Source organism: Desemzia sp. FAM 23988 (assembly GCF_045528365.1).
Lineage (GTDB): Bacteria > Bacillota > Bacilli > Lactobacillales > Carnobacteriaceae > Desemzia.
This window is the reverse complement of sequence record NZ_JBGQQS010000007.1, coordinates 1-57,671: the sequence shown is the minus strand read 5'-3', so window position 1 is coordinate 57,671 and position 57,671 is coordinate 1. Positions and strand designations below refer to the sequence as shown.

Annotated in this window: 50 protein-coding genes and 2 pseudogenes; 35 read left to right on the top strand and 17 right to left on the bottom strand. The window is 38.4% G+C overall.

From position 1 onward, the window contains the following. The first annotated feature begins 857 nt into the window (after window positions 1-857). From ACEN4L_RS05690 to ACEN4L_RS05655, 8 genes are all read left to right on the top strand, one after another. Entirely contained in the window at window positions 858-1,874 is a 1,017-nt protein-coding gene (locus ACEN4L_RS05690; protein WP_407096272.1) for a GDP-mannose 4,6-dehydratase, read from the top strand. Window positions 1,875-1,897: 23 nt separating this feature from the next. Continuing rightward, a complete protein-coding gene (locus ACEN4L_RS05685; RefSeq protein ID WP_407096273.1) occupies window positions 1,898-2,737 on the top strand; it encodes a galactokinase family protein in 840 nt (279 codons plus the stop codon). Between the two features lie 289 nt (window positions 2,738-3,026). After that, on the top strand, window positions 3,027-3,599 hold the full coding sequence (locus tag ACEN4L_RS05680) for a Dps family protein (RefSeq protein WP_407096274.1): 573 nt from the start codon (window positions 3,027-3,029) through the stop codon (window positions 3,597-3,599). A gap of 154 nt (window positions 3,600-3,753) precedes the next feature. Beyond that, a complete protein-coding gene (locus ACEN4L_RS05675) occupies window positions 3,754-4,467 on the top strand; it encodes a Crp/Fnr family transcriptional regulator (RefSeq protein WP_407096275.1) in 714 nt (237 codons plus the stop codon). A gap of 193 nt (window positions 4,468-4,660) precedes the next feature. Then, window positions 4,661-5,035 (top strand): hypothetical protein, encoded by a 375-nt coding sequence (locus tag ACEN4L_RS05670; RefSeq protein ID WP_407096276.1) that lies wholly within the window; start codon window positions 4,661-4,663, stop codon window positions 5,033-5,035. Then, window positions 5,020-5,874: a prolipoprotein diacylglyceryl transferase gene (gene lgt, locus ACEN4L_RS05665; protein ID WP_407096277.1), complete on the top strand. Its 855-nt coding sequence runs from the start codon at window positions 5,020-5,022 to the stop codon at window positions 5,872-5,874. The genes ACEN4L_RS05670 and lgt overlap by 16 nt, the downstream gene beginning before the upstream one ends. A 131-nt stretch (window positions 5,875-6,005) precedes the next feature. Further along, a complete protein-coding gene (locus ACEN4L_RS05660) occupies window positions 6,006-6,239 on the top strand; it encodes a heavy-metal-associated domain-containing protein (protein WP_188205422.1) in 234 nt (77 codons plus the stop codon). A gap of 320 nt (window positions 6,240-6,559) precedes the next feature. Further along, window positions 6,560-8,464, top strand: a complete 1,905-nt coding sequence (locus ACEN4L_RS05655) for a heavy metal translocating P-type ATPase (protein WP_407096278.1) — start codon at window positions 6,560-6,562, stop codon at window positions 8,462-8,464. Window positions 8,465-8,614: 150 nt separating this feature from the next. On the opposite strand, the gene ACEN4L_RS05650 is transcribed toward ACEN4L_RS05655, so the two are convergent. Next, entirely contained in the window at window positions 8,615-8,992 is a 378-nt protein-coding gene (locus tag ACEN4L_RS05650) for a pyridoxamine 5'-phosphate oxidase family protein (protein WP_407096279.1), read from the bottom strand. A gap of 298 nt (window positions 8,993-9,290) precedes the next feature. Between ACEN4L_RS05650 and ACEN4L_RS05645 the strand changes: the two genes are divergently transcribed. Continuing rightward, complete coding sequence (locus tag ACEN4L_RS05645) at window positions 9,291-10,484, top strand: ATP-binding protein (protein WP_407096280.1); 1,194 nt, start codon at window positions 9,291-9,293, stop codon at window positions 10,482-10,484. A 1,149-nt stretch (window positions 10,485-11,633) separates the two neighbouring features. Here the strand turns inward: ACEN4L_RS05645 and ACEN4L_RS05640 are convergent. The 4 genes from ACEN4L_RS05640 to ACEN4L_RS05625 all read right to left on the bottom strand — a co-directional run bounded on the left by ACEN4L_RS05640 (window position 11,634) and on the right by ACEN4L_RS05625 (window position 15,570). Further along, a complete protein-coding gene (locus ACEN4L_RS05640) occupies window positions 11,634-12,344 on the bottom strand; it encodes an SWIM zinc finger family protein (RefSeq protein WP_407096281.1) in 711 nt (236 codons plus the stop codon). Continuing rightward, entirely contained in the window at window positions 12,341-13,039 is a 699-nt protein-coding gene (locus tag ACEN4L_RS05635; protein ID WP_407096282.1) for a DEAD/DEAH box helicase, read from the bottom strand. Before ACEN4L_RS05635 ends, ACEN4L_RS05640 begins: the two co-directional genes overlap by 4 nt. Before the next feature lie 36 nt (window positions 13,040-13,075). Next, window positions 13,076-14,875 carry a DEAD/DEAH box helicase gene (locus tag ACEN4L_RS05630; RefSeq protein ID WP_407096283.1) on the bottom strand — a complete coding sequence of 600 codons (1,800 nt, stop codon included), beginning with the start codon at window positions 14,873-14,875 and terminating at the stop codon, window positions 13,076-13,078. A 329-nt stretch (window positions 14,876-15,204) separates the two neighbouring features. Next, the gene (locus ACEN4L_RS05625) at window positions 15,205-15,570 is read right to left on the bottom strand and encodes a GNAT family N-acetyltransferase (protein ID WP_407096284.1); all 366 of its coding nucleotides are present in this window, start codon (window positions 15,568-15,570) and stop codon (window positions 15,205-15,207) included. Window positions 15,571-15,849: 279 nt separating this feature from the next. Between ACEN4L_RS05625 and ACEN4L_RS05620 the strand changes: the two genes are divergently transcribed. Genes ACEN4L_RS05620 through ACEN4L_RS05610 form a run of 3 tightly spaced genes read left to right on the top strand, consistent with a single transcriptional unit; the run spans window position 15,850 to window position 17,756 of the window. After that, on the top strand, window positions 15,850-16,200 hold the full coding sequence (locus ACEN4L_RS05620; RefSeq protein WP_407096285.1) for a helix-turn-helix transcriptional regulator: 351 nt from the start codon (window positions 15,850-15,852) through the stop codon (window positions 16,198-16,200). Next, on the top strand, window positions 16,193-17,077 hold the full coding sequence (locus tag ACEN4L_RS05615) for an ImmA/IrrE family metallo-endopeptidase (protein ID WP_407096286.1): 885 nt from the start codon (window positions 16,193-16,195) through the stop codon (window positions 17,075-17,077). The genes ACEN4L_RS05620 and ACEN4L_RS05615 overlap by 8 nt, the downstream gene beginning before the upstream one ends. Further along, window positions 17,067-17,756 carry a hypothetical protein gene (locus ACEN4L_RS05610; protein WP_407096287.1) on the top strand — a complete coding sequence of 230 codons (690 nt, stop codon included), beginning with the start codon at window positions 17,067-17,069 and terminating at the stop codon, window positions 17,754-17,756. Before ACEN4L_RS05615 ends, ACEN4L_RS05610 begins: the two co-directional genes overlap by 11 nt. Window positions 17,757-17,883: 127 nt before the next feature. On the opposite strand, the gene ACEN4L_RS05605 is transcribed toward ACEN4L_RS05610, so the two are convergent. Then, window positions 17,884-18,468 (bottom strand): GNAT family N-acetyltransferase, encoded by a 585-nt coding sequence (locus ACEN4L_RS05605; protein WP_407096288.1) that lies wholly within the window; start codon window positions 18,466-18,468, stop codon window positions 17,884-17,886. A 468-nt stretch (window positions 18,469-18,936) separates the two neighbouring features. Between ACEN4L_RS05605 and ACEN4L_RS05600 the strand changes: the two genes are divergently transcribed. Next, window positions 18,937-19,482: an RNA polymerase sigma factor gene (locus tag ACEN4L_RS05600; protein WP_407096289.1), complete on the top strand. Its 546-nt coding sequence runs from the start codon at window positions 18,937-18,939 to the stop codon at window positions 19,480-19,482. Window positions 19,483-19,541: 59 nt separating this feature from the next. On the opposite strand, the gene ACEN4L_RS05595 is transcribed toward ACEN4L_RS05600, so the two are convergent. Further along, on the bottom strand, window positions 19,542-20,471 hold the full coding sequence (locus ACEN4L_RS05595) for a competence protein ComK (RefSeq protein WP_407096290.1): 930 nt from the start codon (window positions 20,469-20,471) through the stop codon (window positions 19,542-19,544). Window positions 20,472-20,981: 510 nt separating this feature from the next. Here ACEN4L_RS05595 and ACEN4L_RS05590 point away from each other — a divergent pair. The 14 genes and pseudogenes from ACEN4L_RS05590 to ACEN4L_RS05525 all read left to right on the top strand — a co-directional run bounded on the left by ACEN4L_RS05590 (window position 20,982) and on the right by ACEN4L_RS05525 (window position 34,691). Then, window positions 20,982-21,494, top strand: a complete 513-nt coding sequence (locus ACEN4L_RS05590) for an ABC transporter substrate-binding protein (protein WP_407096291.1) — start codon at window positions 20,982-20,984, stop codon at window positions 21,492-21,494. Then, a complete protein-coding gene (locus ACEN4L_RS05585) occupies window positions 21,491-22,480 on the top strand; it encodes a peptide ABC transporter substrate-binding protein (protein WP_407096292.1) in 990 nt (329 codons plus the stop codon). Before ACEN4L_RS05590 ends, ACEN4L_RS05585 begins: the two co-directional genes overlap by 4 nt. Before the next feature lie 27 nt (window positions 22,481-22,507). After that, window positions 22,508-23,758: a peptidase T gene (gene pepT, locus ACEN4L_RS05580; protein ID WP_407096322.1), complete on the top strand. Its 1,251-nt coding sequence runs from the start codon at window positions 22,508-22,510 to the stop codon at window positions 23,756-23,758. Window positions 23,759-24,047: 289 nt separating this feature from the next. Next, window positions 24,048-24,383, top strand: a pseudogene (locus ACEN4L_RS05575) (transaldolase family protein); the annotation flags it as partial. Between the two features lie 226 nt (window positions 24,384-24,609). Continuing rightward, complete coding sequence (locus ACEN4L_RS05570) at window positions 24,610-25,623, top strand: LacI family DNA-binding transcriptional regulator (RefSeq protein WP_407096293.1); 1,014 nt, start codon at window positions 24,610-24,612, stop codon at window positions 25,621-25,623. 141 nt (window positions 25,624-25,764) lie between these two features. Next, window positions 25,765-26,421, top strand: a complete 657-nt coding sequence (rpe, locus tag ACEN4L_RS05565; RefSeq protein WP_407096294.1) for a ribulose-phosphate 3-epimerase — start codon at window positions 25,765-25,767, stop codon at window positions 26,419-26,421. Next, entirely contained in the window at window positions 26,421-26,873 is a 453-nt protein-coding gene (gene rpiB, locus ACEN4L_RS05560; protein ID WP_407096295.1) for a ribose 5-phosphate isomerase B, read from the top strand. Before rpe ends, rpiB begins: the two co-directional genes overlap by 1 nt. A gap of 211 nt (window positions 26,874-27,084) precedes the next feature. Next, entirely contained in the window at window positions 27,085-28,017 is a 933-nt protein-coding gene (locus tag ACEN4L_RS05555) for a sugar phosphate isomerase/epimerase family protein (RefSeq protein WP_407096296.1), read from the top strand. A 31-nt stretch (window positions 28,018-28,048) separates the two neighbouring features. Further along, window positions 28,049-29,431, top strand: a complete 1,383-nt coding sequence (locus ACEN4L_RS05550; RefSeq protein WP_407096323.1) for a PTS transporter subunit EIIC — start codon at window positions 28,049-28,051, stop codon at window positions 29,429-29,431. Between the two features lie 91 nt (window positions 29,432-29,522). After that, entirely contained in the window at window positions 29,523-30,260 is a 738-nt protein-coding gene (locus tag ACEN4L_RS05545) for a DeoR/GlpR family DNA-binding transcription regulator (RefSeq protein ID WP_407096297.1), read from the top strand. Between the two features lie 763 nt (window positions 30,261-31,023). After that, window positions 31,024-31,551 carry a hypothetical protein gene (locus ACEN4L_RS05540; RefSeq protein ID WP_407096298.1) on the top strand — a complete coding sequence of 176 codons (528 nt, stop codon included), beginning with the start codon at window positions 31,024-31,026 and terminating at the stop codon, window positions 31,549-31,551. A 21-nt stretch (window positions 31,552-31,572) separates the two neighbouring features. Continuing rightward, window positions 31,573-32,814 carry an efflux RND transporter periplasmic adaptor subunit gene (locus ACEN4L_RS05535; RefSeq protein WP_407096299.1) on the top strand — a complete coding sequence of 414 codons (1,242 nt, stop codon included), beginning with the start codon at window positions 31,573-31,575 and terminating at the stop codon, window positions 32,812-32,814. Further along, a complete protein-coding gene (locus ACEN4L_RS05530) occupies window positions 32,807-33,481 on the top strand; it encodes an ABC transporter ATP-binding protein (RefSeq protein ID WP_407096300.1) in 675 nt (224 codons plus the stop codon). The genes ACEN4L_RS05535 and ACEN4L_RS05530 overlap by 8 nt, the downstream gene beginning before the upstream one ends. Window positions 33,482-33,485: 4 nt before the next feature. Then, complete coding sequence (locus tag ACEN4L_RS05525) at window positions 33,486-34,691, top strand: ABC transporter permease (RefSeq protein WP_407096301.1); 1,206 nt, start codon at window positions 33,486-33,488, stop codon at window positions 34,689-34,691. A 483-nt stretch (window positions 34,692-35,174) separates the two neighbouring features. On the opposite strand, the gene ACEN4L_RS05520 is transcribed toward ACEN4L_RS05525, so the two are convergent. Together ACEN4L_RS05520 and ACEN4L_RS05515 are read right to left on the bottom strand one after the other, a co-directional pair. Next, on the bottom strand, window positions 35,175-37,352 hold the full coding sequence (locus ACEN4L_RS05520) for a DNA topoisomerase III (protein ID WP_407096302.1): 2,178 nt from the start codon (window positions 37,350-37,352) through the stop codon (window positions 35,175-35,177). A gap of 156 nt (window positions 37,353-37,508) precedes the next feature. Then, window positions 37,509-38,600, bottom strand: a complete 1,092-nt coding sequence (locus tag ACEN4L_RS05515; protein ID WP_407096303.1) for an AI-2E family transporter — start codon at window positions 38,598-38,600, stop codon at window positions 37,509-37,511. A 742-nt stretch (window positions 38,601-39,342) separates the two neighbouring features. On the opposite strand from ACEN4L_RS05515, the gene ACEN4L_RS05510 reads away from it, so the two are divergent. The 5 genes from ACEN4L_RS05510 (at window position 39,343) to ACEN4L_RS05490 (ending at window position 45,217) form a co-directional block, all read left to right on the top strand. Then, complete coding sequence (locus ACEN4L_RS05510; protein ID WP_407096304.1) at window positions 39,343-39,930, top strand: YdcF family protein; 588 nt, start codon at window positions 39,343-39,345, stop codon at window positions 39,928-39,930. A gap of 145 nt (window positions 39,931-40,075) precedes the next feature. Next, complete coding sequence (locus tag ACEN4L_RS05505) at window positions 40,076-40,798, top strand: GDSL-type esterase/lipase family protein (RefSeq protein WP_407096305.1); 723 nt, start codon at window positions 40,076-40,078, stop codon at window positions 40,796-40,798. 288 nt (window positions 40,799-41,086) lie between these two features. Then, entirely contained in the window at window positions 41,087-42,691 is a 1,605-nt protein-coding gene (locus ACEN4L_RS05500) for a PTS transporter subunit EIIC (RefSeq protein ID WP_407096306.1), read from the top strand. Next, window positions 42,678-44,000: a 6-phospho-alpha-glucosidase gene (locus ACEN4L_RS05495; protein ID WP_407096307.1), complete on the top strand. Its 1,323-nt coding sequence runs from the start codon at window positions 42,678-42,680 to the stop codon at window positions 43,998-44,000. The genes ACEN4L_RS05500 and ACEN4L_RS05495 overlap by 14 nt, the downstream gene beginning before the upstream one ends. A gap of 98 nt (window positions 44,001-44,098) precedes the next feature. Then, window positions 44,099-45,217, top strand: a complete 1,119-nt coding sequence (locus tag ACEN4L_RS05490) for a glycerate kinase (protein WP_407096308.1) — start codon at window positions 44,099-44,101, stop codon at window positions 45,215-45,217. Here the strand turns inward: ACEN4L_RS05490 and ACEN4L_RS05485 are convergent. Then, entirely contained in the window at window positions 45,201-45,956 is a 756-nt protein-coding gene (locus ACEN4L_RS05485; RefSeq protein WP_407096309.1) for a MurR/RpiR family transcriptional regulator, read from the bottom strand. The genes ACEN4L_RS05490 and ACEN4L_RS05485 overlap by 17 nt on opposite strands. A gap of 598 nt (window positions 45,957-46,554) precedes the next feature. Then, window positions 46,555-47,478, bottom strand: a complete 924-nt coding sequence (locus ACEN4L_RS05480) for a 1-phosphofructokinase family hexose kinase (RefSeq protein ID WP_407096310.1) — start codon at window positions 47,476-47,478, stop codon at window positions 46,555-46,557. A gap of 241 nt (window positions 47,479-47,719) precedes the next feature. On the opposite strand from ACEN4L_RS05480, the gene ACEN4L_RS05475 reads away from it, so the two are divergent. Further along, window positions 47,720-49,030: an NCS2 family permease gene (locus ACEN4L_RS05475; RefSeq protein WP_407096311.1), complete on the top strand. Its 1,311-nt coding sequence runs from the start codon at window positions 47,720-47,722 to the stop codon at window positions 49,028-49,030. Window positions 49,031-49,160: 130 nt separating this feature from the next. Here the strand turns inward: ACEN4L_RS05475 and phnE (ACEN4L_RS05470) are convergent, their stop codons facing one another. The 4 genes from phnE (ACEN4L_RS05470) to ACEN4L_RS05455 form a co-directional block, all read right to left on the bottom strand. Then, entirely contained in the window at window positions 49,161-49,976 is an 816-nt protein-coding gene (phnE, locus tag ACEN4L_RS05470) for a phosphonate ABC transporter, permease protein PhnE (RefSeq protein WP_407096312.1), read from the bottom strand. A 19-nt stretch (window positions 49,977-49,995) separates the two neighbouring features. Then, the gene (gene phnE / locus ACEN4L_RS05465; protein ID WP_407096313.1) at window positions 49,996-50,823 is read right to left on the bottom strand and encodes a phosphonate ABC transporter, permease protein PhnE; all 828 of its coding nucleotides are present in this window, start codon (window positions 50,821-50,823) and stop codon (window positions 49,996-49,998) included. 12 nt (window positions 50,824-50,835) lie between these two features. Continuing rightward, window positions 50,836-51,615, bottom strand: coding sequence for a phosphonate ABC transporter ATP-binding protein (gene phnC, locus ACEN4L_RS05460; RefSeq protein WP_407096314.1), 780 nt, complete (start codon window positions 51,613-51,615; stop codon window positions 50,836-50,838). Between the two features lie 96 nt (window positions 51,616-51,711). Continuing rightward, entirely contained in the window at window positions 51,712-52,779 is a 1,068-nt protein-coding gene (locus tag ACEN4L_RS05455; RefSeq protein WP_407096315.1) for a phosphate/phosphite/phosphonate ABC transporter substrate-binding protein, read from the bottom strand. A gap of 298 nt (window positions 52,780-53,077) precedes the next feature. On the opposite strand from ACEN4L_RS05455, the gene ACEN4L_RS05450 reads away from it, so the two are divergent. Next, a complete protein-coding gene (locus ACEN4L_RS05450) occupies window positions 53,078-53,827 on the top strand; it encodes an HAD family hydrolase (protein ID WP_407096316.1) in 750 nt (249 codons plus the stop codon). A 378-nt stretch (window positions 53,828-54,205) separates the two neighbouring features. Here ACEN4L_RS05450 and ACEN4L_RS05445 read toward each other — a convergent pair. Both ACEN4L_RS05445 and ACEN4L_RS05440 read right to left on the bottom strand, forming a co-directional pair. Then, a pseudogene (locus tag ACEN4L_RS05445) lies at window positions 54,206-55,711 on the bottom strand (PTS transporter subunit EIIC). Between the two features lie 11 nt (window positions 55,712-55,722). Further along, complete coding sequence (locus ACEN4L_RS05440) at window positions 55,723-56,415, bottom strand: N-acetylmannosamine-6-phosphate 2-epimerase (protein WP_407096317.1); 693 nt, start codon at window positions 56,413-56,415, stop codon at window positions 55,723-55,725. Between the two features lie 194 nt (window positions 56,416-56,609). Between ACEN4L_RS05440 and ACEN4L_RS05435 the strand changes: the two genes are divergently transcribed. After that, window positions 56,610-57,428, top strand: coding sequence for a MurR/RpiR family transcriptional regulator (locus tag ACEN4L_RS05435; RefSeq protein ID WP_407096318.1), 819 nt, complete (start codon window positions 56,610-56,612; stop codon window positions 57,426-57,428). Window positions 57,429-57,671: the final 243 nt, after the last annotated feature.

Here is a 57,671-nt window from a genome sequence, read left to right as displayed (position 1 = left end):
ATATTTAAAGTCAGCATTTCAAGGCGTTCCAATAAGGTTTTTGGGGACAACATCTTGAGGTACTAGGAAGCTGATATGGGGACAAACGGAAGAAAACTAAAGAAGAAACTTTGGAACTGACATTGTGAGAACAAGAACTCCCCACGAACTTGGCCCTTAAAATAAGGAATACCCAGAGTCAAGCGGTCTGGAAAGAATTGGAGTCTGTCATCCAATGCTAGCCCGACCAATAAAAAAACATCTTTGAAAATGGTTCGGAGTTTTCTAATTATTGATTCAGAGAGTATTTGGAAAGGTGTATTATTCAAATTATCGACTTTTCCAGATTTTTTGCATTTAAATCAAACCGATGTGAAACACGGGTAGTACCTAAAGGGTACAATGAACTGCTGAGAAACAAAGTCGACATTTCCTTCCACACTCGGTTTATCCTTAGGTAATTTTACTCGCGTGGGAGGGATGGTTGTATGGGAAATCCGGTCAATTGAAACATCAATGAATTAAATGGTCTGTCTTTTTGGTCGGTGAGATCCATGAGCTAGAAGGGGTCACTGGTCGGAAAAGAAAGGGATATTCAAAACTCATATCCAGTGTTTCTTGAAGCCGGTCTCCTATCAGCAAAATAGGGTTGACATAGAGAGGAATACTGTCCTGATAATACGCAGTAGTGTTTTCCGCGACAAAAGAGTAGGGGTATTCGGTGGCCTGACCTTCTTTTTGCTAAAAACAGAATTGCATTGTGAATAATACATATTTTAACATTCCAATTTAGGAAGAAATATTATCGAATTTTAAAGGTAACACAAAAAAACATCGTTATTTAATTAAGGGAAATAAATCTAGTTGGGAGAATAAAAATGAATATAAAAAGAATATTAGTAACAGGAGCAGCTGGCTTTATTGGATATCATTTATCTGAACAATTAATTAAAGAAGGTCACGAGGTTATTGGGATTGATAACCTTAATGATTATTATGATATAAACTTAAAGAACAATCGATTAAGTAAGATTAAGAATGAAGCTTTGTTTACTTTTATCGAAATGGATATTTCAAATAAAGAAAAAATAGAAGGCGTCTTTCAAGAATACAATCCTAGTTTGGTTATTAACTTAGCGGCTCAAGCAGGGGTTCGTTATTCTATTGAAAACCCTGATGTATACATTCAAAGTAATGTTATCGGATTTTACAATATTTTGGAAGCCTGTCGTCATCACTCGATAGAACACTTATTGTATGCTTCCTCAAGTTCAGTATATGGTTCTAATAAGAAGGTCCCATTTGAAGAAACAGACTTTGTGGATAATCCAGTATCATTATATGCTGCAACTAAAAAATCTAATGAATTAATGGCACACACGTATAGCCATTTATATAATATACCAACAACGGGTTTACGCTTCTTTACTGTATATGGCCCTATGGGAAGACCTGATATGGCATATTTTGGATTTACAAATAAGTTCTTTAATAGTGAACCTATTCATATTTTTAACAATGGTGATTTCGACAATGACTTATATCGTGATTTCACATATATTGATGATATTGTCACTGGAATCAGTAGATTATTAAATCATCCTCCGGTAAAGACATCAGATCAAACACCGCATAGTGTGTTTAATATTGGAAATAATAATCCTGAAAAATTGATGGTATTTATTAATAGCTTAGAACAAGCCTTGAGTAATTCTTTAGGACGGAAAGTAGAATTTGAAAAGATTTACGAACCCATAAAGCCCGGTGACGTTCCTGCTACTTATGCTTCTACGGATAAGTTACAAAAGGAAATAGGCTTTAAACCTGAGACGACTATTCAAGAAGGTCTTCAGAAATTCACTGATTGGTATGTGGAATATTATAATAAAAAGTAAATTATATGCATGGAGGTATAAACTTGAAAGAATTAATTGAAAAATTTCAAGGAACTTATGGAAAAACTGATATTCGTGCAGTACGTTCACCTTTAAGAATTTGTCCTATAGGAGCGCACTCTGATCACCAGCTCGGTCGTGTGACGGGGATGACAATAGATGCAAGTGTGGATATGGTGTATTCTCCTACAGATGACGGTTATGTTCGAGTTGAAAGTCAAGATTTTCCAGATAAAGAATATTTTCATATTGATCATGATTCAGAATACTTACCTGGTTTCTGGAGAAATTACATTCGTGGTGCAGTATTAGCTTTAAAAGAGGACTATGTCTTGAAGAAAGGCTTAAACGCCATTGTGAGCGGTAAGTTGCCAATTGGTGGACTAAGTTCTTCAGCGGCAGTAACTACTGCTTATTTGATGGCTTTATGCGATGTAAATGGCATTGAAGTCTCTAAGTTAGACTTGATTAAATACAGTCATTGGGTAGAAACTCAATTCATTGGTTTGAAAAATGGTATCTTAGACCAATCTGCCAATATTTTGAGTATGGATAATTACTTGATGGTAATGGACTGTAAAACAAATGACTATGAGTTGATTCAAAAAGGAGCAGACATGCCAGAATTTGAAGCGGTAGTTGTGTATTCTGGTATTTCAAAACAGTTAATTAGTACTGACTTCAATAACCGTACAGATGAACTTCCAACGCTCGTACTAATGGTGCGTTGGGAGACATTATTGAAATGTAACTCCAGAATCTTACGGTATTGGATCATAAAAAAACCTCCTGTATATAGTGTCATGCTTTTAGGCATGCAATATTATTATACAGAAGGTTTCTTTTTTTATTTAACTATATAGTTTGGGTGGTTCTCATACCCGCAATAGCTGGCTCTATTCCCCGCAACCACTGGCTCACTTTTCCGCACAGGTGGCTCTATTTAAATGCAATATTCATTTGGGCTTCCCTCTAAATTCTTATCTGTGATCTCAAATGCTACATCAAAAGAAAAGATTTTTTTCTTGATGGGCGTCAATTTTTTTGCTGAAATTCTGTCCTATACTAAGTTCAACAAAGAAAAAGGAGGCGTCGATCGAAGCTGTAGGAAACAAAAAATTCATTTTAAACAAAAAATAGGAGGAATGAATCATGACTGAAAATAAACCGACTCAAGAAAAAACAGCCCAAGAAAGGTTGCAAGCCGAACAAGAACACAAGGAACATGTCCACCATACAAAAATCAACGCAGCGGCTATCGGGGATCACCTTATAGGAAATATGCATACGTTACATGTGAAGTTACATCAATACCACTGGTACCTAAAAGGTCCAAACTTCTTTACGTTACATGAAAAATTTGAAGAACTGTATAACCAAAACGAAGAATGGTTCGATAAACTTGCGGAGCGTCTGATTACTTCCGGTCACAAACCTGCTTCCACAACGGCTGAATTTGAAAAATACTCCATGCTTTCAGAAGATGCGGTCAATAAATACGCTGAAGCAGAAGAAATGGTTGAAAATATTGTCGACGATTTCAGAAGCACCCGTGAACTAACCGTTCGCGCTATCCGTTTAGCACAAGATGAGGGCGATGATGCTTTAGAAGATACCTTGATTGCTTTTAAAAATGATTTAGATAAAAATATTTGGATGCTGCAAGCGTTCATTGGCAAAGAAGCTTTGGAAGACGATGATGCTTTTGATGAAGACGAAGAGTAGGTCTTTTATAAGCACATATTAAAAAATAAAAGATTTGGGGTTGGGATTCTTTCCAGCTCCAATTTTTTGCCGTTAAAATAGTTTTTTTGGTGAGCGTCATTTTTTTTGTAGTGCAGACCTTATATACTACATACAGGAATGATGAAAAACGAAAATGAAACAGATAAAGGGGAAGAATGAGTTGACTCAACACAACAAACCACATGCACCAGGAGACCACTCAGCTTGCATCCGCTTGGAAGACAGCTCGATGGATCGTATTGCTGAAAAAGCCCGCACGAATCATTATCGAAAAGGCGAATTTCTATTTCGTTCACAAGAAAGAGAGGGTGCTTTGTATATTGTGAATCGGGGGAAAGTTCGTATCTATCGCTTGTCCGACTCTGGCAAAGAACAGCTGATTCGCATTCTGAATCCGGGTGACTTTACTGGAGAATGGACTTTATTCAATCCTTATGCTTTGCATGAGGAATACGCAGAGGCTACTCGAGATACCTCTGTTTGCATGATCCAACAAAAAGATATACAGGGGTTTTTAGAAGAGTACCCGGCAATTTCATTAAAACTGCTCGCAGAAATGTCGCAACGATTAGAACATTCAGAACGGCAAACCGCTCAAGTGGCAGTAGAACATGTGGTCACCCGGTTGATTTTATTTTTGGTCGAAAATATAGAGTCTGAAATGAACAATTCTCCTATCATCACTCTGCCGATGGCGAAAAAGGACATCGCTTCCTATTTAGGCACAACGCCTGAGACCATCAGCCGTAAATTTGCGGAATTGGAGAATGAGGGACTGATCCAACAGCTGCCTGAGAAAAAAATTAAGATTCATGATGTAGATGATTTATTGCTTTACAGTGAGTAGCCAAGAAATGATCCCTAAAAGGAAGGCTTTTGAGAAAAAGTATGTCCGATTTAGTGAATAAACGGGTACACGTTCTTCTATATGTCTGAGTTCTGTCGTCCCTCTTCATTAACCATGAGACAAAACTCAGTGCCGTGGCTTTTCTTTCTAGCGAGGTTATCAAGCAAATCGGGAAAATAAGGAGTGAATTAGAGTGCATCATTTTTGGATCACGGTTGCTACTACGTTATTAACAGCAGGGATTCTCTTGTTCAGTCCTTTAGCCGGGAACACAACTGGCGAAATAAGGAGATTTAACGTTGTTGAGACAGGTACAGCTGTGGAAAGAGAGCAAGTCATGTATTACATAAACAACACTCAATTGGATAAATCAGAGGAGCTTTTGACAGGAGATGGTGTCATCGGAAACGAAAAAGTGACGTATTACCAACTGAATGAAAAGGTAGAGGAAAATTCATTCTTAAGCTGGCTGTCCTGGAATTCAGCAGGTATCTTGTTTATCACTATCATGGTCAAGGTTACGCGAAAAAATGAGGAAACGGAGCAAATAAAATGGAATACGTATTAGGTATTTTGAACCCCCACGCAGTGGAGATTGGTTCATTTGTGATCCACTGGTATGGAGTGATTATTGCGGCAGCCATATATGTGGCTCTCCAGTTGAGCACTAAGGAAGCAACGAAAAGAGGACTGGAAGAGGATACCGTCATCGATATGGCCTTATGGGCGATTCCGATTGGTCTCATCGGTGCTCGGTTTTACTATGTGTTATTTGAACTTGATTATTACCTGCAAAATCCGAGTGAAATCTTTGCGATTTGGAATGGCGGCATTGCAATTTATGGGGGATTGATTGCAGGAGGGATCACGCTATATAGGTATGCAAAGAAAAGAGACCTTTCTTTGGCACTTATGTTAGATATTTTAGCGCCTAATGTGTTGTTAGCACAATCTATTGGCCGCTGGGGGAACTTTATGAATCAAGAGGCGCATGGTGGACCAGTTACCCGTCAATTCTTGGAAAAACTTTATTTACCTGAATTTATCATTGAACAAATGAACATCAACGGTACTTACTACCACCCGACCTTTTTGTATGAGTCCTTATGGAGTTTGTTGGGATTTGTTTTAATCGTGACTCTGCGAAACCGCAAACAGTTGTTACGCCGAGGGGAAGCTGCCTTGAGTTACGTTTTGTGGTACTCAGCGGGCCGGTTCTTCATTGAAGGCATGAGAACGGACAGTTTATGGATTGGCGATTGGATACGGGTTTCGCAAGCGTTGTCTCTGGTCTTGTTTATTAGTGCGATCGTAGTGTGGGTTCTGCGCAGACAAGACTATCCGCCGATTCCTTATTATTCTGATGGCAATAAGGAGCGGAGAAAGACTGTTCAGATGATGAATTGAGCAGAAAAAGAAGCACAAAACTTGATCTGCGACAAGTTTCATTTGCCGAAAGTGGGCTATACTATAGTTGTAAAGAGAAAAAGGCCTATTGTTGCCGACAAAATAAAGAACAGACGAAGGAGAAATGAGTCATGGAAAAAGCTACATTGCAATTAGAAACATTGTCTTGTCCAAGTTGTATGCAAAAAATTGAGGGGGCACTAAAATTAGTTAATGGAGTGGATAAAGATAGTATCAAAGTGTTGTTCAACTCCAGTAAAGTCAAAACCAATTTTGATTCAGCCGTCACTTCGGTTGAAGATATTCAAAAAGCGATCGAAGAGGTAGGCTACCCGGTGTTGAAGACAAAAGTAAAAGCAGCTTAACCCATCAATAAATGTGTTTCATAAACAAGCAATCCTGTAAGAAGAGAAATCTTTTTAAGGATTGCTTTTTTATTGCCTTCATTTAGAAGCTGTTTATATCAACAAAGATGGATTAAATAAAGTTAAACTTCCAAACTTGACAGTAGTCAATTTTTATCCAATCGAAAGACTTTATAGTAATCAATGTAAAGAGGGAGCTGCATTCAAAATAAAAAATGAATTCTTTTTTCACAACTTGACGGCAGTCAAGTTGTTACTGAAGCGGTTATCTTATACTACATGTATCAAGAGCATCATTACTGAATTTGGAGGGAAAAAACATGCAACATTATATATTAAGCAAGAAAAATGTCATTACCGTTATCAGTGGATTGTTGATCGCATTAGGATTCTTCAGTCACTTTGTATTAGAAAATACCGCACTTTTTGAATGGTCTTTGATCATCGCATCTATCTTTGGGATCGCACCAATAGCCATTCAAGCGTTACAAGCTATGAAAGTCAAAGTCGTCAGCATTGATATTCTGGTCAGTATTGCAGCAATTGGCGCACTCTTCATTCAAAACTATGAAGAATCAGCTATTGTCACGTTCTTATTCTTATTCGGACACTATTTGGAACAACGGACATTGAAGCAAACGCGCTCCGCTATCAAAGAGTTGATGGAAATAGCACCCGAAAGCGCCTTGAAGCAAATGGACAATGGGGATTTTGAAGAAGTGGAAGTGGAGGATGTCGACGAAGGAGACACCTTGCTAGTTAAAACCGGCGCAAAAGTACCTGTAGACGGTACCGTAATTTCAGGCGCAGGGCATATCAATGAAGCCAGCATTACCGGCGAATCAGTACCCGTCAATAAAGCTGCTGGTTCCGAAGTTTTTGCGGGTACCATTTTAGAAAACGGCACGATTCAAATTCAAGCAGACCGTGTCGGTGAAGACACCACATTTGGAAAAATTATTGAGTTGATAGAAGAAGCTCAAGATTCTAAATCGGAAGCCGAACGCTTCATTGACCGCTTTTCTAAATACTATACACCCGCTGTCTTGGTGCTGGCACTTGTTGTTTGGCTGGTTAGTCAAGACATTGAGTTAGCAATTACTATATTGGTATTAGGCTGCCCAGGTGCATTAGTTATCGGGGTTCCGGTTTCAAATGTTGCTGGTATCGGAAATGGCGCTCGCAACGGCGTACTTTTAAAAGGCAGTGAAGTCATCCAAGACTTCAGCAAAGTGGACACGATTGTATTTGATAAGACAGGTACCTTGACTGTTGGAAACCCAACTGTTGCTGAGACGGAACTGTATGAAACAGATTCTGCTGAAATGCTAGGCTACCTAGCCAGTGTGGAACGGGAATCGGATCATCCTTTGGCAAAAGCGGTCTTAGAACAAATTGGGGAAACGAACATCTCTGCTGTTGAAAAAACAGAAGTAGTGAAAGGCGGCGGAATCGTTGCAAGTGTAGATGGACATAGAGTGGCTGTTGGGAATGTGGCACTGATGGAAAAAGAAAACGTCACCCTCAACAAAAAAGCCCAAAAAGATGTCCAGCGGTTTGAACAACAAGGAAATTCTCTAGTATTGACAGCGGTCGATGGTGAATTAAAAGTACTGATGGGCATTCGCGATCAAGTCCGTCCGGGCGTCCAGGCCAATCTGCAAGAGTTGAAAAACTTAGGCGTGAAAAATCTAGTCGTCCTTTCGGGAGACAACCAAGGAACTGTGGATGTTGTAGCCAGCGAACTCGGATTGAGCGAAGCATACGGGCACATGTTGCCGGAAGATAAATCAGCTTACATCGGAAAACTGCAACAACAAGGACAAATTGTGGCCTTTGTTGGTGATGGCGTCAACGATAGTCCGTCTTTAGCATTAGCCGATATCGGTATCGCAATGGGAAGTGGAACAGATGTAGCCATTGAGACATCCGACGTCGTCTTAATGAACTCAGATTTCAACCACTTGCCTCATGCATTAGGATTAGTAAAAGCCACCGCAAACAACATGAAACAGAATATTGTGATTGCCATAGGAGTTGTGTTGGTCTTGCTGATGAGCGTTTTCTTCAGTGAATGGATGAACATGTCGATTGGAATGCTAGTTCATGAAGGCAGTATTTTATTAGTTATCTTCAACGCGATGAGATTGATGAAGTTCAAATTGAAAGGCAGAAGGAAGCAAGTAGAAACTGTGGCACGAACAGAAACAGTAAAAGCGGCATAAAGTGTATTGAAATAAGGACAAAATATAAGACTCATTCCTGACATTGATGAATAGGATCATCAACGTCGGGAATGAGTCTTATATAGGTTGGAATAGACCAATCTCTTAGTTTGTGAAACGTATAGTCTAACTAAAATTCAATCATTTAAGTTAAAGGAGCTGTCTAGCTGACTCCACAGTTACTTCAAGTAATTTATTCATAAAAGGAAATTCTGCTTTCATTTGTTCAAATTCAGCGCCAGAATCTGTAAAATGTGCTCGACCTTCTACTAAGAAGCCGGTACCTTGGTAGTTGTTGAATCCTTCTACTTCACGACTGCCTAATGTTAAAATAATGCGGTCATTCTTAGCAACATCACCTTGGACACTTGTAAATCCTGCAATAGGAGCTAAAATGCGTTCATCCTCTGTAATACGTAAATAGGAATTCCAAGTACACCGCACGTTGGGTTTATCATCGTTTCCCCACGAAGTTATAGAAACAACGCCCTCATGCTGAGTGACTGCATAAAATGTTTGACTTAACATATTTTTTCCTCCTTCTATTAACCATTGTGACATTTCTATTATACACAAATACGAACACTTGTTCAATATAAGGGAAGGAACTTTATGAAATACATTATGTTTCATGCAACACTAGTGAGAATAAATAGAAGTTTTTTATTTTTGCAAAAACTGGAGTTTCTATTTCTGATAGACACTTATACCCCTTTACACTGGAGCCACACTTCACATTTAGCAATAATTACATAAAATTTGAAGTTAACTTCAAATAATGTTAATATTTAATAGAAATAGAAGATTAGTTATTGGAGGGGTTGTAATGTTTCAAAGACCAGATTATCTTAATCAATTGATTCAATTTAAAGACTCTGATTTTATAAAAGTTATTACAGGAGTACGACGTTCTGGAAAATCAGTTCTCTTAATGCTTTTTAAAGAGCAGTTAAAGCAGGAGGGAGTATCCGAAGATCATATTATCTATATAAATTTTGAAAGCTTTGAATATCAGACAATTACAACGGAAGAAAAGTTTCGTGACCAGTTAAATAAGCTGCTTCCTAAAGACAATAAAAAAATCTATTTATTATTGGATGAGATTCAAGTCGTAAAAGGATGGCAACGTGTCGTAAACGGAGTTCGAGTAAGTTTTGATAGTGATATTATCATTACAGGGTCAAATGCAAATATGTTATCTGGTGAGTTAGCTACGCTTTTAAGTGGGCGTTATATCGAAATTCCAATATACCCACTTTCATTTCGTGAATTTTTAAGCGTAAAAGGAATTGAAAGGGATTCACGGAAGGTAGATAGTGCCTATAATGAGTACGAAAAATATGGGGGGTTTCCAAGCGTTGTTATTGCAGAAGAGTCTATTAAAGATACCATTTTGTCAGGAATTTTTGATACCATTGTTTTAAATGATGTGGCGCTGAGGTCGGGTGTGAAAGATCCTACAGCCTTGAAATCCATTATCAGCTTTTTGGCAGATAATGTTGGTCAATTAGTCAATGCCTCAAAAATTGTGAACACTTTAAAAAATGAGGGTGTTGAAACAACGACACATACTGTAAGTCGTTATTTAGACTTACTTGAGAACGGCTATCTATTTTATCGAGCGAAGCAATATGACATACGAGGACGAGAATATCTTAGAACCAATGGCAAGTATTTTATTGTAGATGCTGGGTTACGAAGAAATGCAATTGGCAGAAAAGATGGCAATTATAGTAATCGATTAGAAAATATTGTCTATATAGAATTACTGCGAAGAGGTTATACAGTTGATGTTGGCAGACTGGATAGTAAAGAAATAGACTTTGTGGCACGAAAGTTAGACGAAACTCTGTATGTTCAAGTAGCATACGAACTACCCAATAACACACATGAAACAGACAACTTATTGAACATAAAAGATAATTATAAAAAAATAGTCGTCACAGGCAGGTATCATGATGTAGAACAAATAGTCGGCATTCCAATTACCTACATTGCAGATTGGCTGCTATCAGATTAGGGTGTGTCTTAAAACTATGGTTAGGTATTATTTGACATGGGTGATGAAGAAAGCCGATTGAACATCAAGGGGAAACTCGCGGTGATGAAGAATAGCGTTTGAACATCAAGGTGAACCAGCTGGTGATGAAGAAAGCCGATTGAACATCAAGATGAATCAGCTGGTGATGAAGAAAGCTGTTTGAACATCAAGGGGAAATTCGCGGTGATGAAGAAAGCCGATTGAACATCAAGGTGAACCATCTGGTGATGAAGAAAGCCGTTTGAGCATCAAGGTGAACCATCTGGTGATGAAGAAAGCTGTTTGAACATCAAGGTGAACCAGCTGGTGATGAAGAAAGCCGTTTGAGCATCAAGGTGAATCAGCTGGTGATGAAGAATAGCGATTGAACATCAAGGTGAACCAGTTGGTGATGAAGAAAGCCGATTGAACATCAAGGAGAAACTCGCGGTGATGAAGAATAGCGTTTGAACATCAAGGTGAATCAGCTGGTGATGAAGAAAGCCGTTTGAACATCAAGATGAATCAGCTGGTGATGAAGAAAGCTGTTTGAACATCAAGGTGAACCAGCTGGTGATGAAGAAAGCCGATTGAACATCAAGGTGAACCATCTGGTGATGAAGAAAGCCGATTGAACATCAAGGTGAATCAGCTGGTGATGAAGAAAGCCGTTTGAGCATCAAGGTGAACCATCTGGTGATGAAGAAAGCCGATTGAACATCAAGGTGAATCAGCTGGTGATGAAGAAAGCCGTTTGAACATCAAGGGGAAACTCGCGGTGATGAAGAATAGCGTTTGAGCATCAAGGTGAATCAACTGGTGATGAAGAATAGCGATTGAACATCAAGGTGAATCAGCTGGTGATGAAGAAAGGGAGTTTTTTTGAAGCCGTTGTATTAATAAGCCGCTGTTGCTCTAGAATAAATAACTAGACAACTTCGACTTTCAGCCAACGTTACGATGAGGAACCAAAATTTTTTATTTCTTGTCAAAGTAGTTTTAAGACACACCCTAATTGGAAGACCCGATAGTGGTGAACTAGTGGAGAATATTCGTCATCGCTCTTTTTTCGTAGGACGTGTTTAAACTTGCTTGACACCACCTTATCAAAAGCAGCATTTGATAGGGTGCATCTTACTGAGACAATCTCTACAAATCAAAAAGATCAATAATTGAATCGTCTTCAATAATTCGACTGGATGTTGCAGTATGCGCATTTTCTAATAATGTCGTCATTTTTTCTTCAACGGATTTTTTGATTAAAGCGGTCGTATCGATTCCCCGTAATTCGAATAAAAGCAGCGGGTCCAAATCCAATTTAGCGCCTACAGCGTAAAGGACTGCAGAAATATGTTTGCACATATGTGCCCAATCCGGACAATCACAAGAGAGATCGATTTCATTTAGATTAGGAAACAAACCGTTCTCGCTGGTCAAAAAAGTTTCAGCGAGTGTTTTTGGAAATTGGCCATTTGCTAGAGCCTCTAAACTTTCGATATGCCCGCCGATTTGTTGAATCAATCGTTTATCAGTAATAGGATCGATTGCAATGTCTACTTGATACAATTTTGAACCGCTGCCGCTGACGATTCCTTTGACCGTTCCTTTTTCAATCGTCAAGTCAAAGACAAAGCCGTTTTTGATGTAAGAACGCCCGCGGTCGATGCGGTTATCATAATCGGCATAGTGTTTTAAATGATCGCACCACGCTTTTCCCCAAAAGGAAGCAGCGATTTTGGTGCCTTTGATCAGGATAGGTTGAGCACCAGGATGTTTTTTTTGATAGGTTGTCAGTTTTCGTGCAGCTTTTTGCTTTTTTTCAGCCATACTTTCATAGCTGTAAAAATCATAACTCGTCATCCGTTATCCACCTCCAATGTAAAGAGATTCCTTAAGTCATCGTTGCTCATTTCTGTCAACCAATTCTCACCGCTTGTTTCAGTGATCAAATCATTGGAGAGTTGTGTTTTTTCAGCCAACAGTTCATCGATTTTTTCTTCGATCGTTCCGCTGGTCACAAATTTATACACAAAGACATTTTTTTCTTGTCCAATTCGAAATGCTCGGTCAGTAGCTTGGTTTTTAATGGCTGGATTCCACCATCGGTCAAAGTGGATCACGTGATTTGCAGCCGTTAAATTCAGACCCACACCACCGGATTTTATGGAAAGGACCATATACGGTGTGTACGTATCAGGAACGTTAAATTGTTCAACCAGCTCTCCGCGTTTTTTTACGGGAACGCCGCCATGTAAGACCAATCCAGACTGACCAAAAACTTCTGCTAAAAAGACATTGAGAGGCTCGCACATTTCTTTAAATTGCGTGAAGATTAAAACTTGTTCGTGCTTGTCACGAATCGTTTCGCAAATGTCTCGCAACGCTTCAAATTTTCCGCTGAGTTTAGGTTTGAATTCTTGATTGCCTAAATACTGGTCAGGATGGTTGCAAATTTGCTTGAATTTAGAAATCGCCGCTAACACTAAACCTTTTCGTTGAATGCCGTCAGTGGCTTCCAGTGATTTTTCAATATCTCGTTGAAGACCTTTATACAACGCAATCTGTTTTTTGGAAAGGGAAACGTATTCTTTCTATTCGTTTTTTTCCGGCAGATCAGAAATAATGCGGTGATCGGTTTTCAACCGTCTGAGTATAAAAGGCGAGATCATTTGACGTAAAGCTCCATAGTCAGTGCCTTTTTTGATTTGTTTTCCAAATTCCGTTTTTGAACCCAACAGTCCGCTATTTAAAAAATCAAAAACACTCCATAAATCAGATAGCCTGTTTTCAATTGGGGTCCCGGTCATCGCAATTTTTGCGCGGGCCTTCAGGGCTTTGATACTTTTAGTCTGTTTGGTTCCTGGATTTTTAATGGCTTGCGCTTCGTCTAAGATCAAAAGGTCAAACCGCTCTTCTTTAAGAGCCTCTATTCTGGCAACCATACCATACGTCGTGATAAGCAAATCAGCTTCTGCGTCTTGAATGAAGTTATTCTTTCCATGTAAGACTTGGATCCGCAAATGTGGTGCAAACCGGGCAGCTTCTTTCTTCCAGTTTTCGAGTAAAGAAGCTGGAATAACTAAAAGAGTACGTTTGTTTTCTTGGCGCAGAGAATCGAGTAAAGCCAAGATTTGCACGGTTTTTCCTAAACCCATATCATCCGCTAATAAAGCACCAAAGGTCTGTTCTTGCATAAAGTTTAACCAGTTATAGCCTACTAACTGATAAGGGCGCAGGTCAGCTTGAAAAGATTTTGCAGGTTGCTCTTGTTGGATTTGAGTGGGTGTGGTCATCTGTTGAAAAACAGTTTGCAGCCATTGACCATTTGTTGTTTCGATCAAAGACTGTTCTTCTTCCTCAGAAATTTGCTGCTGCCGCAAAGCATCAAAAAGAGTCCATTCGCTGTTTTCTTTCGTATCGTAAGTCGTTAATAACTGCTGCAGTTTTTGGTGATTGATTTCCACCCATTTGCCTTTCAAGAAAGCCAATCCTTCATTTTGCTGTAATAAAGCCTCAATTTCTGCTCTTGAATAGCGGTCTTCGCCTAAATAGATTTCTGGTCTGCCAGCTAAAAGAGCATCCATTCCAACTCTGCTTGGTTTTGTATCGCCAATGGTTACTTTGATGGTCGTCTTGCGTTCTTTTTTCCAAAAATCAGGAATACGGCAAATGACTCCTTGTTCTTCATAAAGAGCTGTTTCTTTTAAAAATTGATAGGCCTCGTCTTCATTGAATCGTAAAGGTGAAAATAATTCCCCTGATTCAACCAATTGAGAGATGAAAGCAGATTTATCAGCAACTCGTCCAACAGCGGACAGTAAAGAGAGCATCTCAGAAGACTCATTGAATTCTGTAAGTGCATTTTTTAGAGGCATATGACTGACTCTGTCTTGATTCTTAGTCGCATAGGTAGCTAAAAAAGCGAAAGGAAAGCCGTCTTGTTTGCTTTCAACCAAATGAAAGTAAACCCTGCCCGCAACAATTAAAGATTTGTTTTTTGATTGAATATATTCAGAGACACTGCCTTGAAAACGGCTCATTTCCTCATTAAAAATCATTGCCAATTCTTGGTGAACGTTTTTCAGCCATTGAACAGTAATAAATTCATGGCCGATGGCAAAAGGTGCCTTATTCATAAGACTTTGATAAATCGTTTCTGAAGGGGCTTGGAAGATGCGAGTGACTTCGATTTCTCCGTCATTTTTTAATACGGAGACAAACTCTTGCGCTACATTGAATAGATAGGCAATCGAGACATCCGTTTCTACTGTCTCTGAAGAAAACCCTTGTTCATATAGAGTGCTAAATGGAGCTTTTTGTAATGCCCGTTCAAATTCTTTTGTTGGGTTTTCAATATAAAAGCCTTTTTCTAAAAAAATCGCTTGTGCCATATGTTTATGTAGTCCTTCCTTTTGAATCATCTCATTGAAAAAGCAGCCAACCGGAATAAAGTTTCTTTTAAGATTATTATACGATGTTTAAGATGCAACTGAAAGCAGAAGGGGAAAGTTATAAATTACTATTGGGGTTTGGTAAAATAAGGTGAGTAAACAAAAGGATTTGATTTTATGGAAAAAGAAAGAGCCGTAACTTTTATCGAAAAAGCTGCGGCTGCTGAATTAGGGATTGTTGCATAAATCGTTCCCGATATTTTTTCCTTTGATAAACTGTTAGGAGAATGAAGAGCTTTTATTTAATGCTCAATCACATATAAACGTTTTTAAATCTCCAAACCAGCTAGAATATCCATCACTTTTTTGTATTCTGGATTAGGTCTTCCATCTAAATTTTTATCTGTAATCTCAAATCCCAACTTTTGATACAATCCAATAGCTGCATGGCTCCAAGTTTGAGTATGCAAGTAAACAGGAGACGTGTCTTCCAGAGTTTGCAATGTCTTAAGTGTGCGAGTCATCATAGCTTTTGCGAGACCTTTTCCTTGGTAACCCGGTTTTACTGCTACCCAATGAACAAGCGGGTAACGATTACCGTTGGGTGTTTCTTTCCACCATGCTGAAGCATCTGCGATATGCCTTAGATAGAAACGACACTTTATAGTGTAAGAACTGAAGATTCTTGAAATCAAAGTAACAAGTATCTTAGAAATATCGTAATTACATTAAAAATGGATGGAATAAGGAGTGTTAATTAAACAACAATAAACTAAATCCTTGCATTTACTTCATATTCTTTAAGAAATTTTTAGCCAAGATACAGAATAATTAATGAATATGTAATTTTAAGCATCATAGTTTATGAATTTGTGAAATTAAAAATAACATTTCTATGATTATTGATTATTTTTGTCATTAGTAGTATCGTATAGGTGAAGATAGATTTACTATTCTGTCTAGGAGGTTTTATGATGAAAAAGCTGTCTATAGATAAATTAGCAACTATAGTAACAAATAAAAGAAAAGAGAAAAATTTTACTCAGGAAAATCTAGGGGAGTTAACTGGTATCAATAGGATTATGATAAGTCGTATTGAAAGGGAAGACTTTATTCCATCTGTTACGCAATTAGAAAAATTAGCGGACATACTTGAATTTGATATTGCGGATGTATTTATTGAAAAAGAAAAGGGAAATTCTTTTGTCGCACTAAGAAGCGAAGCGCTAAGCGATAATGAAAAAGAAGGAGTAGAACAACTCTTTAAAATGATGATCTCTCTGAGACAACAAACGCTGCTAAGGAGAAAGATTGAGAATGAATGAACCTACTAAGCTTAATGAACTACAGTTAGAGGAAATTCGTAAACTTGCTAGAGAGCGTCGTCAGTCTCTTGGATTTGTTGGGGAAGCTCCCATTGCAAATGACATTTTTACAATATTGGATCAGCTAGACATTATGTTGCTCGAATACCCTATCGAATCTGAAAAAGGGAAGCCCGCTTTTTCAGCAGCCATTATGTATTCAGAAGAAGGTGGAAAAGAGCTTGTTTTTATAGGGGTAAATACTGCTGATTATTACGACAAACAAATCTTTGCCATTGCTCATGAGTTGTATCATTATTATACAAAGACGGGGTCTCATCTTAGTCGATTAGATGACAAAGAAAGTAACGCAAACGAAGCAAAAGCGAATCGTTTTGCCGCAGAATTTTTATTGTCAGAAGAAAATTTAAAAGGGATTGTACTTGAAGAATTTAAGGTATCTTCTTTAAAAAATATTTCTGATAAAACTCTTCTTCGTTTTATTGCGCGTTTGCACTGTACCTATTGGCTTCCTTACCACTCTCTTATCAAAAGATTAAGTGAAATAAAAGCTATCACGCAAAGACAAAGTAAACAACTCTATGCTATTGATGAAAGAGCCGCAAACAGTGAGTATTTTAAAACCGGGTTAGCTATCAATAAGGAAATTTTTAACAAATTAAATACCATCACAAAAAATACGGGTACCTCAGCTCAGAATATTGAAATTATTTTACGTAACTTTGAAGACAATCTTATTGATGAAGAAAAGTTTGCTGATACACTAAGCCTTTTCAATAAAAAACCAGAGGAATTTGGCTACGGCACCACTATATCCGATGAAGATATAGACGAGCTTAATGCTTTTTTTGCTGTGAAGGATAATGATGAAGATTAATATCCAAAAGCCTAATCCCGCACTTATTAGCATTTTTGAAGATCCTAATCAGATGATTACTTTAGATGCTAATTTTTTAATTCCGCCCTACCGCAAACATGCTAACCGTGGATTTAGTTTTTCTCAATTTAAAGAAGTATGGCTAGATCCTATTTTCTCAGCTTTTCCAAACTTAGCTATTCATGAAGCTGTTTATGAAGAATTACTCCAATCTTCTGTTCAAAACTACGTAAAAGACTTACTAGGAGAAAAACCAGCCAAGATTATTCTTCATAAAGACTCTGACCTTACTTCAGTAGAAGAAGGCGTAAGAAAGTTAATTGAATCCAGAGTTTATAAACTTACTAATTATGACCCGGTAATTGATAATAAAGATGATCGTGGAGAAGTAAAGTCGCTTGCCTATATAGCAGCTAAAGGATTACTTTATTTTGCAGCTCATGATTATAATGCTATCCAACTTGTAGAAAAGGCTGAAGAATGGTCAACTGGACTGGATAATGTACAAGCTATTCAAATGTATGAACTTATATACTATCTTTATACAAAAGGACTAGGAGATAATAAAGCGCTTCGTTTTTTGTATAAATATCAATATTACTTAACAAAACATGAAAAAGAAACAAATCTCGAATGGGGAGAATTTGTACGTCATATGAATATGTTCTATCTAAGTTGAAACAATCCAGCAATAAGTTTGAAGAAAATAACTTTTTGTCTCACAAAACAGTCTCCTGTTTTACTTTTATCGTATTGTTTCAGCTTCGCGGACAAATTGAATAAAAGGATTAAATCGATTGAACGATTTAATCCTTTTTTGAATTCTCCAAACCAGCTAGGATATCCATAGCTTTTTTATATTCTAAATTAGGACTTCCATCTAATTTCTTATCTGTGATCTCAAACCCTAACTTTTGGTACAAGCGAATGGCTACGTGGCTCCAAGTTTGAGTATGGAGATAAATAGGAGAGGTGTCCTCCAGAGTTTGCAGTGTCTTAAGTGTGCGAGTCATCATAGCCTTAGCTAGTCCTTTTCCTTGATAGCCTGGTTTTACTGCAACCCAATGGACAAGCGGGTAACGATTACCGTTGGGTGTTTCTTTCCACCATGCTGAAGCCGTTCCGACTTTTTCTCCTGACGGATCTGTGATAAATAGCATGCGCTGTTTCAACTCTTCTGTGTAAGGAGCAAACGACCTTTCAAAATAATCCAATGCTTGTGTTTCATCCTCAAATTCTGCGACAGCCGTTTCAATAGCAGCCCATTCACGTTCATCGCCTTCCTGGTAAAATGTAAATTGAAATCCTTCAGGTAAAGCTTGTTCCTTCACTGGAAGCTCGCGCTCTCGAGACATCCAAATTTCTGCATAAGGGATTGATTTATCCAACAAAAAAAGCACCTCTTTCTTTTTTGATAGTTGAGTTAACTGTACCATTTTATGGTTGTAAAGTTAAATGGATTCTTTCTGTATCAGGAAGGATTTACTAGCTGCATGAATAAATCGGTAGTTTTTTGGTTATCCAAAGATGTATCGAAAACAGCTGAAGTTATAGCTTATTTCAAGTTTGGTCTGAAAACGATGGAGTTTAATCCATTGACGGACAAAATGGCACTATTGTGCTGTTCCTGATTTCTAGATAAGGGATCTTGGATTTCATTTGTCTATTTGAAGAGAAGAAGTGCTGGTTTGAATAGGTTCGTGTAAATTAATCATTTAAGCTGTTTTGCCGCTAAACTTTTTGTAACAGGGATCTTTGGCGGCTTTTTTAGTGTCTTTGCTTCTTTGTCGGATTGTCATCAGAGCGGTATTCTACAAGTGTACAAGGCCTTGTAACACCACTTGAAGGATATGACAGAGATGTTGAGAAAATTAGCGGAAGAGAATGAACGGGATTTTTTTGATCAGTATTCGGGGATGGTTCATGGAGCATTGAGACGATTGGGTGTGTGGCATATGCATGCCGATTACGATGACTTTGTGCAGCAAGGTCTATTGAAGTTAGTAGAAGCTTATGAAAATTATCCCAAAGACTTGGAGCAAGAGGAATGTGCGAAGCAATTTGGCGGATATGCGTATCAAAAAGTGTATTGGCACATGATTGACTTGATGCGGAAACAAAAGCGTCAATGGGAAAGTGAGATGGCTTGGCCAGAAGATTTAGAAGGGAATCAGCCAGATACTCAGGTGTCTATTGAGCAGAACTATCAAGAAATGGATTTACTGAAAAACATGTTGCCGTTGTTAACAGCGACGGAACAAGCTTATTTAGTGGATGCAGTCGTCAATCGAATGTCAGTGACGGAGATTGCTCAAAAACAAGGGGTTAGTCGCAAGACGGTTTATGAATGGAAGAAAAAAGTAGCGGTCAAATTGGCTTGCTTTTTAGAGAACTTGAAAGCGTAAATTTAAAAAGGAGAAGCAGCTTATGCCAAGTGACTAGTGGCATGGGCTGCTTCTTGTTTTTAGGATTCAGTGGGTGGTTCATTTCTAAGGTCTCTTAGAAATGCTTCTTTAACTTCGTCGCTATAAGGATTGTCCTCTCCGAAAATTTCTTCCATGGCTTCATTCATGCAGTACATCGCCATATAAATCAGAATCTTTTTTAGGGGATAGTGTTTAAAATGTATCGAATGAGTAGCTAAGTATTTTTCTACAGGGTTTAATCCAGTAGTGTATGACCATTCACTAGCGTAAGGAGAAAGCATCATCAATTGAGCGACCATTTTATCTTGCAACAATTTTAAAGCAGCAGCCCGTTCGATTTGCTCTCGGTAGCTGTGAGGAGAAATCATCAATTGCAGTTCATGATGGTTTTGGAATTGCACTTGCATATAGTTCCCTTTTTTATGTTCTTCTTCTCCGCAAATGTGGTGCAATCCATACCAGCTAGCAGGTTCTTTAGCAGTTCCTTTCTCGGGAACAAATATTTCAAGACCGGATATAAAAGGACATTTTTGATGAATGCCTACAGTCTTGCCAATGTATTGAACAAATTTATAATCCAACGGCTTTTGATTGAAATAGCGTTCCATGATTGTTTTCGAATCCTCTGTGGACACTAATGGCGGTTCATTTATCTGGAAGACAATTGTGTTATAAGGAGTATCTTTCCTATCTCGAATGTCTTTGACATAGAAAGTGTCGGCGTTGACTAAGATATGCGCTTGTTCCAAACTAGCAGCTAATAGAGTCGGAAGATTAGTATCAGTAATCAACATAGGCTGAAGCCTTTTTCGAGTAAAGGTGGTTTCGTAATAATAATCTGATTCATTTATTTCATTCGTATGCTGAATAGATTGTTTTGGTAAAAAGCATGCTTGCGATAAATAATAAGCCTTTCTCCAGTTATTGTAATACCCTCGATGCTGATTGTGATCAAAACCCTCTTCCATTCTTCCAACTCCATTTCATTTTCATTTTGTGATAAACTTAATTATGATTATATTGTAACCGTTATCAATCGTGAATGCATCAAGTATTTTTAAGTTTAACTCATTTTTCTAGTCTGTTTAGAGCAGGTACCTGGTTCAGGGAATTTTCTTTAAGCAGACAGGCCAGTAAGTACCGAAACTGCACGGTAGGTAGCAATAGGTGTACAAAAAAAGAGGACCTAATCAAGCCGTAAAGTAGGGTGACCGAGAAAAATTTAACATCAATTAAACTCTCTTCTCCATTGACATTATAAATCTGTCATGTTAATTTAATCATAATCTAATTTCAGGAATGAGGAACGTATAAATGAAGAAAAAGAGTTGGTTTTTATTGAGCGCAAGTTTGGTGTTGCTTGGAGCTTGCAGTAATGACGGTGGTTCAGAGAGTACAACCGCTGTTCCGGACGAATCAGGCGGGGCTCTGTAGCGCTTGCAGCGGATCAAACGATTAATTTATCGGTGACCAATGAATTGGCTACAGCTAACCCGTTGTTTATGCAAGATATCCAAACGACAACTGGCGGTAATCAGTTTTACGAAGGATTGTTCCGGCTGGATGAAAAAAATGTGGCTCAGCCAGCACTTGCTGTGGACTATCAAGTTTCCCAAGATGGTCTGACCTATACATTCCAATTACAAGAGGATGCAAAATGGTCCAATGGAGATCCCGTAACTGCGCATGACTTTGTTTATGGGTGGCAGAAGGCAGTCGATCCCGATACAGCCGCTCCTTATGCCTATATGTTTGAACCCGTTGTAAATGCTGCTGAAATTAACCGCGGTGAAATGGAATCGGCTGAATTGGGGATAGAAGCCACTAGTGATACCGAATTGGTCGTGCAGTTGAACGTACCGGTTTCTTACTTGCCGGAGATGTTAACGAACCCGTACTTCTTCCCGTTAAATGAAGCGTTTGTTGAAGAACAAGGAGATGCCTATGGAACTTCCGCTGAGACGACTCTTTCCAATGGGCATTTGAGTTGATCAATTTGGAAAGTGGCGCGCAATCGTGGTCTTATGTGAAGAATGAAGACTATTGGGATGCAGAGAATGTAACGTTGGAGACCATCAATATGCAAGTTACCAAAGAAACAGGAACGGCTTTAAACTTATATGAATCTGGACAATTGGACAATGTCTTGCTTTCAGGAGAATATGCTCTCCAAATGCAAGGAAGAGAAGACTATTTAACAGAAAATATTGCTAATACCAGTTTCTTGCAATTCAATATGGAAAATGAATCGCTTGCCAATTTGAATTTGCGCAAAGCAATCAACGCTGTCATCAATCGAGATGACTTGGTGAACGTTATTCTTGGCAACGGATCTCGTCCTACTACAGCTTTTGTGCCGGATAATTTTGCAGTAGACCCTGAAACTGGGGAAGATTTTACTGCAGGTCAGCCCGATTATGAAGGGTTTGATTTGGACGCTGCTCAAGAATACCTCGATGCTGCCAAACAAGAATTAGGAACGGATACGATTGAGTTTGAATTGACTGGTGATGACGACGAAACGAGCAAAAAAGTCAGTCAGTATATTCAAGGGGTAATCCAGAATAACTTGGAAGGTGTTGAAGTTACTATCGTCAATATTCCAAAAAACAACCGCATCACTAAAGGTGGAAGTGGAGATTTTGATGTGATATTAGGCGGCTGGAATGCCATTATTCCCGATCCAGTAAATATGTTGGATTTAGGGCACAGTGAGACGACTTTTAATCATGGTCACTACGCTAAGCCAGAGTTTGATGCGTTGTTGGATGCAGCGGAAGGCGAGCATGCGAATGACGAAGTGCTGCGTTTTGAAGATTTACGGGCAGCGGAGACGATTTTTGTCAATGATGTAGCTGTCGCACCACTTTATCATAGTTCGGAAGCCTTTTTATGGGACCCCGCTATTCAAGGAATCGTGCGGCACTCTGTAGGCGCCCGTTATGATTTCAAAGATGCTTATGTAACAGCAGAATAAAAGAGAAAAGGAAGAGTAAATATGCCCATGTACCAAAATTTATTAGAACGTTTTATCCGTTATGCGAAAGTGAATACGCGTTCGGACGCAACAAGCAAGACAGTACCTACTACCCAATCACAAGTTGATTTTGCATTGAAGCTGGTTGAAGAGTTGAAACAAATCGGTCTTTCGGACGTGACTTATACTGATGCAAATGGTTTTGTCACGGCGACCTTGCCGGCGAATACAGATAAGGAAATCCCAACGATTGGGTTTATCGCTCACATCGATACAGCTGATTTCAATGCCGAAAATATCCAGCCTTTAGTTCATGAAAACTATGATGGACAAGATGTGGTATTGAATGAGGAGCTGGATATTACGATGGCGGTCAGCGAGTTTCCCAATTTGAAAAATTATGTTGGCGAAACATTGATCACGACAGACGGTACTACCTTGCTGGGGTCTGACGATAAGAGTGGAATGGCTGAGATTATTTCGGCAATGGAATACTTATTGGCTCATCCCGAAATGAAGCATGGCACTGTCCGGGTTGCATTTGGACCGGATGAGGAAATCGGAACGGGAGCTGACTTGTTTGATGTAGAACATTTTGCAGCTGATTTTGCGTATACGCTGGACAGCGGAACTGTAGGCCGGATGGAATACGAAACGTTTAACGCGGCACAAGCAGAGTTGACGATTCAAGGTTCCAGTGTCCATCCCGGTACGGCTTATAACCGGATGGTGAATGCCTTGTCTGTTGCAGCTCAGTTCCATAACTTGCTGCCAGAAGAGGAAGTACCCGAAAAGACCAAAGATTATGAGGGCTTTTATATGCTCAGTCAACAAAAAGGAAACATTGATAAGGTGGAGATGACCTATATCATCCGTGACCACGATACAGAGAAGTTCCAATCGCGGAAGCAGCATTTTCAAGATTTAGTGGACCAGATGAATGCTCAATTCGATTATCCGCGGATTTCATATAAAATGTACGACCAATACTATAATATGGGCGACATCATTAAAAAAGATATGACGCCGGTGCATTTAGCGGAGGACGCAATGAAGGCATTAGGAATCGAGCCTATTGTAGAACCTTTCCGTGGCGGGACAGATGGTTCGAAAATTACGTATAAAGGCTTACCGACGCCTAATATCTTTGTTGGCGGAGAAAACTTTCATGGCAAGTTTGAATTTGTCACATTGGAAGCCATGGAGAAGGCTACAAGTACTATCTTGAAGATTGTTGAGTTGGGTGCGGAAGAAAATACTAGAGCAAAAACTATATAACGCTACTCCAATATGCAAAAATACCGAATGAGAAGTTATCTTCTTGTTCGGTATTTTGTGTTTTTTTGGAAACTAGACTGCGTGTTGGATTGCGCTCTGGAGAATGTTTCTCGTTTCATTGAAAGAAATCTCAAGCTGATTGTCTATACAAATAAAAGCAAAATCGGCTCACCTACGCGTTTAAAATTCTTGTGCTGTCTGTTTATCCAAGATGTTGAACCGCTCCGTATACGGATACTTACTTACGGTGGTGTGAGAGGGCGATAGGTGAATTGACCTCCTAGATTAAGTGAAGGATACTGTAGATGCTTTTGTAGAAGGAACAACAACTATCGTATCTGTTTTCGCAGGACGTATTGCAGATACTGGAGTAGATCCGATTCCAGTAATGAAACAATCTGTGGAAATCTGTCGTCAAAAAGAAGGAACAAAATTACTTTGGGCAAGTTCAAGAGAAGTTCTAAATATTTTTCAAGCAGATGAAGTAGGAGCTGATATTATCACTTGTACACCAGATTTGATTGCGAAACTTAAAAATGTTGGTAAAGATTTAAAAGAACGGTCTTTAGATACTGTAAAAATGTTTAATACGGATATTAAATCTCTTGGTTATAGTATTTTATAAGGTATATAAAGGAAGACCAAAAGAAATAAACTTCAAAAAGCCTTGCAATAATTTGCGAGGTTTTTTTGACAGTCAAGTAATCAAGCAATTTTAAGGTCGCGTTGTATAGAAGAATTATATACATGTTATAAAAAAATTATAAAAGAAAATTAAAGTGCTATTGAATTAATTATTATTTATGATATTATAATTGAGTAAACGATTACTCAAGTGAGGCGAGGTAGCTGTGAAAAAACAACTTTCTATAAAAGATATTGCAAAATTAAGTAATGTATCTACAGCAACAGTCTCAAGGGTTTTAAACAATAACGGACGATTTTCAGAGGAAACGAGAGAGAAAGTCATGTCTGTTGTAAAAGAGTTTGGGTATTCTACCAACTCTGTAGCAAAAACATTACGTGAGCAAAAGTCACATACAATTGGCATGATTGTTCCTGACATCAGCAATGAATTTTTCTCTTCTTTGATTACTAAAATTGAAAGTTACTTTTTTGATAAAGGAATTTCAACTATTATATGCAATACCAATAAAGATGCAGAAAAAGAGAAAGCTTATCTGAAGTCTTTGGATTCTAAATTAGTTGATGGCTTGATTTGTATTTCTGGTCAAGAAGAAATTGATGAAACGCAACTTTCAAGAAATATTCCGATTGTCTGTATTGACCGTCAGCCTAAAGTATCGAGTAATATATCGATCGTTGGCTCAGATCATTCGCAAGGCGGATATAAAGCTACAAAATTGTTGATTGATAAAGGCTGTAGAAGAATTTTGTTGTTAACTAAAGATAATAATTCGACTTCTAGTAATGATCGAATAGAGGGCTATAAAAAAGCTCTCAAAGAGTCTGATTTACCAGTTAATGCAGAGTTGATTGTAAGAGCATCTTCTGAGAAAATGTCAAAATTTGAGACCGCTCAAAAATCGATTGAAGAAGTGCTCGCTAATGGTTTGAAATTTGATGGGATATTTGCGACAAATGATTGGTTAGCGTATGGTGCAGTGCAGATATTGAAGAAAAACCACATCTCAGTTCCTGATGAAGTTAAAGTTGTTGGATTTGATGATGATAGTATCTCTAAATATACTTCACCAAGTATTACGACTATCCATCAAGATGTTAATGGTATTGCTGAAGAAGCAGCGGATATTTTGTATCAACTGATGTCTAAACCGGGGAAAAAATTAAATAAACGGTACATTAATGTTCCTACTAGATTAATCGAAAGAGAAACGACGTAAAAATCGTTTTTTGCCTTTTGAGTAATCGTTTACCCAAAGGTGTTAGACTAAATTGGGATAAAAACTAGAATGTCATATATTTTTTAATCACTTGAGTAATCGTTTACCCAAAAAAATATTGAAATAGAAAGGAAGAAAAAAGTGGAAAAGTTAATATGTCCTTCAATGATGTGTGCAAACTTCGGATCTTTAAAAACAGAAGTTGCTGAGTTAGATCAAGCAGGAACAGATATTTTTCATATCGATATCATGGACGGTGTTTTCGTTCCCAATTATGGAATGGGATTACAAGACTTTGAATTTATTCGCCAAGCAACAAACAAAATGGTAGATGTTCATCTAATGGTGAAAAATCCAGCGGATTATGTTGAAAAATTTGCAGATATGGGAGCGGATATTATTTATTTCCATCCCGAAACAGATGAACATCCTGCAAGAACCTTGGATAAAATCCATGCAAAAGGAAAGAAAGCTGGCATAGCAATTAATCCTGGTACCTCTATTGAAACTATTGGAGAATTGCTGTATCTAGCAGATTATATTTTAGTAATGACTGTAAATCCAGGTTTTGCTGGGCAAAAATATTTAGGCTATGTGGATAATAAAATTGAAAAACTAGTTGCTATGAAAGACGAATACAGCTTTGAAATAGTCGTAGATGGCGCGATATCCAATGAGCGAGTAGAAACATTAGGCAATTTAGGAGTCAAAGGATTTGTATTAGGAACGTCTGCTTTATTTGGAAAAGACGAAAGCTATCAAGAAATTATTCAAACATTAAAAGGAGAGAAAAACTAATGAAATTAGCAATTGGCGGAGATCATGTAGGACAACTACTAAAACCAGAAATTGTAAAATACCTAAAAGAGTTAGGTCATGAGGTAGAAGATTTTGGACCATATTCTACAGAGAGAACAGATTATCCTAAATATGCTGAAAAAGTTGGAACAGAAGTTGCAGCAGGGAATTTTGATGGCGGAATATTGATTTGTGGAACGGGTGTAGGGATTTCTATTGCTGCGAACAAAGTGAAAGGCATTCGTGCGGTAGTGTGCAGTGAACCTTATTCAGCAAAGTTATCGAAAGAGCACAATAATACAAATGTTTTAGCGTTTGGTTCTCGTGTAGTTGGTTTAGATTTAGCTAAGATGATTGTAAAAGAATGGCTAGATGCAGAATTTGAAGGCGGACGTCATGGAAACAGAGTCAATATGATTGAAGATATTGAATGTCGTTATATAGGTGAGTAAGCTGGAATCTAATTTTGCGGTTAGTTTCTCATTTGATTCAATTTAACCAAGTAGTGTTGTGATTGCCGATAATTCAGGTAATCGCAACTCAATTCTGGTCTTTTTTTTGGAAACAAATGGAATAAAATGGAAATAAATGATAAAATATGGTTGAATTTGAAATAGATTGATGCTACACTCTATTTATCAAATGAACTGGAGGATTTATAATATGAAATTAGCTACACGGATCAACTCGTTCTTACCGGTATACGACCACGATCTAAATCAAGTATTTTCAAAATTTAAAAGCTTAGGTCTTACTCATGTGGACTTGAACTACCCAGAGCATGTAAAAGGTTTTTCTGCTTCAGAAATGAAAGCGTTGTTAAGTGGAAATGACTTGGAAGCCAATGGTGTTGCGCTTCGTTTTAGAAACGAGTTCATTAACGGAGAACTTGGTAACTCAGATCAAGAGATTGCTCAGCAGGCATTAGTCTTGTGTAAAGAAGCAGCAGATTATTGCCGTGAAGTAGGAGGTAAAGTGGTAACGATTTGGTTAGGCTTTGATGGTTTTGATTATAGTTTCCAAATCAATTACCAAAAAGTCTGGAATCAATTAGTAAATGCTTTTAAAGAAATAGCAGAATATGCCCCTGATTTGAAAATCAGTATTGAATATAAGCCGTTCCAACCAAGAGCATACGCATTTATCGATAGTATGGGAGTTGCTGGAATGATGTTAAATGACATTGACCGTGAAAATGTGGGAGTTACATTGGATTACTGTCATATGTTAATGAAACATGAAAACCCAGCTTTTGGAGCGGATATTTTTGGTAGCCGGGATAAATTATATGGAGTTCACATCAATGATGGTTATGGCCTTAATGATGATGGGTTAATGATTGCTACAGCAACGCCGTTCAAAACATTGGAATTTTTATACTATGTTAAGAAACACAAGTTTGATGACGCAATCTACTTTGATACATTCCCTATTATTGAACATGCAATAAAAGAAAGTGAACAAAACATTAAGATGATCAAAATGTTAAACGACATGATTGACAAAGTGGGTATGAATATTATCCAAGATATTATTGATCGTAATGATGCAATTGAAGCAAGCGAACTGATGATGAGATTTTTATCAAATAGCTAAACTAAAAAAATGGGGGGCAATGAAAATGGCAATGGATTATAAAAAGGGAGCCAAAGAAATTTTAGAAAACATCGGAGGCAAAGAGAATATTAGTGGTATGACTCACTGTGCAACTCGATTAAGGTTTAATCTAAGAGACACTTCTAAAGCAGATACAGCTGCAGTGGAACAAATTGATGGCGTAGTAAACGTCATCAATAAAGCTGGACAATATCAGATTTTGATTGGTACTGATGTACCTAAGTTATATGCTGAAATGGAGAATTTGGTGGATACTGATCAAACAGTATCTGCTGAACCTATGAAGGCTGACAGATCAGCACAAGGTATTATTGGTTCCATTTTCTCAGCTATTTCAAGTATTTTTGCTCCACTATTACCAGCATTGGCGGGTTCCGGAATTCTAAGAGGATTACTCTTGCTAGCAGTCCAATTAGGTTGGTTAACTGAAACAAATGGGACTTACCAAATATTGTCAGCGGCTTCAATGACAGTATTCTATTTCTTACCGGTATTACTTGCTATAACATCGGCTAGAAGGTTTGGGGCAGATATGTTCATTTCAGCATTAATCGGTGCATCACTATTGCATCCTGATTTTATTGCTTTAATGGGAGACGTTGGTAATGGTGCAACAACTACATTCCTTGGTATTCCAACTGTTTTAATGAATTATAACTCAACAGTTGTTCCAATCATCTTATCTATCTGGATTTTTTCTTATCTCTATAAATGGCTTGACCGAGTAATTCCGGAAACACTTAAACTTGTAGTATTGCCGCTAGTGTCTGTAGTTGTTATGGTACCGTTAACAATTATTGCGATTGGTCCTTTAGGGGTTTACGGTGGAGAAATTATTGCAACTGGGGTTAACTGGTTGATTGCGAGAAGTAGTGTTTTAGCTGGAATTGTAGTCGGTGGTGGCTGGTCTGTCCTAGTAAGTCTTGGAATTCACTGGGCAGTTAATCCAATCATGATTAACAATATTGCTACACATGGTATGGATTATATTGTGCCATTTACATTTGCTTGTAATTTTGCAACAATTGGTACCGCTTTAGGCGTCTTCCTTAAAGCTAAAGACCGCGATATCAAAAACTTTTCAATAACAGGTATAGTGACAATTGCATTGTCAGCCATTATTGAACCAACAGTGTTTGGTCTATTAGTGAAGAACAAAAAAATATTCTTAGCACAAATTATTGGTGGAGCAGTTGGCGGGGCGTATTTAGGTTTAACTAATGTGTACACAAATGCTTTCGTATTTGGAAGCGTTACTACTTTCCCTGCATTTGTAGGCGATACTTCAGCGAACTTTATCAATGCTATGATTGGTCTGGCTATATCGTTAGCGGTATCAGCTGTGATTGCATACTTTGTGACGAGAACAGATGAAAGACTTGTTAAAAACTAAAATAATTTACTATTCCTATCTATAAAGCTTGTCACTTAATCATTTTTATGGAATGATTAGGTGACAAATTCTTTATAGAGGTGAATTTTGAATGATTCCATACGAAAGAAAAACAACAATTTTAAACAAATTAAATGAACAAGACATTGTTACACTTGAGGAACTACAAAAGATACTTTCTGGTGTATCCGTTTCCACTTTAAGGCGTGATTTAAAAGATCTTGAAAAAGCAGGTCATGTAACCTTGTTGCCCGGAGGTGCGGCCAAGTTATTTTCTCGTTCATCAGATATTCCCATGACAAAACGAACTTCTTTAAACCGAAATGAGAAAAAAGATATTGCTCTATTAGCTGCTAAAGAGGTTAAATTTGGGGAAACTATCTATGTAGACTCAGGGTCAACAGGTGAAGAATTATTGTTAGAGTTAGTAAAGAAAAAAATCACTATAATTACCTCGGTCACGAATTTTAAGATTCCTACTCAAGATGTAGAAGCGCAAGTATATTCGCTTGGTGGTTTCGTGAATTTTACGAATAGTTCATTGAAAGGGGATTTAACCATACAAAATATAGAGCATTTTAATTTTGATCGCTCTTTTATTGGAGCAAATGGTGTAGATGCTGAATTCGGTTATACTACTCCTGATTTAAGCGAAGCAATCAAGAAAAGAAAAGTAATCGAAAAATCACAAGAAGTATATTTTGTTTGTGATTCTAGTAAGTTTCATAAGGTTTACATGTCATCTATTGCACCTTTATCAGACTCTGTGCTCATTACTAATGAGAGCGATGAGATAATTAAGGAAAATCTGAAGCAGTTAATATGTTAGTGGCGTTGACATATATCAGTAAATTCGATTAAGAAAGCACACCTACAACTAAATGTTACTGCATTGCGAAGTTAGAGTGAAAATCTAACTTCGTATTTTTTGTAAAGTAAAACAAAAGCGAATAAGTGACTTCAACAACTTCTTGAAATAGTTTGTGATGCAAAAGGTATAATTGTCATACTATATTGAAATCACACAAATGATATTGGTTGCAAAAGGGGCTAGTATCTTATGTAATGAAACAAAAAGGATATCAAACAGCTAAAGTTTATGCAGTTGAATTTAATGTATCTGAGCGGACTATTTTGGAGTTGAAAAGCCCCAACATGGTCAATTTTTTTTAGAAAAGTTGAAATAGTGTAATAAAAATATACCAAAAGACATCAATAAGAAAAGAGGATAGAATTCTTTTTCCTATAGATGTCTTTTAAGGTTACATTTTTACCTTGAATGAATGATACGTTTTGTTTAACGAACAGGAAAGCTTTTTTTGGATGAACAAGCAAATGTCACAGTTTAAGTGGCGTTCTAGTGTTCGATAGAAAGAGATGAAAGTCTATATTATTCTCTCAAAATTCAACGCATCAAATAACCCATTATCTTCAGGAATTACATTGTTATTTTATAAGTAGTTTGTTACAATTTTAACTAGTGTAGCGAAGATTTTGGTTGATTTTAAAGGAAGGAAATTAGAAGAACTCATTACATATCATTTAAAAAGAAATTAATCTAAATTTAGAATACATAAATGGAGGAGTATAAGATGAATCAAGAAATTGAACTGAATCAAAGTAAGAAGTTTCCTAGGGGAGCTGCGGTGATTTTTGCGGTAGTGTCTTTCGTGCTCGGAGTTTATGCGGCTTTTACAGTGGAAGCAGAGTTAGGGTCAGATATGATAGCTGGAGTCAGTATTTTCGGAGGAATTGGCAGTCTGATAACAGGTTTTATTGTTGCAGGAGTGCAATACGCATTTACAATGTTTCCCACACAGTGGATTTCTAAAGAAGAAAACGTCTATCAATATGATATATGGGCAGCTATTTTTTATTCTAGTGCCATTACTTCAGTACTGAATGTATTGATACAACAATTCAATTTACAAGAAAACGTTATTGTAAGCGTATTGCTTAATTTGGCAACAACGGGACTGTTTTTATTCTTTTATTTCTCAGGTGAAGAAAAGGAAAGACAGGTAAAAAAAGCCATGACGATTGTGCAAATAGTGTGGTTAGTATTGGGTCTTATTATCGTTATAGCGGGCTGGATGTTTATGAACAGTCTAGAAATTTAATAGAGAGCAGGATAGACTACAGTGAAAAAAACAACTAAAGAGAAAACAAACCGCTCGTTTTTACAACGCGTTGGAGATAAAAAAGGACTTTTAGCAATAGGCATCATCGGAATAATTGTAATCGTTATCTTAATTGTCCAGTTCTTCCAAAGCTCTGACACGGAGAGTGAAGCAGAGCAATCGTATTCTGTCCACATTGTGAGAGAAGAGGATCCGATTTTATTTGATGGGAAAGTGCAAGCTGCGGAAGTTCAAGAAGAATTTTATGACGCTTCAAAAGGCGTGATCGCTGAAGTACTGGTAGAAAATGGGCAAGAAGTAGAAGAAGGAACAGATTTATTTACCTATACAAATGAAGAAAATCAACAGTTGCTGGATGAACAAAATCGTCAGTATAGCCGCTTAGAAGAACGGTATGCTGAAGCAGAGACAGAACTTGCGAATGCAAGGAAATCATTGAATACAGCAACTGCGAATATGGAAGAAAGCAACCGTCAAATTCAGGCTGCTGGTGAAAACAGTGAAGCAGAGATGATGATTGACCCTGAAGCTGAAGCCGCTCAAAATAAGCTGATGGAAGCTGAAGCAAGCAAAGCAGAGGCGGAAGCAACGATTGAAAGTGCAGAGATGTCGCTGAATGAATTAGCGGATCAGATGGAAGACATCACATATGAAATCGAAAAACTAAGACAAGGGGTTACCACAACGATTCAATCCGATTTTAAAGGGGTGGTGGAACTGAATGAAGCTGATCCTACCAGCTTGCAATTAAGTGAACAGCCTATTGTACGCCTGATGTCGCATGATTTAAAAATTGAATCGTCCGTATCAGAGTATGACTACAATAAGCTTTCAGTAGATAGTCCTGTCGATATTTATTTAATGAACTCTGACCGCCAATTAAAAGGAACGATTGCGAAAATCGATTCATTGCCAATGCAAGCGGCAGCAGAAGGAGCTACTTCTTCTCGCTATCCATTTACCGTTCTTCCGGAAGAAGCGATTCAATACGGCTTTTCTGTCCAAATCGGATACAGTGAAGGCGTGATGTATCTTCCACAAAATGCAGTAATCGAAGAGGAAGATGGCACAAAAGTTGTTTACGTCAATAAAGAGGGTATCGTAGAAAAACGAGAAGTAACAGTCTCAAAAGAAAGCAACTTTTATGTCATTGAATCGGGATTGGCAGTAGAGGAAGAAGTGTTATTAGATCCAGATACGGCTCTTGCAGATGGTGATGAAGTTATGGTGATGTATGATTAAGCTGGAGAAAATCAGAAAAGCCTATAAAGCAGATGATGAGTGGTTTCCTGTGTTGAAAAACATCGATCTTGAAGTCCATAAAGGGGATTTTTTGGCCATTATGGGACCGTCTGGATCAGGGAAATCCACCTTGTTGAATTTGATCGGATTCATTGATCGAAATTACTTGGGCAATTATTATTTAGAAGATGAGATAGTGACTTCTAAAGCAGATAATGATTTATCTAAATTGAGAAATCAGCGAGTAGGATTCGTATTTCAGCATTTTAATTTGATCGAAACCTTGACGATTCGAGAGAATATTGAATTGCCGCTGCTTTACAACGGATGGAACTACCGGCAAACGAAAGAACGAGTAGCGGAATTATTGGAGAAGTTGGGCATCGGAGATAAAGGAAACAAACTGCCGAAACAATTATCCGGTGGACAGCAGCAAAGAGCGGCTATCGCCAGAGCTGTCATCAATAATCCTGATTTCATTATCGCAGATGAGCCGACAGGTGCGTTAGATACGAAAACGTCTACTGATATCATGAATGTCTTTAAGCAGTTAAATGAAGAAGAAGGTGTAACGATCATCCTGGTCACACATGATCCAGGGACCGTAAGCTTTTGCAATCGAGTAGTCCATATGCATGACGGCGTATTGACCGAAGAAGTGAGGTGAGCGTATGAATCCATCAGTTTTTTTTAAAGGTGCTTGGAACGCCTTATGGAAAAATAAAAAACGAAGCTTTTTGACGATGGTTGGTATCGTTATCGGTATTGCGGCTGTCAGTACGATTATGTCTATTGGACGCGGATTTGAAAATTATGTCATGGAATCTTTGAATCCAGACGAAGGAGAACTATTAACAGTTGATGTTCAGTTCATGGCAGAGGATATGGAATGGATGTATGAGACAAATGATCCGTTCTTTTCTGAAATGGACTTGCAGATGATTCGAAATATTCCTGGTGTTCAAGAAGCAGAAATTTATCAAGCGAGCTCCGACTATGCTTCCGTAACTACCCTGGTAGAGGGTGAAGAAACTTACTTGGATGTGGTCATGACTGAGGACAAAGGCAGACCCGTTATTGCGGGCAGACCGATCGATATGTTGGATAACGGGAATGAAAGTCGTGTAGCTGTCGTTCCATTTTCTGTTGTAGAAGATCGATTTGAGACCGAAGATGATGCCGTTGGAAGAGGGATTACATTAGGTGATCAACTTTATACGATCGTAGGAGTCTACGAAAGTGAGTTGGATTCCTCTGGCTTATTAGCTGATTTTATGCCGGAAGAGATTGAACTTCCTAAAAGCAGTTATCAGCGGTATCATGATGCAGACACGATTGAAGATACTGTAACAGTAACTGTCGCAAGAGGCTCACTGCCTTCAGATGTAGCAGCAGAAGCCATTGCTGTACTTGAAGAAGACGGATCTATGCGGACAATGGGAACCTATGAACATTTTGATATGTCTGCTTTAGACGATGGCATTTCAGAAGTGTTAGGGGGAATTACCCTATTTATTGCCAGTGTAGCCGGAATATCTCTGTTTATTGCAGGAATTGGTGTGATGAATATGATGTACATCTCCGTTTCGGAGCGAACGAAAGAAATCGGTATTCGTCGTGCATTAGGTGCTTCTCAAAGCAGCATCCGCGCACAATTTGTGTTAGAAGGGGTATTGATGACTAGTATCGGGGGAGTCATCGGCTACTTATTAGGTCTATTATTTTCTTCTATCGCGGCAGCGCTATTGCCGTTTTCTGTCGGAGTGGACCTGGTTACTGTTTTGATTTCTCTAGGCGTTTCTTCCTTGGTTGGTCTGATTTTCAGTTATGCACCGGCTAATGCAGCCAGCAAGAAAGAGATCATTGAAATCATCTAGGAGATAAATAACAAGTTGAAGAACTTTTAGAATGGCTAAGACTCGAATGGGAGAGGAAACTCTTTTATTCGAGCTTTTTATTATTTATGCTTACCCTTGTTATAGTCTTTTGCAATCGGAAAAATCCCTCTTTGAGACAGTTTAGATGTCTCAAAGAGGGATTTTTAGGTTCTGTAATATACAAGTGGTTCAAGAATAACTAACGGGTCCTTTGGGCGATCATTTATTCACGAGAAAACAAGGTATTTCTCATCACTCTATCCTTAAACACTGCTGAAATAGTAAGAAAACGAGCCTGATATAGTTAGGGCGACTGTTGTTTTAGTTTATTCGTCAAGTGAGAGTCCATTTAATGTCCACTTGATGAATAACTCTATTTTATTAGTCGAGTGAGCATTCAATTTAATGCCACTTAATTAGTAAACTCACTTTATTGATCAAGTAAGAGCTGTTTCAATACTCACTTGATCAATTACCCTTCGTTCACTCGTCAAATGTTAACCCCTTCAACGCATCAAACAATCCATTGTCTTCGGGTTCTTCTTGTTTTTGTTTCTTCAAATATTTTTGAACGGTTCTCTTATCTGCTTTTCCAGAACCCGATTGATCACGGCGTTTCTTGAATGCAGATAATTTTTCGCGGTATCCACATGAACAAGTAAAGATTTGGCCGTCTCCTTCACCGCTGAGAGTCATTTTTTTCTTGCAATTCGGGCAGCGTGCATTGGATTGTCTAGAGACGTTTTTGCGATAGCCGCATTCGCGATCTTGGCACACTAGCATTTTGCCTTTTTTGCCATTGACTTCCAACATTGGTTTTCCACAGTCGGGGCATGATTTGGTGGACAAGTTCTCGTGGCGGAATTTACCGTCTGTTTGTTTGATCTCAGTGACCAGTTCGTTGGTGAATTTTTTGATGTCGCCTACGAACTGGTCTTTTTTCAATTTACCATTGGCGATGGCTTCTAATTGTTGTTCCCACTCTGCAGTTAATTCAGGCGACTTCAAGTCTGCGGGTACTAACTCTAAAAGTTGTTTCCCTTTGGACGTGACATGGATGTTGTTGCCTTTTTTCTCGATCAAGAACGACTTGAACAATTTGTCGATGATGTCTGCTCGAGTGGCTACTGTTCCAAGTCCGCCTGTTGCTTTCAGTGTTTTAGACAAAGCTTGATCTTTTTGAACCATGTATTGTCCAGGATTTTCCATAGCTGTCAGCAAAGTAGCTTCGTTAAAGTAAGCCGGAGCTTTTGTTTTACCTGTAGTCTCATTGATATACGAAACATTTAATGTATCGCCTGCTTTAATAGAAGAAAGAGCTTTTCCAGAAATATCTTCTTTGGCACCTGCATCAGTGATAACTTCTTTCCAACCTAATTTAGTCACAGTTTTGCCTTTGGCGGTAAAAGTCTCTGAACCGATAGTAGCGGTCAAAGTAAACTGTTCGTATTCATGAGCAGGCAATAAGACAGCGAAGAATCGCTTCACGACTAAGTCATAGATGTGGCGCTCTTTAGCTGATAATTGTTGCAAAGGCACGACTTGTTCTGTCGGAATAATCGCGTGATGATCTGATACCTTTTGATCGTTGACGTAGGATGCTTGTGCTTTAATCGGTTGATTCAACAATTTTTTAGCGATCGTTTTGTAGTCGCCGTGAGCACTAACTTTGATCCGATCTTTTAATGTCGGTACGATATCTGTCGTCAAATAACGGGAATCGGTCCGTGGATAAGTCAACACTTTATGCTGCTCATACAATTTTTGCATCAGGTTCAATGTTTCTTTAGCTGAATAACCGTACGATTGATAAGCATCTCTCTGCAGTTCCGTTAAATCGTACAAAGCAGGAGGGAACGTCTTTTTAGGTTTCTTTACCACGTTGGTCACGACAGCGTTTTTGCCATCAAGCGTGTGGACCAATTGGCTGATTTTCTGTTGATCAAATGTTTTTGTGTCTTTTGTTTTTTGATCTTGCCAGCCCAGTTTTAAGGATAAGTCTGTAGTAGCATCTGCTCCGTAAAACGTTTTTGGTTTGAACTGGTTAATCTCTTCTTCGCGTTGCGCAATGATTTGAACCACTGGTGTCTGAACTCTACCGCAATTCAATTGGGCATTGTATTTGGTCGTCAATGCACGGCTGGCGTTCAATCCGATATACCAGTCTGCTTGGGAACGAGCCACGGCAGCTTGAAAAAGCGTCTCGTAATTTTTAGCGGGCTTCAAGTTTTTAAAACCTTCTTTGATCGCTTTATCGGTAATGGAAGATATCCACAGGCGCTTCATCGGTTTGTGGACATTGGCTTTTTCAATGATCCAACGAGCAACCAATTCCCCTTCACGACCAGCATCTGTTGCAATGATAACCTCCGATACGTCTTTACGTTTCAGTTGCGATTTAACTGCATTGAACTGACTGCCAGAGTTGCGGATGACCGTCAACTTCATATCGTCAGGCAACATCGGCAAATCATTCAAATTCCAGGTTTTGTACTTTTGGTCATAGGTCTCGGGATCCGCTAATGTCACTAAATGTCCTAGCGCCCAAGTAACAATGTATTGATCTCCTTCAAAGTAGCCTTTCCCCTTTTGGGTACTGCCAAGCACACGAGCAATATCGCGCCCCACAGACGGCTTCTCTGCTAAAACTAAACTTTTCATGTAAGAACTCCTCTAATGATTATTGTATTTACTTAGTATAGCATAATCGGTGAATGGGGTATTGGGTTCAAAGGTGTATTTAATCTTAAATATATTCCATCAAAAAAAGCCTATTAGTGATGACTAGGCTTCCTTTCAAAATTAAATTCTTATACGTTACATGGTTTGTTGTTTTACAGCGCTTCGATTATTTTTAACATAAGTGATGACTGTTTTAATGACAGCAAAAGCTGGAACTCCAAAAATGATTCCAACAATTCCCAGCATCTTTCCTGCTACTAATAAAATGATAATAATCGTTAAGGGATGAATAGCTAAAGATTTTCCGACAAACTTTGGTGTCAGTAAATTAGCGTCTAATTGTTGAACAATGAGTATGAGTAAGGTTGTTAAGACAGCTGCTGTCGGAGAAATAGTAAAGGCCACAATGACTGCAGGCACACCACCGATAAAAGGACCAACATAAGGAATAAGATTGGTGAATCCATTAATAATGGCTAATAATAACGTGTAAGGAACTCCAATGAGTAAAAAGCCAAAATAGAGTAATGCAGCAACGACGATACTTGCTAATCCTTTTCCACTGATGTAGGCGGTAATCACCTCATTTGTCAGATGCAACAATTCAAAAACATGTTTTTGATACTTATCAGGAAATAGGTGGGTAACAGATAGCTGCAATTTATTACCGTCATGGAACATATAAATTAAAATAATTGGGATTGTAATCAAGACAATTGTTAGGTTAGCTAGTTTTCCAATTATTAAACTGATGCTGGATGTGATATTAGATAAAAATGTTTTGGACAAAGCATTCAATGAAAGGTTTAACTGATTCAAAGTTTCTTCTACGTTCACATTGTCCAATGAAGATAAAAAGGCTAGGTCTTTAGTTTGAGCTTCAATATCAGAAATAATAGTAGGGATATTATCAATTAGGTCGGATAGCTGATTCATAAGAAGAGGGACCATACTGATGATAAAAATAGTAGCTCCACTAAGAAATAAAACCATGACTAAGAGAATAGCGAAACTGCGTTTGATTTTTAATTTTTCAATGAGATTGATTAAAGGATTCAACAAGTAAAATAAAAATCCTGCACTTAAAACTGGGATAAACAATGTCGAAAACAAAACAAATATGGGTTGGAAAACAAAGCTTATTTGAGTTGCATAGTGAACGATTAGAACAACGGCTAAAATCCACAGTGTCCAAAATAGTAATTTTGAAGATTTAAAAGTATTCATAAAATATGCTCCTTCTTAAGATAGTGTTGTTAAATATAATCTTGCGTGAATTTAGCCATAATTGAATCTTATAAGAGTTAAAAAGTCATCAAAAATAATTGATTAGTGATCATTCAATTATCTGCTGTCTTTAAGGACGTTTTAGTTTAAATGGGCACTATTTTTTCAGAATCCCTAGTTACTAAAAGATTTTCATTATTGATTTTCACTTGTGTAACATAAATACATTATTTAGAAAAAGAAGGGTATTGTTCTGCTAGATTAATATAGAGCTAGCTTTTTTGGAATTAGCAGCAGATGTTTTATCAAATAATTCATTTGATATCTCTATTATAAGATACTCGACCTACAATGTATCCAATAATTTTAGTTATTTCAATATGCTCTGACATTGCTTATTCTGCTTCTGTTCTGCTTTAGAAAATCTTGGTTTTTCAACAGCCCTGATTTTTCCTCATTTATTATTATTTGATCGTTCAAATTGAATGTTATATGTGATGCATGGATTTGTGACTTGTGAGGACAAAAGGATTAAATCAGTTGCTTGATTTGAATTGTTTGTTTAATATAAGCTTCAACTTAGAATACCTATTAAGGAGAAATAGCATTTTCCCGTGAGTCCTTTCCAAGACTCATTATTCTAGAACATCCCGCAGAAACCAAGCGAAATTTTTGTTAAAAATGAAATAAGGAATTTGAAGCCAGAAATGGATTCTGAAATATATATTACGAGGAGAACAGAATGAAAAAAAAATTTTTTATTTTTATAGGCGTTATTCTGTTTATTTGCTTAGTTCTTGGCGTGAGTTATCCGATTATTCTAAATAACCTTATTGTTGATGAAGAGCCTGTACTGTCGGATGTGGTTATTGTACCAGAGGGGCAAGAATATGTGAGAGCTTATAAGGCTGCAGAGTTATTGAGCGAAGGATATAGTGTTTCAGGCAAAGTGATCGTTTCGCCCATAACTGAAGCAAATGTAGAGGGATATAAAGAATTCGGAGTTGAGCCTCAACAGGTTATTCCTGAGTCTGAAGCTACCAGCACCTATGAAAATGCTGTTAATACCTTAGAAATGATGAATGAAGAAGGCTATGATTCAGCGATTGTCGTGTCTTCAGATTATCATATGCTGCGGACAAAAATGATTTATGAACGGGTCAATCGCAGTTATGATTTTGATTTGACGTATGTGGCAGCTTATCAGGTGGTTGATGGGGAGTTTGTTCCATGGTATGAAGCGGGTACTGGATTGCAGAAAGTTGCTAATCGAGAGTTTTGGAAATATTGGGGCTATTTGCTAAGGCTGTACCATTTCATTAATTTGTGAGAATCTGTTGAAGGATTAGTACATATTGCTGAAATGGTATGGCTTTTTTTGATGGATAGTAAGCAGAGTTCAAGCTAAATCCTAGCTGAATTAAATGTGCGGGTTTAATATGATATAGGAAGATAGTGAAATTGGAGGACTTAGTGTGTTAAAGAAGAATATGTTTAGAGTTTCTATATTTTTTAATCTAGTTATTATTGTGCTGGGAGTAGTAGTGTTTTTTAAACAAGGTGGTTGGGTGTATTTTGCAAATGGTCCCTCTAAAGTTTCTGCGGACCAACCGGATGTAGATCCCATCGTAGAGATCAAGCAAGACAATTTCGAGCTGGGAGACAAGCAATCCAAAGAAGTGGTATTTGCTGGAGACAGCCAGACGGATTATTTTGAATGGAGCGAATATTTTAGCGAGGTGTCTGTTGCGAATAGAGGCATCAGCGGAGATACGTCTGAAGGGTTGTTGAAACGGATCAATCAAGTGACTAAATTGAATCCCAAAAAAGTATTTCTTTTGATCGGAATCAACGACATCCAGCAAGATATTCCTGTAGAAACGATTGTAAAAAATTACATTAATATTATCAAATCGATTAAAGAAGCCAAAACTGAAACGCAGGTTTATGTGCAAAGTGTCTTTCCGGTTGCTGGAGATTTGTATGAGAACAATCAATACAAACGAAGCGAGTCCATAAATGAAGCTGTGGCTGAATTGAATAAGAGATTGGCTCAATTGGAAGGCGTAACTTTTATAAATATTGCGGATCAATTCGGGAACGAATTGGCTGAAGAGTATACTGTTGACGGTTTGCATTTGAGTAAAGAAGGTTATGAGGTTTGGTTGAGTGAGATTGAGGAGTACGTAAGGAAGTAAGTTCCAGCATATCAACTTCGCTCTATGGAAGACATCAATGATATCTTTGAAGAAATGGAAGCTGGAAAGATCAAAGGACGCATGGTCATCGATTTGAAAAAATAGTTTGAATAGGGGTAAGGGAAAGCTGACATGAAAATTGTCGGCTTTTTTGTACAATAACACCCTTTTGTGTACAAATATCAAACCTGTATCCTTGTTTCAAAAGCCTTGCGAAATATTGTAATCGTTTTCTGTTGTGGTTATAGTTAAGACATAGATAGGACATAACAAGGGGAGGTTTTTTTAATGAAAGATTTCTTGCAGAAGTTGGGCAAGTCATTGATGATGCCGATTTCTATTATAGCTGCGGCTGGGATATTCTTAGGGCTAGGTTCTGTTTTACAAAATCCTGAGATCGTTGGAGAGAATTTTATTTCTTTTGAATTTGTCCAAAATATTATTGGTTTTATCCGTGCATTAGCGGGAGCTTTGTTTGGCAACTTACCAATTTTATTTGGAGTAGCAGTAGCTATTGGATTGGCTAAGAAAGAAAAAACGACTGCAGCTTTTTCAGCAGTAATTGGATTTATCTTATTCCATATTACATTAAATTATATTTTAGGACTGGATGGCCTAACTGCGGAGACTACATCGATTGATTACTTAGTAGCTAATGGGTCATCACAATTGGCAGCGACTCAAATAGCTTCTAAATATGAATTAGTATTAGGCATTTTCACTTTGAGAATGAATGTGTTTGGTGGAATCCTGACCGGACTGTTAGTTGCAGCACTGCATAACCGTTTTTACAATATCGAATTGCCAATGGCTATCAGCTTCTTTGGCGGTAAACGATTTGTTCCTATTATTACCACAGTAGTTACACCTATCTTAGCTTTATTGATGTATTTTGTTTGGCCGATTTTAGGAAGCGGAATTGAAGGATTAGGAAATATCATTGCTCAAGCAGGCGCTTTAGGAACATTCTTATTCGGTTTTCTTGAGAGATTATTGGTACCTACAGGACTACACCATATCTTAAATCAATTGGTACGCTTTACACCGATTGGCGGGGTAGCAATGATTGATGGGGAACAAACTGTTGGTGCATTGAATATCTTTAATACTCTTTTAGCTCAAGATAGTCCAGACTTGAATATTATGGCTGAAGCAACTCGGTTCTTAGCTCAAGGAAAAATCCCTTTTATGGTATTTGGGCTTCCAGCTGCTTGTTATGCAATGTATAAAACTTCTAGAGACGGAGAGAAAAAGAAAGTCAAAGGGTTATTGTATGCGGCAGCGTTGGCAAGTTTTACTACTGGTATTACTGAACCGATTGAGTTTGCATTTATCTTTGTTTCTCCAATACTTTATGTGTTCCATGCGTTCATGGCAGGGATCTCATTCTTACTGATGGATGTATTTGGAGTCATTATTGGAAATGTGCAAGGTGGAGTTATTGACCTGACTGTCTTTGGTGTTTTCCAAGGACTAGATACAAGATGGTTTGCAGCAGTAATAGTTGGGGTTTTATATGCATTCGCATACTACTTTGTTTTCAAAACCGTCATCTTAAAGCAAAATGTCCAAACTCCTGGTCGTGAAGCTTTAACAGATAGTGAGGGAAATATCGAAGGCAAAGACGTTGTTGTTAAAGACGATGGTGATTTAGGATATACAATTGTAAATGCTTTAGGCGGAAAAGAAAATATTAAAGAAATTGAAAACTGTTTTACTCGCTTGCGTTTGGTTTTAGGAGATGCCACTGTGGCTGATGAAAAAGCATTAAAAGCAACTGGCGCTGCAGGGATTGTCCGAATAGACGATACTCATCTTCAAGTTATATATGGACCGCAAGTAGAGGGAATAGCATTAAAAGTAAAAGGAGCTGCTGATTTTGAAGAAAAATAATATTGTATTAGTTGGTGGGGGTTCTACATGGACTCCAGGGATTTTAAAAGCAATGACCACTCACTTGGACCGTTTTGGATTAAACCGAGTAGTGTTGTACGATACAGATGGAGATCGTCAATCGGTCATCGGAGAGTTTGCAAAAATTTTATTTGCTGAAGAAGCGCCAGGCGTGGAAATGACGTATACGACTGATAAAGAAGAAGCATATAAAGATGTGGATTTCGTTTTTTGTCAAATGCGTACTGGTGGTTATGCGATGCGTGAAAAGGATGAAAAGATTCCTTTGAGTCTAGGGGTTATTGGACAGGAGACTTGTGGTCCGGGCGGTTTTGCTTATGGATTGCGCTCGATCCGTGACATGGTGGAAATGGTCAAAGACGTCCGTCGTTTAAGTCCAGATGCTTGGATTCTGAATTACACGAATCCTGCTGCGATCGTTGGATTAGCTTTAAACAAAATTTTTCCAGAAGACAAACGCATTTTGAATATTTGTGATCAACCAGTAAACTTATTGCGTTCGTATGCTAAGTTGATTGATTACGATGTAGATAAATTTGAACCTGTATACTTTGGATTGAACCATTTTGGATGGTTCACGAATATCTATGATGAAAATGGGCATGACGTAGCGCCTAAAATCAAAGAAGTGGTATTGAATGGTGGGTTCAAGCCAGTAGATGCAGAACAGCGGGATAAGTCTTGGTTGGAAACCTATGCTATGGTAGAGGATATGCTGCGCGACTTCCCAGATTACTTGCCAAACACATATTTACAATATTATTTGTACCCAGATTACAAATTAGCTCATCTAGATCCAAATTATACTCGTACAGATGAAGTAAGGGCTGGTCGTGAGAAGAAAGTGTTTGAAGAGTGCAGACGAATCGTTGAGAATGGGACAGCAAGAGACTCTCATGTAGTGCACAATGATGCTCATGGAGATATGATGGTAGAAGTAGCCGCATCCATTGCCAATAATTTGCGCAAAACGTATGTCGTGATTGTTCCCAACAATGGAATCGTATCTAATTTGCCAAATGATGTAATGATCGAAGTAGCTGCTTCTCTTGGTGCAAATGGACCAGCTCCTTATGCAGTTGGAGAAATTGGAACCTTCTATAAAGGCTTGATCGAAGGACAACATGCCTTTGAAAAGTTGACAGTTGAAGCTTACTTGGAAGGTTCTTATACGAAAGCTTTGCAAGCATTGACGATCAATCGGACAGTGGTCAACGCTAAAAAAGCGCGCGAGGTTTTAGATGCTCTAATTGAAGCAAATAAAGAATATTGGCCAGAATTGAAGTAATACGATAACTTAGAAAAGGTGGAGCGTTCAAATGAGCCTCCACTTTTCTTGTGTTATGCTCTGTATAAAAAGAAGTTTCTATTTGAGGAGGGAAATAAATGAAAATACTAGCGGCTATTGATTCTTTTAAAGGGTCTATGGAGAGCCAAACAGCAAATGAAATTGTGAAACAAGCTTTGCCTCAGCATGAAGTAATAACTTTTCCGATCGCAGACGGAGGAGAAGGAACGGTAGATGCCTTGACTTCCGTACTAAAAGGGCACAAAATCACTGAATCGATAACTGGTCCGAATGGAAAACAAATCCAAGGAACTTTTGGCTGGGTAGAGGAAGAACGTTTAGCCATCATTGAAGTGGCGGAAGGAGCTGGAATTACGAAAGTTCCTGCAGAGTCATTAGACCCCAGACATCATACAAGCTATGGAGTAGGCGAGCAAATCAAATCAGCTTTAAATTTAGGAGCAAATGAAATTATTATTGGACTTGGAGGAAGTGCAACAGTTGATGGAGGAATAGGTCTGCTGCAAGCTTTAGGAGTAGAATTCTATGATGAAAACAATCAACTTTTACCAACGCTGCCTATCCGACTTGGTGCCGTTAAGAAGATTGAATCAGAAAATATTGATACAAGGCTGAAAGAAGTGAGAATTACAGTGGCTTCAGACGTAACAAATCCATTGTGCGGACCTGATGGCGCCACTTATATATTTGGACCGCAAAAAGGATTGGCTGAAACTGAGCTGGAAGCTTTTGATAAAGAAATGACTAGCTATCACAGAGTAGTCAATGAATGGACAAAAACTCATTTTGAAACAGCCCCTGGAGCTGGTGCAGCAGGCGGAATTGGTTTTGCTTTGTATTCTTTTTTGGATGCGTCTATTGAAAATGGATTGCAGTTGTTAGCAGATAAAAGAGATTTAGCAAATAAAATCGCACAAGTAGATCTGGTTATTACAGGGGAAGGTAAATTTGATACCCAATCTCTCAGTGGAAAAGTTCCCATCGGAATCAGTCGTTTAGCGAAAGCTGAAAATGTCCCTGTTATCCTTTTTTGCGGCAGCACTGAAGGAAATAGAATTAAATTAACAGAAGAAAACATAGCAGCTATTGTTCCTATCGTTGATCAACCAATGACGTTGGAAGAAGCCATAAAAAAAGGCCCTGATCTATTGAGCAGAGCCGTTAAAAGGACTTTTTGTCTTATATCTTTAAGGTAGATGCAGAATGATACTTCTTTAAATATGCTGTGAACAACAAATTGATCAAATAATGAATACTGAAGCGATCTGCTGCATCAATCCCATCTATTTTTAGTTCGGAAGTATAGCCATACAACTGATAAGTTGTGATTTTAGATAAAGGATTTGTAGAAAAACCCGTAATACTAATCGTTTCTGCACCTGAAACAGAGGCAATAGTCGTTGCAGACAATATATTGTCCGTTGTTCCGCTATTACTGATCGCAATAGCCAAATCTTTGTCGGATAGTAACCGTGCGTTATGCTTCATAACGTGTGGATCGACAAAAGTTTGGCTGTTTTTGCCTAAAATTTTCAACCGTTCATTTAATTCCTGAGCTGGGAAGCGAGACAATCCTACCGCAAAGAAAAGGAGTTTATCTGCTTCGTGTATTTTAGTGATCAACGTTTCTATCACATCAGGATTAATTAATTGTTTCGTTTTGATGATTTGCTCATCTAGGGATGTTACTTCTCCAAAATTATCTTTTTCCTGCAAAGTATGAAAAAGCCCTTCTCTAAATTCCGTATACCCTCTAAAACCTAGTTTTTGACACAAACGGACTACTGTATTGGGAGCAGTATAATTTTTGGCTGCTACTTCACGAATCGTCAAGTCATTGATAGTAGTTGAATGTTCCAATAAGTATTCAAGAATAGCTGCTTCAGTTTCATTTAATAAATGTCGATTCTGTTTCAATAATTCATAGAAATACACTAGACTAGACTCCTTTATTTAGAATTTGTATAACGTTTTCAATATAAGTTACTTATACTATACCGAAAAATAGTGGGGAATTCACTAAGGTATTGTGGATAGTTATGAGATAATAGCGTGCAAATGATAAAAAAACAAGTATAAGAATCAATTGGGGTAAACTGTGATTATTTTTTGTGTTTAACTGTTCTTGTGCTATATTAAAAATACATCATTGGATACCTCATGAAAACCACAAATATTTTTTTAGATAAAACTCTCCTACAATAAAAGAAGAAATTATTTTTCCTCAGTTGTTACAAAACTCTATTCCATTCGAAGCAATAAGAAACACCTTCAAACGCTTCATATGCCTATCAAATATTTTTAACATACTTCTACAGTAAAAATGCTCTCTGATGACGAAGGTCACTCTTGTAAAGGAGACGCCATGCAAAAAAGAAGAGTAATGATTGGGTTTACAAATGGCTGTTTACTATCCCTTGTTTTATGGATGATTATCGGTTTATTGATAAAACTCCTGTTTCATTAAGCAAGTGGCATACATAAAAAGAAGCCAACTTTTTTCTTTGGCTTCTTTTTGCAGTCTGCATTTAAATTAGGCAAACTTTTTAACAGTAACTTTCTTTTGCAATTTGCGGGCATCTTTAATGTTGAAAGTTGTGCTGTCGTTGTATTGGACATGATTGGCTGCACAAGCGCTAGCCAGAGATAAGCATTCTGTCAATGGTTTGTTGAGTGAGAGACTGGCTAAAAACGTACCGACAAAGCAATCTCCAGCGCCTGTATCGTTGACCAGTTTCACATTAGGAGTACTGACTTGTTGGAGTTCGCCTGCATGAGCGCAGATGCTGCCGTCTTTCCCAAGAGAAACAATGACGTAATCAATTTTTTTAGACAGCTCTCTGATGTGATCCAAAAGGTTGTCATCAGAAGGAACCAATTCTTGGATTTCAAATCGATTCGGTTTGATAAAATTGACACCTACTTCAACAGCTTTCTTTAGAGCTTCTCCTGAGAGATCGCAGGCAATAAAACAGCCGATTTTCTTTAATTGTTTCAATAAATCTTCCAGATCGCGCAGTTCGAATCCGGGAGGCAGGGAGCCGGCTATCAATACCATATCTTCTTCCTGGACTTTGTTTTCTATTTTTTCATAAAGCAGTTCGGTATCGTAGTCCGTGATTTTAAAGCCTTTTTCAGTGATCAGGATACTTCCGCCGACATTTTCTTCTAAAATGACATAGCTTTCTCGTGTCGGCTTGCCAAATACTTCCACAAGATCGTGGTTGATGCCTTTCTCTGAAAGAATTTTTTCTAATTTGCTGGCGTTGGTAGTTCCCGAAAAGCCGAGTGCTTGGTTCTTAACGCCCAGCTGATTCATCGCATAAGAACCGTGGTGACCTTTGCCGCCAATATCGTAAACTACTTTGCGCAGGCGATTATTTTTTCCTTTGGTAAGGGTTCCCTCAAGAAATAGCAACCGGTCTATGGTAGGGTTTAAGGTGATCGTATAAATCATGTGAAGAACTCCTTTCGTCTTACTGATTCTGACATTATTGTAGCACTCATCCAATCGATATACAGTTATTTGACTTCTAGAATGAGGTCAATTGAAGGGGTCTCTAGCAAATGAAAGCAAATGCGATCAAATGATGGGGACTCACTTTTTTATTTACTTGCTAAGCCATTTATTATATGATTATTCAGGTTGATTTTGGAAAAAAGCTGTTGCAAACAGCTTTAGATATTGGAGGATCGGTATGAAAAATAAAATTACTTCCTATTTTGAACTTGAGCAGTTACATACGACGGTGAGACGGGAGATATTAGCCGGATTTACGACGTTTATTTCAATGGCGTATATTTTATTTGTGAACCCGACTGTCTTGGGTGCGTCTGGCATGGATGAAGGAGCTGTTTTTACAGCTACGGCTTTATCCAGTGCGGTAGGGTGTATTTTGATGGGAGTATTGGCACGCTACCCGATTGCTACAGCACCCGCATTAGGGATCAATGCCTTCTTTTCTTATTCGGTTTCGGTAGGAATGGGCATTCCTTGGGAAACCGCACTAGCTGGTGTGTTCGTGGCCTCATTAATCTTTATAGTGATCACGGTTTTTAAATTACGGGAATTGATTATTGAAGCCATTCCGGCTGATTTGAAATACGCTATTTCTGGTGGTATTGGTTTGTTTATCGCCTTTATTGGATTAAGTGAGGGCGGTATTGTCGTTGCAAATGAATCCACTCTTGTTGGATTAGGATCGCTTCAGGTGAGTTCTACGTGGTTAACTATTTTTGGGTTGGTCGTGACGTCTATTTTAATGATTAAACGGATTCCAGGGGGCATTTTTATAGGAATGATTGCCACAACTCTTTTAGGATTGGCAACAGATATCATTCAAGCACCTGATCGACTTATTTCAGCAGCTCCAAGCATTTCTTCTACTTTTTTAGTGGCGTTGAAACACGTTGGCGATATCAACTCCATTCAATTATGGGTGGTCGTTTTAACGTTCTTGTTAGTGACTTTTTTTGATACAGCTGGAACACTTGTTGGTTTAGCGAACCAAGCAGGGTTTATGAAAGGCAATAAAATGCCGCGAGTTGGCAAAGCCTTGGCTGCTGATTCAACGGCCATGCTGGTAGGGTCGCTTTTAGGAACCTCTCCGGTTGGTGCGTATGTAGAATCGTCTGCCGGAATCGCTGTCGGAGGTCGTTCAGGCTTAACTGCTGTGACTACGGGGATCTTCTTTATCTTCGGTTTGTTCTTTTCACCGTTGTTATCAGTAGTGACACCGCAAGTGACAGCACCTGCTTTGATTCTCGTCGGTGTTTTGATGACACACTCTTTGAGTCAAATCGAATGGAGCAAATTAGAAATCGCCATTCCTTCATTTTTGATTCTTATAGGTATGCCGTTAACTTACAGTATTGCAGATGGAATCGCTTTTGGATGTATCTTTTACCCCATCACAATGATCGCCGCTAAGCGAGGAAAAGAAGTATCGCCGATTATGTATGGTTTGTTCTTTGTGTTCATTGGCTTTATGTGGATATTGAATGCGTAAGAACTGAAATAGAAGCAAAAGTTAACTCAAATGGATAGAAACCCCAGAAGGAAATGCTGGAAAATCAAAAATTTAAGGTATAAAAAAGGGTCTGGAAATTTTTTCCAGGCCCTTTTCGATAGATTGAGGATTATCTTTCACCGCTTACCAGATTGGCTCTTAGTTTATTTGAGAACATCTCAACCACTAAGATCAGTATGACAAGTCCAATCAATATTGAACCTACTTCATTCCAGCGATAAGAATTCATTGCGAAAATCAAAGGTGCTCCGATACCTCCAGCGCCAACTAAGCCTAAAATGGTCGCATCTCTTAAGTTCATGTCAAAACGATAAATAGTTGTCGACAAGAAATTTGAGAATAGCTGAGGTAAAATACCGTAACGGATTTTCTCGTATGTGCTGCACCCCATAGAAGTCATTGCTTCAAGTATACCGCGGTCCAAGTTCTCAATAACATCTACGTACAATCTTGAGACCATACCGATTGAAGTGATCGACATCGTCAATACTCCGGCATAGGCACCAGGCCCGGTTACACGGATGAACATCAGTCCGTACACTAGGGAAGGAATTGTACGGATAAAGATGACGACTAATCTGGTGATATACGATACGGGTCCACCGACAACGCTTGGAGCCATCAAAAAAGAAATCGGAATCGCAAGCAGTGATCCGAAAATCGTTCCTAGAAATGCAATCGCAACGGTTTGAAACAATAAGAAGGGGACACCTTCAGCAGTAAAATTAAATAGAAATTCCAAATCTGGGGTGAAGATCCCTTTGACAATATTCACAGCCAGTCCGGTACCTTTTTCGTCCAGACCTGTAATGTCAACGCCCATAAACGACCAGACAAGAAGAGCCAATACGATCGCTGCGATAGTGGATAAGTACAGCTTGCGATTTGGGGCTTCGTTCAGTTGATTTTTAACAGTTAATTCCATTGAATCTCTCTTCCTTTCGCTATGATAATTTCCGTCTAAAGTATTCACTGACTCGCTCGATAATAAAAACAACAACCATTAAAACCAGCAAGACCATCCCTACACTTGGGTAGTCTCTCCAGCCTAGACGTTCGTTCAATACCAGACCGATTCCACCAGCACCTACATACCCTAAAATCGCAGCATAGCGAACGTTTCCTTCAAATGCATACAAAGATACAGACAGATAAGTCGGCAATACATCCGGAACGATGGCATAGCGAAAAGCTTCTACCTTGGATAACCCCATAGACTCATGTGCTTCAAAAGCCCCCATATCGACACTTTCAATGTGTTCATACATCAATTTACCGATATAAGACAATGTGAACAAGAAAATCGCAATGGTTCCGGCCATAGTCCCTAATCCAAATAAAAAGGTGGCAATTAAGGCAACGACAAGGGTGGGCAAGGTTCTAAGTATACTAAGAACAGTCTTGAAAAAGCCATTGAGCCACTTATTGTGGATGATATTTCCAGAGGACAACACAGCTAACGGAATTGCTAATACGGCTCCAACAATGGAACCCAATAAAGACATTTGAATCGTATCAAATAAAGGTCCCCATATATTTGAAATAAAGCCGAAGTTAGGCGGAAACATGTCGACGATAATGACGAAGAACTGATATCCTCGTGTGAAGAGCAAGGAGAGATCAGCGTCCGTAGCTTGGAAAGAAATCACGATTGCGATGGCTGTCAGTATCAGAATAAGCGGGAGCCTGGAAGCCCGTTGTTTGACTGTTTTCCCATTTTGCAGTGTATAGGTTTTGGGGTTGAATAGTTTATCGTATAATGTTTCGTTCAATTCGTTTCCTCCTTAAACAGCAGCTTCTTCAAGAACGTTCGCATGTGGTACCGTAGTGACGTTTCCGTAAATGTTGTTCAGAACATCTGGAGTAACGTTTTTGGATTGTCCGTCATAAACTATTTCACCTTTGCGGATACCGATTACTCGATCTGCATATTCCAGTGCCAGTTCAACATGATGAATATTGATTAGAATGGACATACCCATCTCTTGATTGATGCGCTTGAAGTCATTCATAACTACTTTTGACGTGACCGGGTCTAAAGAAGCAACGGGTTCATCCGCTAAAATAATCGAAGGGTTTTGAGCTAAAGTTCGTGCTAACGCCACACGTTGCTGTTGCCCGCCTGACAATTGATCAACTCTGTTGTAGGCTTTATCTAAAATACCTACTTTGTCCAAAGCTTCAAGTGCTGCAATTTTTTTATCTTCGGGAAATAATCCAAAAAACTTTCTCCACAGAGGCAATTCGGGAACTGAAGATACCAAAACATTATTGATTACACTGGTACGTGTCACCAAGTTGAACGATTGGAAAATCATTCCGATTTTACGGCGGAAGCTTCTGATTTGTTGGCCTTTCAAGTTGCTTACATTGACATCATTGACATTCAATGTCCCGAAGTTGATTTCGTGCATTCGATTGATGCAGCGGATCAAGGTAGATTTTCCTGCTCCGGACAAACCGATAATAGCTACAAATTCACCTTGGTCGATCTTTAAGTTGATGTCTTTTAGTGCGGCAACACCGTTGGGATAAGTTTTATTTACATTAATAAATTCAATCATAGTAGATAGTCCTTCCTAAGATATACTAAAACATTAAACCAAGAGAAGACTCCCAGCTTAATGTTTTAAATGGGGTATTAAATTATGCCGTATAGATTATTGAGCTTGCTCTAACAGCACTTCTTGTGCTTTACGTTCATTATCGTAGTCTGAACTTTGAGCTTTTTTATATCCTTCGTGAGAATAGATTGAAATGATTTCTTTGCCTTCATCTGTTTCAGAGATATTGATAAATGCCTCTTGTAAAGCGGTCTTTAAATCATCCGTCATAATATCGGAGTTCTTAGAAACACTGATCGTATCGTTGTAGATACCAGGTGTAACACCAATGACATTTGTTGCATCCCAAATTGTTTCATCTCGGTCGAAACTGTTTTGCCAGTCTTCTTCATAGTCACGACGAGCATCTGCGAATACCACTGAAATGTCAGCTTGTTCTTGTGCTAAACGAGCCATTGAAGTTCCGTAAGAATCTGCTTCAGAGATATGCTCTAAGTCAGAAAGTGATTTGCCGTAGTTGTCTTGCAACCAGATTGTTGGATAGATGTACCCTGCTGAAGAAGTAGAACCCATAACGCTCCAAGTAGCTGAGTTCAAGTCTTCCCAAGTCAGCTCTTCGCCGTTATTTATTTTTTCTGCCAGTTCTTGTCCCTTTTCAGAAGGTCCGGCAACCAAGATTGAACGGTAGTAAGTTACTTGTTCATCGGTTGGTTCAGTCGGTTTGTTTGCATTCCATTCAGCTGGATCTTCTGAATCGTTGCTTAAACCGGCACGAGTTGAGGTCAAAATAACTTCTGCTCCATCATCGTACAATACATAGGTACCGCCTGGTAAGAATCCAACGTCAACAGATCCTGCAGACATTGCTTCTCCTACAGCTTCATAGTCAGTCCCAACATCGATTGTAACTTCGCCGATGTCGTAACCTAAATCAGCCATTTCTTCAATCAGTATATCTTTCAAAGGTTCTGTAGCTGTGACGATTTCTTCCGGATCACGTGAGGGTACGAATTGAATGGACAATTCGTCAATCGCTTGATTGCCTTCATTAGTTGCGCTTGAATTCGTATCTTCTGAAGATGCAGTCCCACTGTTTCCACATGCTGCTAATACTAAAGTTGATGCAAAAGCCAGCCCTAGACCTTTTAACCATTTTTTTGACACATTTTCTCCTCCTAGTACTTTTATGTATGAGATTTTTAATACTTATGTATTGTAACGATAATGCATAAGGTGGTTCTATCAAGTTAAAGTAAAGTTACTGTAAAAAAACAATGTAAATAGTAAAGAAACAGTTAAGCAGAGCGGTTTTCTAGCAACGTTAAAGGGGGAATAACCGTTCTTTTTCTCTATCACAAAGCCTTAATCTGCTGAATCTTGATTTGCTTTATGAAGGATGTTCCATATAATGTTATAGGTAGTCAATTAGATATTACGGCAATTAAATACGAGGCGGGATTAAGTGATTAAGGCAGTTGGGTTAGATTTAGACGATACATTGTATGACAGAAATCAAGTATATGAGAAAACTTTTCAGGTGATGGAACAAAGCGTTCTTACAACAGGGATTTCCTTTCGAAATTTTAATGACATCTTTCAGCAAGAGTCGCAGATAGAATTTCAAAAATTTACTCAGGGAATAAAAGGGGAAGTAAAGTTTAAAATTGATCGGGTTTTATCGACTTACGAAAGACTAGGTTATCCTCTCAACTATGAACAAGCACTCCAATTCAATGAGTTGTATCTTCACCATAAAAAACAAATAGAACTGAGGCCAGGGATGGCAAAGCTGATAAACTATCTCCACTCGGTCAATGTGGAATTATTTGTTTTAACAAATGGCGCTCAGGAAACGCAAACCAGTAAGTTGCATTATTTAGGTATTGATAAGCTGATACCGGCTGAAAATACGTTTATTTCAGGGGCGATGGAAGTGGCCAAACCAGATAAGGAAATTTTTGGTTTAGTCGAGGATTCTCTTGGTCTAGCCGGAAATGAAATCCTGTATATTGGGGATCACTATGAGAATGACATCATTGGGTGCCAGCAGAATAGTTGGACGGCGGTGTATTATAACGTGAATGATGAAACTGTAGAGGATGAGAATTTGGTTCAGTTTTCTACGGATCAACAGGTTTATGAGTATATTAAAAAGATGAGTATGGATTTGAACATCAAGGGAAAAACAGTCTTGATGAAGAATTGGATTTGAACATCAAGGTAAAAACAGTCTTGATGAAGAATTGGGTTTGAACATCAAGGGAAAACCACCCTTGATGAAGAATTGAGTTTGAACATCAAGGTAAAAACAGCCTTGATGAAGAATTGGGTTTGAACATCAAGGTAAAAACAGCCTTGATGAAGAATTGGGTTTGAACATCAAGGGAAAACCGCCCTTGATGAAGAATCGCATTTAAACATCAAGAGAAAAACCACCTTGATGTTCAATCAGCGTTAAACCGCAACCAGCGTTATAATGGACTTTACGTGTGTTGGCTAAATTTCTTTCTTGTTCCATCAAAAAACGAAAAACCGTGTTCTGCTCAACCTCTGAGCAGAACACGGTTTTATTTGTATCAGAAAGAAAAAATTAGTCGTCTGTTCCCATAATCTGATTGATCTCTTGGCTCAATAGATTGGCTTTACCACCAAACACGGCTTGAACTCCACCGTCTACTTCGAAAACAGAAGCGGCACCTAATTGTTTGATACGGTCTTTGTCGACTATTTGGTTGTCTTTGACGGAAACGCGTAAGCGAGTTGCACAAGCAGTAACGTATTCAATGTTTTCTTCGTTACCCAGTGCTTCAATAATCACCAAAGCTTCGTCCGTTAAAGAAGATTTTCCGCGTTCAACAGATCCAGTAGCAGCGTCGTCATCTGTTACTTCCATACCTGGGATAGCTACTACGAATTTCGTGATGAAGAATCGGAATACCGCATAGTACACAAGCGCCCATGCGATCCCCATAGGAATGACCAACATCCAGTTCGTTGAATCATTTCCTTGTAAGACACCGAATAGTAAGTAGTCAATAAAGCCACCGGAGAATGAATTTCCGATACGGATATTTAAAATATCGGCTACGAAGAAAGATACTCCGTCTAAAAAGGCATGAATGGCATACAACCAGGGTGCAGCGAATAAGAATGAATATTCAATCGGTTCTGTGATACCGGTTAAGAAAGAAGTGAAAGCATTACTGATGTAAAGCCCAGCATTTTTCTTGCGGTTCTTTTTAGGAAGAGAGTGCAACATCGCAAGTGATGCGGCTGGTAAACCAAACATCATGGTTGCAAAACGACCTGAGAAGAAGCGAGTTCCATAAGTGAATAATCCTGTGTGATTTGGATCAGCCAATTGACCAAAGAAGATATTTTGTGCTCCAGAGATAGTTTCTCCATTAACAACTTCAGTACCACCTAATTCTGTATACCAGAACAATGGATAAATCGTGTGGTGTAGTCCAACAGCTCCTGTTAAACGAAGCAAGAATCCATAAAGGAATGAGCCAAAGCTTCCCATTTGTGCAATAGACTCACCGGCTGAAACCAATAAGTTTTGGATTGGCGGCCATACAATAAAGAACATACCACCGATAACAATAGCAGCAAGTGAAGCGACGATCGGAATGAAACGGGAGCCTCCAAAGAAGCCTAAAAATTGTGGTAACTGAATCTTGCGGTATTTAGTGTGTAAAGCGACAACGGTCAGCCCAATTACGATAGCCCCAAGGACTCCAGTGTCAACAACGGTGCCTTCTGGAAGGAACAGAGTTGCAAGAACGCTCAAGGTACCGGTATAAACGACGTACGATACTGCTCCGGCAAGACCAGCAGTTCCTTTATCCCCATTGGCTAATCCAACCGAGATACCGATTGCAAAAATCAGCGGCAAGTTAGCAAACACGGCGCTACCTGCAGAGTTCATTACTTGTAAAATCGTTTGCAATCAAGCTGCGCCTAAAAATGGAAAAGCGGATACAGTTGCAGGGTTGGTCAATGCGCCACCCAGTCCAAGTAACAGACCGGCTGCTGGCAAGATAGAGATAGGCAGCATCAAGGCTTGACCTAATTTAGATAATTTCTTAAACATGTCATTCCCTCCTAGTTTTCTAGTGCCTGAATAAATCCGGCAGCAATTTGTTTGGGTCTAGTGATAGCTCCACCAACAACGATTCCGCTAACACCTAGATTGTGAATTTTTTTAGCTTGTTGTGGAGTGTGGATTTTTCCTTCAGCGATTGTTGGAATACCAGCGTCAACTAATTTTTGAATCAATTCGATGTCTGGTCCATCTACTTTAGGGCTGTAAGAAGTGTAGCCTGACAAAGTAGTACCGATAAAATCAATCCCAGCTTCATAAGCATTGACACCTTCTTCAAATGTACTGATGTCGGCCATGAATAATTGTTCTGGGTATTTGGCTTTAATTTGCGCGATAAATTCATTGATGCTCAAACCGTCATGGCGTTTTCTTGAAGTACAGTCTAAAGCGATAACTTCAACACCTGTCTCTGCTAATTCATCGACTTCTTTCATGGTAGCGGTAATAAAGGGTTCTTCCGGTAAGTAATCGCGTTTGATAATACCAATAACCGGTAGATCAACTTTATCTTTGATTTGGATGATGTCTCGCACAGAATTAGCTCTGATTCCAACAGCACCAGCTTCTTTTGCAGCTTGAGCCAATAGCGGCATAACGCCACCTTCTTTGGTATAAAGCGGCTCATCAGGCAAGGCTTGGCAAGAGACGATTATTCCTCCTTTGACTTGGTTTAAAAATGTTTCTTTATCCATTTTATAGACGTCCTTTCTTTTTCGGATTTTTTCTTCAAAATCATAATATCACTATTTTAATGATTTTGTAAACCTTTTACATTTATTATTTAATTTATTTGTGTCTATTTGGAGAAAAGTGGAGTGAAGAGGATAAATGAGAAGAAGTATTGTATAATGGGGATACAATGTCGAGTGGAATGAGAGGAAAGAATATGAGTTATATAAAAAAAATTCAAGATTGTTACCCAGAGTTGACGAAATCAGAACGGAAAATGGCCGATTACATCTTAACAAATCGCAGTGAAGTTTCTAACAAAACGATGAATGACATCACAGCGGAAATCAGCGTTGGGGACGCGACGGTGATCCGTTTTTGCAAAAAAATCGGGTACAGCGGCTTTAGTGATTTGAAAATCGAAATTGCCAAAGAAGATTTTTCTAAGCGATATGAATACCAATCCGAAGAGATGTACTACGATAAAATATTTCAAGATTCGATAACCGTACTAAACGAAACGTATCAGCTGATCGACTCCAATGATCTGAAGCAGACGATCCAATACATCGCACAAGCTGAAAACATCAGTATTTTCGGTGTAGGGTCTAGCGGACAAATCGGAGTGAGTTTTGAAAAGATGCTGCTGCGTGTAGGGCTTCGAGGAAAAGCTTATAACGATGCGCATTTTCAATCTCAAGTGGCCTCCATTATGTCCACTAGTGATGTGGTAGTAGCTATGTCATTATCCGGCAGAACTAAAGACATTATTGATTCGGTTCGTTTGGCGAAGCAAAATGGAGCTAAGATTATTGTTTTGAGCAACACAACGATTTCTCCTTTATCCAAATTAGCCGATGTGCTGCTGCAAACACCGGTCAATGAGTTTATCAATGGTGAATCCATCGAAGGAAAAATTGCTCAGTTGTCTATTTGCGAAACAATTGTGAGAGGGTATGAGTTGGAGCATAAAGCAGATGTGCTGGAAATCAGAGAGAAGATTACGCGGTCGATTATGGGTAAACAAGTGGAATAACGCTGGAAACACGTTAGGTGGGGTTTACGTTACTTTAAAGAGGCTAATTGGCAAAAAAAGGCACGTAAAATAGTGTTGCGTGCCTTTTATAGAGACAAATAGCATCGAGTAGGAGGTAAATAATTAATTTATTTACCGTCCTCTCACACCACCGTACGTACCGTTCGGTATACGGCGGTTCAATTTTATATAACATGCTTTTGTTTTAAATAGTAACTATCGGGAGATACTAGACCTTTGAGG

Excerpts from the sequence above, each read along its gene's own strand:
- ACEN4L_RS05690 (WP_407096272.1), top strand. The coding sequence starts at position 858 with ATGAATATAAAAAGAATATTAGTAACAGGAGCAGCTGGCTTTATTGGA.
- ACEN4L_RS05680 (WP_407096274.1), top strand. The coding sequence starts at position 3,027 with ATGACTGAAAATAAACCGACTCAAGAAAAAACAGCCCAAGAAAGGTTG.
- ACEN4L_RS05675 (WP_407096275.1), top strand. The coding sequence starts at position 3,754 with ATGAAACAGATAAAGGGGAAGAATGAGTTGACTCAACACAACAAACCA.
- lgt (WP_407096277.1), top strand. The coding sequence starts at position 5,020 with ATGGAATACGTATTAGGTATTTTGAACCCCCACGCAGTGGAGATTGGT.
- ACEN4L_RS05660 (WP_188205422.1), top strand. The coding sequence starts at position 6,006 with ATGGAAAAAGCTACATTGCAATTAGAAACATTGTCTTGTCCAAGTTGT.
- ACEN4L_RS05655 (WP_407096278.1), top strand. The coding sequence starts at position 6,560 with ATGCAACATTATATATTAAGCAAGAAAAATGTCATTACCGTTATCAGT.
- ACEN4L_RS05650 (WP_407096279.1), bottom strand. The coding sequence starts at position 8,992 with ATGTTAAGTCAAACATTTTATGCAGTCACTCAGCATGAGGGCGTTGTT.
- ACEN4L_RS05645 (WP_407096280.1), top strand. The coding sequence starts at position 9,291 with ATGTTTCAAAGACCAGATTATCTTAATCAATTGATTCAATTTAAAGAC.
- ACEN4L_RS05640 (WP_407096281.1), bottom strand. The coding sequence starts at position 12,344 with ATGACGAGTTATGATTTTTACAGCTATGAAAGTATGGCTGAAAAAAAG.
- ACEN4L_RS05630 (WP_407096283.1), bottom strand. The coding sequence starts at position 14,875 with ATGGCACAAGCGATTTTTTTAGAAAAAGGCTTTTATATTGAAAACCCA.
- ACEN4L_RS05620 (WP_407096285.1), top strand. The coding sequence starts at position 15,850 with ATGAAAAAGCTGTCTATAGATAAATTAGCAACTATAGTAACAAATAAA.
- ACEN4L_RS05615 (WP_407096286.1), top strand. The coding sequence starts at position 16,193 with ATGAATGAACCTACTAAGCTTAATGAACTACAGTTAGAGGAAATTCGT.
- ACEN4L_RS05610 (WP_407096287.1), top strand. The coding sequence starts at position 17,067 with ATGAAGATTAATATCCAAAAGCCTAATCCCGCACTTATTAGCATTTTT.
- ACEN4L_RS05600 (WP_407096289.1), top strand. The coding sequence starts at position 18,937 with ATGTTGAGAAAATTAGCGGAAGAGAATGAACGGGATTTTTTTGATCAG.
- ACEN4L_RS05595 (WP_407096290.1), bottom strand. The coding sequence starts at position 20,471 with ATGGAAGAGGGTTTTGATCACAATCAGCATCGAGGGTATTACAATAAC.
- pepT (WP_407096322.1), top strand. The coding sequence starts at position 22,508 with ATGTACCAAAATTTATTAGAACGTTTTATCCGTTATGCGAAAGTGAAT.
- rpiB (WP_407096295.1), top strand. The coding sequence starts at position 26,421 with ATGAAATTAGCAATTGGCGGAGATCATGTAGGACAACTACTAAAACCA.
- ACEN4L_RS05555 (WP_407096296.1), top strand. The coding sequence starts at position 27,085 with ATGAAATTAGCTACACGGATCAACTCGTTCTTACCGGTATACGACCAC.
- ACEN4L_RS05550 (WP_407096323.1), top strand. The coding sequence starts at position 28,049 with ATGGATTATAAAAAGGGAGCCAAAGAAATTTTAGAAAACATCGGAGGC.
- ACEN4L_RS05545 (WP_407096297.1), top strand. The coding sequence starts at position 29,523 with ATGATTCCATACGAAAGAAAAACAACAATTTTAAACAAATTAAATGAA.
- ACEN4L_RS05540 (WP_407096298.1), top strand. The coding sequence starts at position 31,024 with ATGAATCAAGAAATTGAACTGAATCAAAGTAAGAAGTTTCCTAGGGGA.
- ACEN4L_RS05530 (WP_407096300.1), top strand. The coding sequence starts at position 32,807 with ATGATTAAGCTGGAGAAAATCAGAAAAGCCTATAAAGCAGATGATGAG.
- ACEN4L_RS05525 (WP_407096301.1), top strand. The coding sequence starts at position 33,486 with ATGAATCCATCAGTTTTTTTTAAAGGTGCTTGGAACGCCTTATGGAAA.
- ACEN4L_RS05520 (WP_407096302.1), bottom strand. The coding sequence starts at position 37,352 with ATGAAAAGTTTAGTTTTAGCAGAGAAGCCGTCTGTGGGGCGCGATATT.
- ACEN4L_RS05515 (WP_407096303.1), bottom strand. The coding sequence starts at position 38,600 with ATGAATACTTTTAAATCTTCAAAATTACTATTTTGGACACTGTGGATT.
- ACEN4L_RS05510 (WP_407096304.1), top strand. The coding sequence starts at position 39,343 with ATGAAAAAAAAATTTTTTATTTTTATAGGCGTTATTCTGTTTATTTGC.
- ACEN4L_RS05500 (WP_407096306.1), top strand. The coding sequence starts at position 41,087 with ATGAAAGATTTCTTGCAGAAGTTGGGCAAGTCATTGATGATGCCGATT.
- ACEN4L_RS05490 (WP_407096308.1), top strand. The coding sequence starts at position 44,099 with ATGAAAATACTAGCGGCTATTGATTCTTTTAAAGGGTCTATGGAGAGC.
- ACEN4L_RS05480 (WP_407096310.1), bottom strand. The coding sequence starts at position 47,478 with ATGATTTATACGATCACCTTAAACCCTACCATAGACCGGTTGCTATTT.
- ACEN4L_RS05475 (WP_407096311.1), top strand. The coding sequence starts at position 47,720 with ATGAAAAATAAAATTACTTCCTATTTTGAACTTGAGCAGTTACATACG.
- phnE (WP_407096312.1), bottom strand. The coding sequence starts at position 49,976 with ATGGAATTAACTGTTAAAAATCAACTGAACGAAGCCCCAAATCGCAAG.
- phnC (WP_407096314.1), bottom strand. The coding sequence starts at position 51,615 with ATGATTGAATTTATTAATGTAAATAAAACTTATCCCAACGGTGTTGCC.
- ACEN4L_RS05440 (WP_407096317.1), bottom strand. The coding sequence starts at position 56,415 with ATGGATAAAGAAACATTTTTAAACCAAGTCAAAGGAGGAATAATCGTC.
- ACEN4L_RS05435 (WP_407096318.1), top strand. The coding sequence starts at position 56,610 with ATGAGTTATATAAAAAAAATTCAAGATTGTTACCCAGAGTTGACGAAA.